The organism is Caulobacter vibrioides (assembly GCF_002858865.1).
In the GTDB taxonomy this organism is placed as follows: domain Bacteria; phylum Pseudomonadota; class Alphaproteobacteria; order Caulobacterales; family Caulobacteraceae; genus Caulobacter; species Caulobacter vibrioides.
The window spans coordinates 395,179-450,808 of sequence record NZ_PJRR01000019.1 but is presented as its reverse complement, the minus strand read 5'-3'; the positions used below and the strand labels follow the sequence as shown (position 1 = coordinate 450,808).

General features: G+C 66.9%; 54 protein-coding genes, 1 pseudogene and 1 riboswitch (2 of these 56 running past the window's edge). Of the genes and pseudogenes, 36 read left to right on the top strand and 19 right to left on the bottom strand.

Features of this window, described 5'->3' with window-relative positions; all coding sequences use genetic code 11:
- On the top strand, positions 1-2,101 hold the 3' portion of the coding sequence (locus CVUC_RS16395) for an SEL1-like repeat protein (RefSeq protein WP_096033466.1). The gene continues 824 nt to the left of window position 1, outside the view; the window shows 2,101 of its 2,925 coding nt (coding positions 825-2,925); the start codon falls outside the window, past its left edge; its stop codon occupies positions 2,099-2,101.
- A 243-nt stretch (positions 2,102-2,344) separates the two neighbouring features.
- Entirely contained in the window at positions 2,345-2,806 is a 462-nt protein-coding gene (locus CVUC_RS16390) for a DUF3429 domain-containing protein (RefSeq protein WP_010919908.1), read from the top strand.
- Between the two features lie 122 nt (positions 2,807-2,928).
- Here CVUC_RS16390 and pdeM read toward each other — a convergent pair whose 3' ends face one another.
- Positions 2,929-3,636 (bottom strand): ligase-associated DNA damage response endonuclease PdeM, encoded by a 708-nt coding sequence (gene pdeM / locus CVUC_RS16385; RefSeq protein ID WP_096033465.1) that lies wholly within the window; start codon positions 3,634-3,636, stop codon positions 2,929-2,931.
- Complete coding sequence (locus CVUC_RS16380) at positions 3,633-6,212, bottom strand: ligase-associated DNA damage response DEXH box helicase (RefSeq protein WP_096033464.1); 2,580 nt, start codon at positions 6,210-6,212, stop codon at positions 3,633-3,635. The genes pdeM and CVUC_RS16380 overlap by 4 nt, the downstream gene beginning before the upstream one ends.
- 142 nt (positions 6,213-6,354) lie before the next feature.
- Here CVUC_RS16380 and CVUC_RS16375 point away from each other — a divergent pair, with 142 nt between their 5' ends.
- The 5 genes from CVUC_RS16375 to CVUC_RS16360 all read left to right on the top strand — a co-directional run bounded on the left by CVUC_RS16375 (position 6,355) and on the right by CVUC_RS16360 (position 11,793).
- Positions 6,355-7,323, top strand: coding sequence for a tetratricopeptide repeat protein (locus CVUC_RS16375; protein WP_164468136.1), 969 nt, complete (start codon positions 6,355-6,357; stop codon positions 7,321-7,323).
- A complete protein-coding gene (locus tag CVUC_RS20545; protein WP_233279817.1) occupies positions 7,301-7,966 on the top strand; it encodes a hypothetical protein in 666 nt (221 codons plus the stop codon). Before CVUC_RS16375 ends, CVUC_RS20545 begins: the two co-directional genes overlap by 23 nt.
- A 130-nt stretch (positions 7,967-8,096) precedes the next feature.
- Positions 8,097-10,202, top strand: a complete 2,106-nt coding sequence (locus tag CVUC_RS20710) for an ATP-dependent DNA helicase (protein ID WP_336385819.1) — start codon at positions 8,097-8,099, stop codon at positions 10,200-10,202.
- 82 nt (positions 10,203-10,284) lie between these two features.
- Positions 10,285-10,881, top strand: a complete 597-nt coding sequence (locus CVUC_RS16365; protein ID WP_010919903.1) for an SRPBCC family protein — start codon at positions 10,285-10,287, stop codon at positions 10,879-10,881.
- A 114-nt stretch (positions 10,882-10,995) separates the two neighbouring features.
- On the top strand, positions 10,996-11,793 hold the full coding sequence (locus CVUC_RS16360; protein ID WP_096033461.1) for a hypothetical protein: 798 nt from the start codon (positions 10,996-10,998) through the stop codon (positions 11,791-11,793).
- Positions 11,794-11,919: 126 nt separating this feature from the next.
- Here the strand turns inward: CVUC_RS16360 and CVUC_RS16355 are convergent, their stop codons facing one another.
- Positions 11,920-13,551, bottom strand: a complete 1,632-nt coding sequence (locus CVUC_RS16355) for a pectate lyase (protein WP_096033460.1) — start codon at positions 13,549-13,551, stop codon at positions 11,920-11,922.
- A gap of 453 nt (positions 13,552-14,004) precedes the next feature.
- Here CVUC_RS16355 and CVUC_RS16350 point away from each other — a divergent pair, with 453 nt between their 5' ends.
- A complete protein-coding gene (locus CVUC_RS16350) occupies positions 14,005-14,187 on the top strand; it encodes a hypothetical protein (RefSeq protein ID WP_012640390.1) in 183 nt (60 codons plus the stop codon).
- Positions 14,188-14,300: 113 nt separating this feature from the next.
- Here the strand turns inward: CVUC_RS16350 and CVUC_RS16345 are convergent, their stop codons facing one another.
- A complete protein-coding gene (locus CVUC_RS16345) occupies positions 14,301-14,969 on the bottom strand; it encodes an aspartate/glutamate racemase family protein (RefSeq protein ID WP_101685850.1) in 669 nt (222 codons plus the stop codon).
- Between the two features lie 11 nt (positions 14,970-14,980).
- Positions 14,981-15,982, bottom strand: coding sequence for a D-cysteine desulfhydrase (locus CVUC_RS16340; protein ID WP_096033458.1), 1,002 nt, complete (start codon positions 15,980-15,982; stop codon positions 14,981-14,983).
- A gap of 223 nt (positions 15,983-16,205) precedes the next feature.
- Between CVUC_RS16340 and CVUC_RS16335 the strand changes: the two genes are divergently transcribed.
- The 8 genes from CVUC_RS16335 to CVUC_RS16300 all read left to right on the top strand — a co-directional run bounded on the left by CVUC_RS16335 (position 16,206) and on the right by CVUC_RS16300 (position 25,476).
- Positions 16,206-16,760, top strand: a complete 555-nt coding sequence (locus CVUC_RS16335; RefSeq protein ID WP_010919897.1) for a tetratricopeptide repeat protein — start codon at positions 16,206-16,208, stop codon at positions 16,758-16,760.
- 11 nt (positions 16,761-16,771) lie between these two features.
- Complete coding sequence (locus CVUC_RS16330; RefSeq protein WP_096033457.1) at positions 16,772-17,200, top strand: hypothetical protein; 429 nt, start codon at positions 16,772-16,774, stop codon at positions 17,198-17,200.
- Positions 17,201-17,253: 53 nt separating this feature from the next.
- Positions 17,254-17,359, top strand: a riboswitch (TPP riboswitch).
- Between the two features lie 73 nt (positions 17,360-17,432).
- Positions 17,433-19,271, top strand: a complete 1,839-nt coding sequence (gene thiC, locus CVUC_RS16325; RefSeq protein WP_096033456.1) for a phosphomethylpyrimidine synthase ThiC — start codon at positions 17,433-17,435, stop codon at positions 19,269-19,271.
- Positions 19,272-19,319: 48 nt separating this feature from the next.
- Entirely contained in the window at positions 19,320-20,708 is a 1,389-nt protein-coding gene (locus CVUC_RS16320) for a S41 family peptidase (RefSeq protein WP_096033455.1), read from the top strand.
- 390 nt (positions 20,709-21,098) lie between these two features.
- On the top strand, positions 21,099-23,858 hold the full coding sequence (locus tag CVUC_RS16315) for a TonB-dependent receptor plug domain-containing protein (RefSeq protein ID WP_096033454.1): 2,760 nt from the start codon (positions 21,099-21,101) through the stop codon (positions 23,856-23,858).
- A gap of 274 nt (positions 23,859-24,132) precedes the next feature.
- Complete coding sequence (locus tag CVUC_RS16310; protein ID WP_010919892.1) at positions 24,133-24,519, top strand: hypothetical protein; 387 nt, start codon at positions 24,133-24,135, stop codon at positions 24,517-24,519.
- A gap of 61 nt (positions 24,520-24,580) precedes the next feature.
- Positions 24,581-24,916 (top strand): GIY-YIG nuclease family protein, encoded by a 336-nt coding sequence (locus CVUC_RS16305; RefSeq protein ID WP_096033453.1) that lies wholly within the window; start codon positions 24,581-24,583, stop codon positions 24,914-24,916.
- Positions 24,916-25,476 (top strand): DUF2239 family protein, encoded by a 561-nt coding sequence (locus CVUC_RS16300; RefSeq protein WP_096033452.1) that lies wholly within the window; start codon positions 24,916-24,918, stop codon positions 25,474-25,476. Before CVUC_RS16305 ends, CVUC_RS16300 begins: the two co-directional genes overlap by 1 nt.
- On the opposite strand, the gene CVUC_RS16295 is transcribed toward CVUC_RS16300, so the two are convergent.
- Positions 25,473-26,516 carry a ThuA domain-containing protein gene (locus CVUC_RS16295; RefSeq protein ID WP_096033451.1) on the bottom strand — a complete coding sequence of 348 codons (1,044 nt, stop codon included), beginning with the start codon at positions 26,514-26,516 and terminating at the stop codon, positions 25,473-25,475. The two genes, CVUC_RS16300 and CVUC_RS16295, sit on opposite strands and share 4 nt — an antisense overlap.
- A 7-nt stretch (positions 26,517-26,523) precedes the next feature.
- Positions 26,524-26,910, bottom strand: a complete 387-nt coding sequence (locus CVUC_RS16290) for a VOC family protein (protein ID WP_010919888.1) — start codon at positions 26,908-26,910, stop codon at positions 26,524-26,526.
- Between the two features lie 115 nt (positions 26,911-27,025).
- On the opposite strand from CVUC_RS16290, the gene CVUC_RS16285 reads away from it, so the two are divergent.
- Both CVUC_RS16285 and CVUC_RS16280 read left to right on the top strand, forming a co-directional pair.
- Positions 27,026-27,505: a hypothetical protein gene (locus CVUC_RS16285; RefSeq protein WP_010919887.1), complete on the top strand. Its 480-nt coding sequence runs from the start codon at positions 27,026-27,028 to the stop codon at positions 27,503-27,505.
- 118 nt (positions 27,506-27,623) lie between these two features.
- Positions 27,624-29,039 (top strand): MATE family efflux transporter, encoded by a 1,416-nt coding sequence (locus tag CVUC_RS16280; RefSeq protein ID WP_096033450.1) that lies wholly within the window; start codon positions 27,624-27,626, stop codon positions 29,037-29,039.
- Here CVUC_RS16280 and CVUC_RS16275 read toward each other — a convergent pair.
- Positions 29,036-29,932: a cobalamin biosynthesis protein CbiG gene (locus CVUC_RS16275; protein ID WP_096033449.1), complete on the bottom strand. Its 897-nt coding sequence runs from the start codon at positions 29,930-29,932 to the stop codon at positions 29,036-29,038. The two genes, CVUC_RS16280 and CVUC_RS16275, sit on opposite strands and share 4 nt — an antisense overlap.
- 88 nt (positions 29,933-30,020) lie before the next feature.
- Positions 30,021-32,012, bottom strand: a complete 1,992-nt coding sequence (gene mdoH, locus CVUC_RS16270; RefSeq protein WP_096033448.1) for a glucans biosynthesis glucosyltransferase MdoH — start codon at positions 32,010-32,012, stop codon at positions 30,021-30,023.
- Positions 32,013-32,295: 283 nt separating this feature from the next.
- On the opposite strand from mdoH, the gene CVUC_RS16265 reads away from it, so the two are divergent.
- The gene (locus CVUC_RS16265) at positions 32,296-32,643 is read left to right on the top strand and encodes a copper-binding protein (RefSeq protein WP_096034779.1); all 348 of its coding nucleotides are present in this window, start codon (positions 32,296-32,298) and stop codon (positions 32,641-32,643) included.
- 91 nt (positions 32,644-32,734) lie between these two features.
- Here CVUC_RS16265 and CVUC_RS16260 read toward each other — a convergent pair whose 3' ends face one another.
- On the bottom strand, positions 32,735-33,760 hold the full coding sequence (locus CVUC_RS16260; protein WP_096033447.1) for an NADP-dependent oxidoreductase: 1,026 nt from the start codon (positions 33,758-33,760) through the stop codon (positions 32,735-32,737).
- 118 nt (positions 33,761-33,878) lie between these two features.
- Here CVUC_RS16260 and CVUC_RS16255 point away from each other — a divergent pair, with 118 nt between their 5' ends.
- Positions 33,879-34,796, top strand: coding sequence for a Gfo/Idh/MocA family protein (locus tag CVUC_RS16255; RefSeq protein WP_010919881.1), 918 nt, complete (start codon positions 33,879-33,881; stop codon positions 34,794-34,796).
- A 29-nt stretch (positions 34,797-34,825) separates the two neighbouring features.
- Here the strand turns inward: CVUC_RS16255 and CVUC_RS16250 are convergent, their stop codons facing one another.
- Complete coding sequence (locus tag CVUC_RS16250) at positions 34,826-36,673, bottom strand: DUF885 domain-containing protein (protein ID WP_164468275.1); 1,848 nt, start codon at positions 36,671-36,673, stop codon at positions 34,826-34,828.
- A 103-nt stretch (positions 36,674-36,776) separates the two neighbouring features.
- On the opposite strand from CVUC_RS16250, the gene CVUC_RS16245 reads away from it, so the two are divergent.
- Complete coding sequence (locus CVUC_RS16245) at positions 36,777-37,415, top strand: LysE family translocator (RefSeq protein ID WP_010919879.1); 639 nt, start codon at positions 36,777-36,779, stop codon at positions 37,413-37,415.
- A gap of 7 nt (positions 37,416-37,422) precedes the next feature.
- On the opposite strand, the gene CVUC_RS16240 is transcribed toward CVUC_RS16245, so the two are convergent.
- The gene (locus tag CVUC_RS16240; RefSeq protein ID WP_024265755.1) at positions 37,423-38,343 is read right to left on the bottom strand and encodes a hypothetical protein; all 921 of its coding nucleotides are present in this window, start codon (positions 38,341-38,343) and stop codon (positions 37,423-37,425) included.
- Positions 38,344-38,391: 48 nt separating this feature from the next.
- The gene (xth, locus tag CVUC_RS16235; protein WP_096033445.1) at positions 38,392-39,180 is read right to left on the bottom strand and encodes an exodeoxyribonuclease III; all 789 of its coding nucleotides are present in this window, start codon (positions 39,178-39,180) and stop codon (positions 38,392-38,394) included.
- On the opposite strand from xth, the gene CVUC_RS16230 reads away from it, so the two are divergent.
- A complete protein-coding gene (locus CVUC_RS16230; RefSeq protein ID WP_010919876.1) occupies positions 39,180-39,554 on the top strand; it encodes a hypothetical protein in 375 nt (124 codons plus the stop codon). The genes xth and CVUC_RS16230 overlap by 1 nt on opposite strands.
- A gap of 4 nt (positions 39,555-39,558) precedes the next feature.
- On the opposite strand, the gene erpA is transcribed toward CVUC_RS16230, so the two are convergent.
- Complete coding sequence (erpA, locus tag CVUC_RS16225; protein WP_096033444.1) at positions 39,559-39,891, bottom strand: iron-sulfur cluster insertion protein ErpA; 333 nt, start codon at positions 39,889-39,891, stop codon at positions 39,559-39,561.
- A gap of 88 nt (positions 39,892-39,979) precedes the next feature.
- Here erpA and CVUC_RS16220 point away from each other — a divergent pair, with 88 nt between their 5' ends.
- The 8 genes from CVUC_RS16220 to tatC all read left to right on the top strand — a co-directional run bounded on the left by CVUC_RS16220 (position 39,980) and on the right by tatC (position 46,595).
- A complete protein-coding gene (locus CVUC_RS16220) occupies positions 39,980-41,164 on the top strand; it encodes a deoxyguanosinetriphosphate triphosphohydrolase (RefSeq protein ID WP_096033443.1) in 1,185 nt (394 codons plus the stop codon).
- 169 nt (positions 41,165-41,333) lie between these two features.
- On the top strand, positions 41,334-42,134 hold the full coding sequence (gene ftsN, locus CVUC_RS16215) for a cell division protein FtsN (protein WP_010919873.1): 801 nt from the start codon (positions 41,334-41,336) through the stop codon (positions 42,132-42,134).
- Positions 42,131-43,168, top strand: a complete 1,038-nt coding sequence (nagZ, locus tag CVUC_RS16210; protein WP_164512732.1) for a beta-N-acetylhexosaminidase — start codon at positions 42,131-42,133, stop codon at positions 43,166-43,168. Before ftsN ends, nagZ begins: the two co-directional genes overlap by 4 nt.
- Positions 43,165-43,989, top strand: coding sequence for a segregation and condensation protein A (locus CVUC_RS16205; protein WP_096033441.1), 825 nt, complete (start codon positions 43,165-43,167; stop codon positions 43,987-43,989). The genes nagZ and CVUC_RS16205 overlap by 4 nt, the downstream gene beginning before the upstream one ends.
- A complete protein-coding gene (gene scpB / locus CVUC_RS16200; protein WP_096033440.1) occupies positions 43,986-44,651 on the top strand; it encodes an SMC-Scp complex subunit ScpB in 666 nt (221 codons plus the stop codon). Before CVUC_RS16205 ends, scpB begins: the two co-directional genes overlap by 4 nt.
- Before the next feature lie 133 nt (positions 44,652-44,784).
- The gene (locus CVUC_RS16195) at positions 44,785-45,009 is read left to right on the top strand and encodes a twin-arginine translocase TatA/TatE family subunit (protein WP_010919869.1); all 225 of its coding nucleotides are present in this window, start codon (positions 44,785-44,787) and stop codon (positions 45,007-45,009) included.
- Between the two features lie 84 nt (positions 45,010-45,093).
- Positions 45,094-45,696: a Sec-independent protein translocase protein TatB gene (gene tatB, locus CVUC_RS16190; RefSeq protein ID WP_096033439.1), complete on the top strand. Its 603-nt coding sequence runs from the start codon at positions 45,094-45,096 to the stop codon at positions 45,694-45,696.
- A complete protein-coding gene (gene tatC, locus CVUC_RS16185) occupies positions 45,693-46,595 on the top strand; it encodes a twin-arginine translocase subunit TatC (protein WP_096033438.1) in 903 nt (300 codons plus the stop codon). Before tatB ends, tatC begins: the two co-directional genes overlap by 4 nt.
- 42 nt (positions 46,596-46,637) lie before the next feature.
- Here the strand turns inward: tatC and CVUC_RS20535 are convergent.
- Both CVUC_RS20535 and CVUC_RS19940 read right to left on the bottom strand, forming a co-directional pair.
- Positions 46,638-46,724: pseudogene (locus CVUC_RS20535) on the bottom strand (hypothetical protein); the annotation flags it as partial.
- A gap of 86 nt (positions 46,725-46,810) precedes the next feature.
- Positions 46,811-47,278, bottom strand: coding sequence for a hypothetical protein (locus CVUC_RS19940; RefSeq protein WP_024265754.1), 468 nt, complete (start codon positions 47,276-47,278; stop codon positions 46,811-46,813).
- A gap of 366 nt (positions 47,279-47,644) precedes the next feature.
- On the opposite strand from CVUC_RS19940, the gene serS reads away from it, so the two are divergent.
- The 4 genes from serS (at position 47,645) to dipM (ending at position 52,447) form a co-directional block, all read left to right on the top strand.
- A complete protein-coding gene (gene serS / locus CVUC_RS16175; RefSeq protein ID WP_096033437.1) occupies positions 47,645-49,072 on the top strand; it encodes a serine--tRNA ligase in 1,428 nt (475 codons plus the stop codon).
- A complete protein-coding gene (gene surE, locus CVUC_RS16170) occupies positions 49,069-49,860 on the top strand; it encodes a 5'/3'-nucleotidase SurE (protein ID WP_010919864.1) in 792 nt (263 codons plus the stop codon). Before serS ends, surE begins: the two co-directional genes overlap by 4 nt.
- Positions 49,857-50,525 (top strand): protein-L-isoaspartate(D-aspartate) O-methyltransferase, encoded by a 669-nt coding sequence (locus CVUC_RS16165; RefSeq protein ID WP_010919863.1) that lies wholly within the window; start codon positions 49,857-49,859, stop codon positions 50,523-50,525. The genes surE and CVUC_RS16165 overlap by 4 nt, the downstream gene beginning before the upstream one ends.
- A 92-nt stretch (positions 50,526-50,617) precedes the next feature.
- Positions 50,618-52,447, top strand: coding sequence for a cell division endopeptidase DipM (gene dipM / locus CVUC_RS16160; RefSeq protein ID WP_096033436.1), 1,830 nt, complete (start codon positions 50,618-50,620; stop codon positions 52,445-52,447).
- 43 nt (positions 52,448-52,490) lie between these two features.
- Here dipM and CVUC_RS16155 read toward each other — a convergent pair whose 3' ends face one another.
- The 3 genes from CVUC_RS16155 to CVUC_RS16145 form a co-directional block, all read right to left on the bottom strand.
- A complete protein-coding gene (locus CVUC_RS16155) occupies positions 52,491-52,961 on the bottom strand; it encodes a GNAT family N-acetyltransferase (protein ID WP_096033435.1) in 471 nt (156 codons plus the stop codon).
- A gap of 5 nt (positions 52,962-52,966) precedes the next feature.
- The gene (locus CVUC_RS16150; RefSeq protein ID WP_096033434.1) at positions 52,967-53,566 is read right to left on the bottom strand and encodes a helix-turn-helix domain-containing protein; all 600 of its coding nucleotides are present in this window, start codon (positions 53,564-53,566) and stop codon (positions 52,967-52,969) included.
- A gap of 75 nt (positions 53,567-53,641) precedes the next feature.
- Positions 53,642-54,481, bottom strand: a complete 840-nt coding sequence (locus CVUC_RS16145; RefSeq protein WP_012640385.1) for an ATP-binding protein — start codon at positions 54,479-54,481, stop codon at positions 53,642-53,644.
- A 119-nt stretch (positions 54,482-54,600) separates the two neighbouring features.
- On the opposite strand from CVUC_RS16145, the gene yajC reads away from it, so the two are divergent.
- A complete protein-coding gene (yajC, locus tag CVUC_RS16140; RefSeq protein WP_010919858.1) occupies positions 54,601-54,912 on the top strand; it encodes a preprotein translocase subunit YajC in 312 nt (103 codons plus the stop codon).
- A gap of 157 nt (positions 54,913-55,069) precedes the next feature.
- Positions 55,070-55,630, top strand: partial view of a protein translocase subunit SecD gene (gene secD / locus CVUC_RS20530; RefSeq protein WP_096033433.1) — the 5' end (the start) only. It continues 1,035 nt past the right edge of the window; 561 of the gene's 1,596 nt are visible here — the first part of the coding sequence; the start codon lies at positions 55,070-55,072; the stop codon falls past the right edge of the window.

Sequence of the window (55,630 nt, the reverse complement as noted above, 5' to 3'; positions counted from 1 at the left end):
GAAGATGGAAGCCGCTCGCCTGGAAATGGCGGCCAAGCTTCGCGAAAGCGCCGACGGACGTTTCGATCGCATGGAGCGCAAGCTCGGCGAGATGGCGGCCCACGTGCAGGCGGCCGAACAGCGCTCGGCCCAGGCCATTGAGCGTATGGGCCGCGAGATTGTCGGTGTCGCTGACGCGTTCAATCGCCGCGTCCACGCCGCCGAGAGCCGCAACGCCAGCGCTATCGAGCAGGTCGGTGGCGAGGTTGCGCGGATCGCCGCCAGCGTCGAGCACAAGCTCAATCGCGCCGATAGCGTTCAAGCCCAGGCCCTTGAAAAGCTGGGCGGCGAGATCGCCCGGATCACCGAGAAGCTGGCCGAGCGGATCGGCAGCGCCGAGCGACGCAACGCCCTGGCCATCGACGATGTCGGCGAACAGGTCGCCCGCGTCACAGAGCGCCTGAACCAACGCCACGAACGTTCCAGCCAGGAACTGGTCGACCGCATCCGCCAGAGCGAAGAGCGCACGCTCCGCATGCTGGAAGAAGCGCGCGAAAAGATCGACAGCCGTCTGTCCGAGGCGCAGCGGAAGCTGGAAGCTGCGCCGCCGTCGCCGCCGCCCGCGCAGGCTCCGGCGCCGGTTGCGACTGCTCAGCGTCCGGTTCCGCCGGCGGCTTCGCCCTTCGAGGACAACTATTTCAGCCAGGCCGCCTCGTTCAGCACGTCTGAGGATGAGGCTGACGCGTTTGATGCGCCGCCTGCGCCGGCACGTAGCTTCGAGGTGGCGGAGTTCCCGGCTGCGGAGCCGGAAGAACCGGCCTTCGCACACGATGACTACGCGATCGCCGATGGCTTCGAGCCGGAAAGCCCGCGCTATGAAGTCGAGCCTGAGGTCTCCGACTTCGCGCCCGCCGAGCCGTCGCGTCCGATGTCGACCCGCGATATCATCGAGCAGGCCCGCGCCGCCGCGCGCGCCGCCGCCGCCTCGGAAGGCAAGGGCGGCAAGGCCAAGTCGGCGAAGAAGGAAAAGGCTTCCAAGGCCAGCGGCGCGCTGTTCGGCGGCTTTGGCGGTTTCTCGACCAAGAAGTCGAAGGCGCGCTTGGGCGCGACCGTGACGACGGCCCTCGTTGTCTTCGCCGCCGCCGGCGCGCTCGGGGCCGGCGTGGGCGGCCTGCTGCTGCTGAACACCGACGACGGCAACAACTCGCCCAGCCGCGTCGCCCAGGCGATCGCTGGTCGCAAGGCCGATGTCGAGGTGAATGGTCCCGAGGCTGACACGACCCCCGGCGCGCCGCGCGCCGCCGTCGCGCTGACGACGGGCAAGGTCGTCCCAGCCGAGGTCGAGGCCCCTGCAGCCCCGCCGACCAACGAAGCCAAGGCCCTGTTCGAGGACGCGGTCCGTAAGATCGAGTCGGGGGATCGCTCGGGCGTCGAGCTACTGAAGCGCGCCGCCAATGGCGGCTACCCGGCCGCGCAGTTCTACCTCTCGAAGATGTACGAGGGCGGCAAGAACGGCGTGAAGGTCGATATGGCCGAAGCGCGCCGCTGGAGTGAGCGCGCCGCCAACGGTGGCGATCCGCGGGCCATGCACAACCTGGCCCTCTACTACTTCAAGGGCGAGGGCGGTCCGCGCAATTCGACGACGGCCGCCAGCTGGTTCCGCAAGGCCGCCGACATGGGCCTGGTCGACAGTCAGTTCAACCTGGCTCAGCTCTACGAAAGCGGACTGGGCGTCAGCCAGAATCCGGCCGAAGCCTACAAATGGTATGTGATCGCCGGCCGCGCTGGGGATTCGACCGCGCGGGGCCGCGCCACGGCGCTGCGCTCGCAGCTGACCGCAGAGGCCCAGCAGACCGCTGACCGCTCGGCCTTAGCCTTCCGTCCGCAGACTCAGGTCCAGACCGCCAGTCTGTCGACCGCTGCGCCGGCCGCCGCAAACGCCAACCTTGGCGTTGCGCAGCGTGTCCTGTCGCAGCTGGGCTATTACCAGGGGCCGCGCGACGGTGTCTCGTCGCCCGCCCTGCGCATGGCGATCGCGGCCTATCAGCGTGATCAGGGTCTGCCCTCCACCGGATCGGTGGACGGCGAGACCCTCAATCGCCTGTCGGTCTACGCGCGCTAAACGCCTCGCGACCTCGCGCTTTGCCGGGAAGAGGGCCGCGTTTGTCGTGGCCCGTTCTCGCTCGCCTTGGCGCCTGTTCGGGATAAACTCCATTGCATTCAAACACCTTCCCGGGCCAATTCAGGTCATAAGGCAGGGCTTCGCGCGCTGAAGATCGTCCGTGGACCTATCGCGTCCGGTCGGTAATAGTCGCGTTAGGGGCAGGGGCGGGCGACCAAGGTCGCCTTCCGAAGGAGTTGTGGCATGAACGAGTCCGCGGGCGGGCGGACGCCGGTTCCACCGGCGGCGTGGGTCTTTGGTCTATCGACCCTGATCCCATTCTTTATCGCGTCGGGCTTGTTCTGTTATGGCCCCGTGGCCATCCGGAAGTCCGCCTTGCTGGGACTTCTGGCTTACTCGGCTGCGATGGTTTCCTATTTCGGCGGGGTCCGTACAGGTCTTGAGATTGAGAACCCTAGTCCGCGATGGTCGGTCCTGGGTATCTCTCTTCTCTTCCCGCTGGCTGGATTTGGCCTGTTGCTGGGCGGCCTGAAGTTTGAAGCGGCCTGGCAGCTATCGGGTTTCCTGCTGGTGTTCCTGCTGCAGTGGGTCTGGGATGTCACCGACCACGAGGGGCCGAGTTGGCGGCCCCGGATGCGCACCCTGATGACCGCCGGCGCGGCCATCTCTCTGGCGTTCGCGCTGGAGCAGGCCTTGCATATGTAGGCGCCGGCGCTAGAGCCTGTCTGGTTTAGATGGAATCCTCTAAACCGGATAAACAGGCTCTAATTCATAGACTTAGAGCGCGTTCGAGCGGTTTAACCGCTCATACTTAAACCTAACGCGGTCTAGTCCGGTCGCAGGGATTTGAGGCCCACCGCGTGGACCCGCTGGGGGCCCAGCGCTCCCGCCAGGACCGGGCCGTCGAACAGACCGGAAAAGGCTTCGTCGAGAATATTCAGGCCGCCCGCATAGGCGCCAAAGGCGGGCAGAACCAGACGCGCCCCGTCGGTGACGAAGCAGCGGCGGCGGACCGTGGCGCGTCCGCTGGACACCTTGGCTGCGGGGTGAAGGTGCCCCGCCACCTCGCCGGGTTGCGCGCCGGGCAAGGGCTCATGCCGAAGCGTGAGACCCGCGAGGCTGGCCTCGTCGATCACGTCACCCGGCAAGGCTCTTGGGCCATCGGCGTCATGGTTGCCCACCGCCCAGACCAGTTCTCGTCCCGAAGCCAGACCTTCCAACCGACGGTAGTCGTCGTTGGCCAGCCGGGCCTCGCCGGCGGCGTCGTGAAAGCTGTCGCCCAGAAAGATCAGTCGCTGAGGGGCCAACTGGGTGATCTCGCGATCGAGCCGATCCAGGGTTTCACGCGTGTCATAGGGCGGCAGCATCTGACCAAAGCGCGCGGCGTAGCTGCTGCCCTTCTCGAAGTGCAGGTCGGCCACGATCAGCGTGCGCTCGCGCTCCAGCCACAGTGCGCCGGACCACCTCAGCATCACCTCGACATTGGCGAGCGCAACGCGAAGGCCGCCGCAGGGTGAGGATTGGAAACGCGTCACGGCCGCGCCTCGGCGATCAGGTCGGCTTCAGCCTCGGCCAGGATCATCTCACCGGCGGCGTCGCCGGGCGCGCGCTCGCGGCCGATTTCCAGCATCATCGGGACGGCGAAGGGCGAGACCCGATCCAGCGCCACGTGCCGGATGCGCCCCCTGACGCGGGTCAGCATGTCGCCCAGGCGCGCGATGTCCAGCAGGCCGGTGGCCGCGTCGAGCCGCGCGCAGCGGAGCATCAGGTGGTCGGGTTGGTGTTTGCGCAGCACGTCGTAGATCAGGTCCGTCGAGAAGGTCACCTGCCGGCCGGACTTCTCGGCGCCAGGGTGGCGGCGCTCGATCAGACCCGCGATCAGGGCGCAGTGCTTGAACGAGCGCTTCATCATGAAGCTCTCGTCCAGCCAAGCCTCAAGGTCGTCGCCCAGCATGTCCTGGGCGAACAGCTCGTCGATATCGAGGTTGTCCATAGGGCGCAGCGACCACAGGTTCAGCGCGTAGTCGTTGCAGACAAAGCCCAGCGGGCCGACGCCCAGACGGTCCAGGCGGCGGGTCAGCAGCATGGCCAGGGTGGTGTGGGCAAGGCGCCCGTCGAACGGATAGCAGACCATGTGGAACCGCTTCCCGCGCGGGAAGGTCTCCAGCAGCATCTCGCCCTCCGCTGGCAGGGCCGAACGGATCTTCTGCCAGGACAGCCACTCCTGCACGTCGCCGGGCAGGGCGCTCCACTCGCGCTCGTCATGCATCATCTGGCGCACGCGACCGGCCAGATAGGTCGATAGCGGGAACTTCGAGCCGCCCCAGCTGGGCATCTTAGGATCATCGTTGGGCGCGGGCGAGACATAGGCGTCGGCCCCGACCAGGCTGTTGTAGCGCCAGACCTGGCCGGCGAAGACGAAGGTGTCTCCGGGCGTCAGCTGTTCGAAATAGCCTTCCTCGGCCTCGCCGATCTTGCGGCCACCGACGGGTTTGCGGCCGCCGCCGATGCGGATGTTGATCATGGCGGGGGAGATGATCGCGCCCACGTTCATCCGTTGCTGTTGGCGGGCCTGGGCGTTGCGCGCCGTCCAGAGCCCTTCGGCGGTCGGCACGATCCGCCGGAACTTGTCGTAGGCGCGAAGCGCGTAGCCGCCGGTCGAGACGAAGTCGACCACGGCCTCGAAATCCTCCCAGGTCAGGCCGGCGTAAGGCCCCGCCGAGCGGACCTCGTCATAGAGATCGGTCAGCTTGAACGGCTCGGAGCAGGCGCAGCCCATGATGTGCTGGGCCAGGACGTCCAGCGCGCCGATACGCGGCGGCTCGCCGTCGAGGTGGTTTTCCAGGATGGCGTCGGCGGCGGCGCGGCACTCCAGCATCTCGAAGCGGCTTGCGGGCACGAACAGGGCGCGGCTCGGTTCGTCCAGGCGGTGATTGGCGCGGCCGATGCGCTGGACCATCCGCGAGGCGCCCTTGGGCGCGGCCAGTTGGATGACGAGATCAACGTCGCCCCAGTCGATGCCCATGTCGAGCGTCGAGGTGCAGACCACCGCGCGCAGGTCGCCACGCGCCATCGCCGCCTCGACCTTGCGCCGCTGCTCGGCCGACAGGCTGCCATGGTGCAGAGCGATCGGCAGGCCCTCGTCGTTCAGCTCCCACAGTCGCTGGAAGGCGAACTCGGCCTGGAAGCGGGTGTTGACGAACACCAGCGCCGTCTTGGCCGCTTTGATGATGTCGTAGACCTCGGCCATCGCGTGTTCGGCCGTGTGACCGGCCCACGGCACGCGGCCGCCGGACACGAGGACCTCGACGACCGGCTGCGCGCCGCCGGCGCCCAGGACGAGGTCGATGTCGGGTTCGCATATCCTCCCCCGCGCGCGGGGGAGGTGGCCCGGAGGGCCGGAGGGGGCGAGCTGGAGGTCGGCCGTGCTGGCCCCCTCCGTCGGCTCCGCCGACACCTCCCCCGCGCGCGGGGGAGGATTTTCCACCCGGTTCACGCCCAGCCACTTTCGCACCAGATCCGGGTCATCGACCGTCGCCGACAGCCCGACCCGACGCATGTTGGGCGCGAACTGCTGCAGGCGTGACAGACCCAGCGCCAGGAGGTCGCCGCGCTTGCTGGGCCAGATCGCATGGGCCTCATCGATGATGACGCAGCGCAGGTCGGAAAAGTACTCGCGCGCGCCCTCCCAGGCGCAGAAAAGCGCCAGTTGCTCGGGCGTGGTCAGCAGAATGTCGGGCGGGCGGACCTTCTGGCGGGCCTTGCGGCTCTCGCCGGTGTCACCGGTGCGGCTTTCGGCGACGATCGGCAGGCCCATCTCGCGAATGGGGGTGAGCAGGTTGCGCTCGACGTCCACTGCCAGCGCCTTCAGCGGCGAGATATAGAGGGTGTGGACGCCGGCCGGAGTGTTGCGCGGGGGACGCTCGGCCAGTTCGATCAGGCTGGGCAGGAAGCCCGCCAGGGTCTTGCCGCCGCCGGTCGGGGCGATCAGCAAGGCCCCGCGACCGGCCCGCGCCTTTTCCAGCATCGCCAGTTGATGGTCGCGCGGGGTCCACCCGCGTTTGGCGAACCAGGCCTGGAACTGAGGAGGAAGGGCGTTCGCCGCGAGCATTGCTGGCGATATAGCATGTTCCCTTTCTGTTTCACCCTGCTTTTGCGCGCGCCCCGCGCGAGTTCGGTTGCATCGGCCATAGCTTGCGGTTGTCTGGCTTGACGCTGGGGGCGCTGTCGTGACGCTTCAGCGGTATGAGGCATTGATGCGTTTGGGTTGGTTGATCGCGCTGATCGTCGCGGGCCTTTGGCCCGATGACTCGGCGCGCGCCCAGGACTGGCGCTCCCAGACCGACTGCGCTGCCGTCGAGCGGGCGGCGGAGGGCGGCGACGCGTCCTTCTATGTCGATCTGGCGATCTGTCACATTCGGGGCGAGGGGCGCGAGCCGGATGTCGCTAAGGGGCTGGTCTGGCTTCGAAAGGCTGTGGCGCTCGGCGATACCGACGCGATGGTCGAGCTCGGGAATCTCTACCTCTTCGGCGCGGAAGGGCTGGCGGTTGACGCCCCTGGCGCCGTGAAGCTCTACGCGCGGGCGGCGCGTCTGGGCGATCCGAACGCCATGTTCAACATGGCTGTGATGCACCGGGGCGGATACGGATTGCCCGAGAACCCGCGTCTGGCCCGCGCCTGGTATCTGCGGTCGGGTGAGGCCGGATCGGCCGCTGGCGCGTTCGGCGCAGGCGTCGCCCTGATGGAAGGGTATGGCGGGCGCTCGGACGCCAGACGGGGCGTTCTTTGGCTGCGCCGCGCCATCGAGATGGGCTCGGCCGAGGCCATGAACGAACTAGGTCGACTTCACGCCGAGGGGATGGGTGTGTCCTCGGACTCCGACAAGGCGCTCTACTTCTACCGCGCCGCGGCGCGGAACGAGCTGCCGGACGCGATGTATCGATTGGGCGCGGCCCACTACAATGGGCAGCTGACGGACAGAAACTATGTGGTGGCGATGCGCTGGTTCCAGTTGGCGGCGGATCGGGGCGACTACGACGCCTGGTTTGCCCTGGGCGTGATGTGCGAGACGGGTCGCGGCGTGAAGTCTGATCGGGAGCTGGCGCTTCAAATGTATCGACGAGCGGCCGACAGCGACGAGCCCGCCGTCCGCGAGAAGGCGCAAAGAGCGATCGACCGGCTGCTCGGCTTGGCCGAGGATGACGAGGACCCGGTGGGTTAGGCCGTGCTGCGCCCGTTCCCATTCTGTTTCGAGCCGGCTTCTGATAACCAACGCGGGTGACTGCTTCGCCGCCGACTCTGGACCTGGCTCCGGCCCTGGTCGTCCTGCCCGGACCGCGCGCCGGCCTGGCCGATGGCGGCGCGGCCCGCATGCTCCGCGCGCCGGACGCCCGCGATCTCTTCGAGCATGGGCCGGTGCTGGTGGCCCATGCGGCCATGACCGCCCGTCGCCTGAACCTGTCGCCGCCACCGCGCTCGCCGCGCCTGTTCGACGTGCTGGAGTTGCACGCCTTTGTGCGTCCGGCGGCGTTCTGCGCCCCCTCGGCGGTGGGCCTGGCGACGGCGCTGAGCCTGCGCGAACCGCACGGCGCGGCCGAGCAGGCCCAGACCCTGCGCGAGGCCGCCGACGCCCTGCTTCGAGAGCTGGCGCTGACGCCGGTCCCGTCCCGCGAAGAGGCTCTGGCGATCGCCGAGACCCTGGCCAAGGCCGGCTGGTCGTGGGGACCGGCGGTGATCGGCGCGCTGCGCTCGGTTCCCGTCGGCAACCAGTTCCGAGGTTCGGGCCTCGATGTCTGGGCGCGGCTTGTGGAGTGGGAAGACCAGGCGCCGCCCGGCGAAGCGGGGTCGCGCCCGATCGACCCTGAGCGCGCCGGCGAGCGTCTGACCGAACTGCTTCAGCGATCGGGCCTTGAAGAGGTGCGCGAAGCCCAGGCGACCTTCGCCAAGGAAGCCACCTTCGCCTTCCAGCCGCGTGAGCGGGAGGGCGAGCCGCGCATGATGCTGGCCGAGGCGGGCACGGGCGTCGGCAAGACGCTCGGCTATCTGGCGCCGGCGTCGCTGTGGGCCGAAGCCAACGGCCCGTCGGTCTGGGTCAGCACCTATACCCGCGCCCTGCAGCGGCAGATCGAGCGCGAGAGCCGGTCGATCTATCCCGATCCCAAGGAGCGGGCCCGCAAGGCGGTCGTGCGAAAAGGCCGCGAGAACTATCTGTGCCTGTTGAACTTTCAGGAGCAGATCAATGGCGCGCAGCTGGGTAACGGGGACCTGATCGGTCTGGCCCTGACCGTGCGCTGGGCCCGCGCCACGCGCGATGGCGACATGACCGGCGGCGACTTTCCCGCCTGGCTGCCGACCCTGGCGGCCGTGCCGCCCTCGGTTCAGGCCAGTCCCGCCAATCTCGTCGACCGGCGGGGCGAGTGTATCCACGCGGGTTGTCAGCACTATCGCATCTGCTTCATCGAGAAGGCGGTGCGGGCGTCCAAGCGCGCCGACCTCGTCATCGCCAACCACGCGCTGGTCCTGACCCAGGCGGCCTTCGACGGCGCGCGCACGGCGCGGGGGCTGAAGGGCGACAACGAGACCACCAGCCTTAAGCGCATTGTCTTCGACGAGGGCCACCACCTGTTCGAGGCCGCCGACAGCGCCTTCTCGGCCGCCCTGTCGGGCGCGGAGGCGGCGGAGCTGCGGCGCTGGATCCGGGGACCCGAAGGGCGTGGTCGCCGTGGGCGCGGCCTTGAAGCACGGCTGCTGGACATTCTGGGTGACCGCGAAGGCGCGCGCGGCGCGATGAGCCAAGCTATTCAGGCCGCCGCCGCGCTGCCCGGTGAGGGCTGGTCAGGCCGGGTCGCGCCGCCCGATGGGCAGATCAATCCGATCGGTCCGATCGAGAACTTCCTGGTGGCGGTGATCGAGCAGCTGCGGGCTCGCAGCGGTGACCGGGGTGGCGCCGATCTTGGCCTGCAATGCGACGCGCGGCCGGCGACCGATCTGGTCCGCGAGCGCGCGCCAGAGGCCGCCAAGGCGCTGGCCGCCATCGAAGCCCCGCTGCTGGCCCTGGCCCGGGCGCTGGAAGACGTTCTCGACGAGGACGCCGAGCACCTGGGCGCCTCAGAGCGGGCGCGGATCGAGGGCGCGTTGCGCGGCCTGGACCGCCGCGCGCGCATGACCCTCCCGGCCTGGCGCTCGATCCTCAAAGCCATCGAGGACGACGACGTCGAGCCGAGCGACAGCGATCCGGACTTCGTCGACTGGTTCGAGGCGACCTTCCTCTATGGCCGTGTGGTGGACGCGGCCTGTCGCCGGCATTGGGTGGACCCGACCGAACCGCTGCGCGCGGCGGTGCTGTCGCCGGCGCATGGGGTGCTGGTGACCAGCGCCACTCTGGTCGATCCCGCGCTGGAGGACCCGTTCGCCTTGGCCGAGATGCGCACGGGCGCGGCGCGCCTGCCCACCGCGCCCAAGGTGCTGCGCCTCGTTTCGCCGTTCGACTACGAGAACAACGCCAAGGCCTTCGTCGTCACCGATGTGAACAAGGAAGATCCGCGCCAGGTCTCGGCGGCCATGCGCGAGCTGTTCCTGGCGGCCGGGGGCGGGGGGCTTGGTCTCTTCACCGCCATTCGTCGGCTCAAGGCCGTGCATGAGCGCATCGCCGCGCCGTTGGCCGATCAGGGGCTGGCGCTCTACGCCCAGCACGTCGACCCACTGGAGGTCGGGGCTTTGGTGGACATCTTCCGGGCCGAGGAGGACGCCTGCCTGCTGGGCACCGACGCGATCCGCGACGGCGTGGACGTGCCGGGCCGCTCGCTGCGGCTTCTGGTGTTTGATCGCGTGCCTTGGCCGCGTCCGGACGTCCTGCACAAGGCACGCCGGCTGCGCTTCGGGGGCAAGGGCTACGATGACGCTGTGGCCCGGGCGCGGATCAGTCAGGCCTTCGGGCGGCTGATCCGGCGCGCCGACGACCGGGGTGTTTTCGTGATGCTGGATGCGGCCGCGCCCACGCGGCTGTTCTCGAGCCTTCCCGAGGGCGTCACGTTGGAGCGGGTGAGCTTGGTCGAGGCCATCGAAGCGACCGGCGCCTTCCTGGCCAAGAATGAGGCCTGAGCCCGCGCCGCCCAAACGCCGAACAATGATCGCATGATGCGTCCGGTTCGCCTCTGGAGCCGTAACGACCCCGTCACGAGGAGTGCTGTGTATGCGCGTTCGAAATCCCGTCGCTCTGGCCATCGTGGCGTTTTCACTCTTGGTCGCGGGTCAGGCCTGGTCCTTTGAGCTCTCCGCCAAGGCCAAGGCGGCGCTCGCCAAGGGGGAGGCCTATGCTGAAGTGTTTCCCGACCCCGACGGCATCTCGGGGCATGTGAAGGGGGTGGTGGATATCAATGCGCCGCCTGAGAAGGTCTGGCGCATCATGACCGACTGCGCGGCCGCCAAGGTGATGATCACCACGCTCGCGGTCTGCCGCATCGTCGAAGGCGACATGGCCCGCGGGTGGGACATCCGTGAGCATGTGACCCGACGCAATCTCGTGTTTCCCGGTCTGCGGATCGTCTTCCGGTCCGACTACGAACCCTACAGCCGCATCAAGTTCAAACTGGTCGGCGGCGATCTGAAGGTCGAGCAGGGCGAATGGAAGCTGCAGGCCCTGGATGGCGGCCGACGGACCCGGGTGCTCTACGACAATCGCCTGGCCGTCGACTGGCCTGTCCCAAAGGCGCTGATCCGTGAGGCTCTCCGGAAAGACACGCCCAAGGTGCTGATGAATCTAAAGCGCCTCTGCGAGTAATAAGGCGATGATTCGTCGCGCGACCTAATGTCGCAGCTTGGGATACAGCAGAGATAATCTGTATTTTCGCAGTTTTTGGGATCGAGTTAGCGACGGAATGTTTCGCCACGTTCGTTGAATGCACGGAAGGGCGGCGTCGATCGCCCACGAGCGGAGGCGGGCATGGCCGATTCCCTGTTTTTCTTTCACAATCCCAAGGCTGGCGGAACCTCGGTCGAGGACGCTCTTCGGAGCTTGTTCCCTGACGAGCGGTGTTGTCCCAGGATCGAGAACGACGCGACCGAACACGCCCAGAGGGCGGGGCGCTACGCCGGTTTTCGTGGTTACGATTTCTACGCCGGCCACTATGGCTTCGACATCTATCAGGCCGTGGGTTCAGGCATGGCGGCGGCCACGAATTTTCGCTGGCCGATTGACCGGATCGTATCCGTCTATCGCTACTTCCATCACATGGTCGAATTGTCGGATTCTCGGGTCAGGGATCCGCGCTTCAGGGCGGTTCGCCTCGCCAAGACGCTTTGCATGGATGATTTCGTCACCTGCGACGATCCGGCGGTGCAGCTCCACACCCATGATCACCATTTCCGCCAATTGACGGGATCGGGCTGGTCTATGGCCAACGAGCAGGACCTCTCCGCCGCGAGACGGCTCATCAACCAGATGGTCTGGTTCTATGTCTGCGAACATCCTCACGAGTCCCTGGCTTGGGCGGAGGAGGCCTTTTGCCGCGCGCTTCCTGAGATCCCGAGGCTGAATATCACGCGGACGGGCGGTGCGTCCGAGACGGGGCTCAGCGCACGAGCGTGCCGTCAGCTCATCTTGCAAAACGAGAGGGACATCGTGCTCTACCAGTACGCTCTGGAACGACTGATCGCCCAGGTAACGCACGAGCCCTCACGTCTGGTCGCTTAAGGCAGGCGGCGGTCTGGAGTCCTTCAGATCGAGATGAAACCATCCAAAGTGTTCAAATGGGCTCGGGATAAATGATCCTGAAGCCTGCTCATCTGCTTGGATGGCTTCATCTCAACGCGACCGGCGCTAGCTGGCCGTCACATACTTGATCAGCGCCGCCATGTTCTCGATGTAGGTTCCGGTCGAAATGCCGATTTTCGGCGTATCGGTGATGTAGGGCGAGGTGTCCGTCGCATCCCCCACGCGGGTCTGGCTGAAGTCGCCGGGCGCGGGAGTGGACGACCCGTCGCCGATATAAGGGTTGCTGGTGGCCCGCAGCTCCGTGGGCCACCAGCCCTCGGCGTTCAGCGATGCGATCAGGCTGGCGACCTTGTCCGGCGAGGTCTGGCCGGCGTCGGCTTTCAAGGTGTCGACGTTCAGGTCAGAGACCGAGATGTCGCCGGTGGTGAAGTATTTCGGCAGCGCCTTGCGGCCGCCCTTGAGCGGCGAGTCCTTGCTGGCGACTTCGGGCGACATGGCCTTGAGCTTGGCCAGCCGCTTGCGCAGGCCGTCGACGTTCACCGCGCGGAACGAGGAGTAGTGGATCACCGTCCCGTGCGGGTTCTCGTCGGTGTAGTATTCGCCATTGACGACGTTGCTGCCGCGGCGGTGCACATAGAGCGGCTTGCCCGTGCCAACTTCGATAAAGGTCGGGTAGGGGCGTCCCTTCTGGATTTCCTGCGGCAGTCTGATGCTGTCCAGCCAGTCCAGCGCCTCGCCCAGGCGCGCCAGATACTTCGGATCGCCGGTCAGTTCGTAGAAATCCATGCAAGATGCGATGTTCGCGCCCGTTGTGTGGGACGCGAAGGCTTCGGGTTCGTAGCTCCGGGCTGCGGCGGGCTTCAGCGTGTCGACATGGTGCTGCAGGCCCCAGGCCGGCTGCGGCTGGGGCTGCTGGCAGATCACGAAGCAGTCCATCGCCTTCTTGATGGCGGGCAGGGCGCGCGGATCGCCCAGGGTCTGCCAGATCATGATCAGGAACTTGATGTTCTCCCCGGCCACATCGTCGTTGAAAGTGATGTAGCCCGTATAGTCGGGGCGGCCATGGTTCTGGAATTCGGTCTTCAGCGGGAAGCGCTGGGGCCAGCCGCCGTTCGGATACTGGCTGTCGAGCACGAACTGCAGAGCCTTGTCCAAGGCCGGTTTAAAGCGCTTGTCCTGCTTTTCGACGTAGAGGCGCAGCAGGAACTGCGAGCTCTCGGCCGTGCCCGCGTCATCGAAGGTGGCGTTGCCGTAGTAGTGCTGGAATTCCTCCAGCCGCCAGCCGTTCTTGCCGATCGTGTCGTACCACTTGCGGATTGACGCCTCGCCGGCCAGATCGCCGAGATAGTTCCAGCCGCCGGCGGGATGCTGGATCGCGATCAGGGCCTCAGCGGCCTTGCAGGCGGCGTCATAATAGGCCTCGTCGCCGGTGGCGTGATAGGCGTCCAGGAACACATGGCCCATCGTCGCGGTGCCCGGCGGCTGCACCCAGATCATGGTGGGGTAGGCTTCCATCTCGCCCCAGCGGCGCGAGAGGTCGGGCAGGTAGCTCCACACATAGCCGCCCTTGTAGGCGACCTTGTCGACCATGAAACGCGTCGCCTTCTTCATCGTCTCCAGCGCGGCGTCACGGGTGGGCGCGGCGAAGGCGCGCAGCGGCGTCAGAGCGCCCGCTACAGCGAAGGCGGCCGCCGAGGTGGCCATGAGACGACGGCGGGAGAGCGGGCTGAGGGGCATCCATAAACTCCGAACGGCGCGGAGCTTACATCGATGGATAGGCGAGCGAACCTCCCTGGCCAGCGACGGCTCCGTCATCTTGGAAGTGACGTTGGGTATACTATGCTACCGGTGTCAGGATTTTGACCACCCCCTTTTCGCGAATGCCTAGGCGTCCATCGCCACGCCCGGTTTCGCGCGTCGCTGAGCGCCTGCGACAGGCGGACGCGTTGCCTAGGGGGGCGTGTTCGGCGAGTTTCCCGGCGTTCATTTTTGAGGCGACGGCGCGCTCGGAGCAGCTTGGCCGACGCCGTCCTGTTGGGGAACAGGACGACGCCCCTGGATCGTAAGGGTCCGGGGGCGTTTTCACGCGACTGCGACCGGGTCATCGCCGTTGCGTTGCGGAACAATGATCACTCTGCGTCCAGCGGTCGCATGGCGGCCTGGTGTTCATATCTTGTAAACCTTTGGCCCATGGGGACACGTAACGAGCACCTTGGCGAAGCCGAGCGTCTGGAGCGACAGGCCGAAATCGCTGACAACGCGCATGCTCGCGCCGCCTTGCTGCGCATGGCGCAAGCCTCGCGAGGCGCTGCCGCTCTGCTGGGTCTTTTCGAGGCCGGTAACGATGAGGCGCCGCCAGTCGTTCGCGGCTAGAGCGCGCTAGGTTCGAGTGGACGCGGCCAACCCGCCCGATTGAAATCTAAATATCTGATCTCAAAGCCCTTTCATCTGGTCTGGGAGGCTCTAAACCAGACGGGCTCGATCCGCTAGCCGGCCAGGCAAACCTCGACACAGCGGGCCGCCAGGGCTTGAGTCGCGTCCAGGAACGGCGCTGAGAGATCGTCGCGCGAGAGTACGAGGGGGACCTCGGTGCATCCCGCCACGACGGCCTGCGCGCCCTTGTCGATCAGGCGGCGGGCGAGGGCGGCCATGGTGTCCTGCGACGCTCGTCCAACGTCGCCCCGCTTGATCCGGTAGAGCAGGGCCATGAACTCCACCTGCTCATGATCGTCCAGCGTCACGACCTCCAGCCCCAACGCCGTAAAGCGGTCGCGATAGAGCCCAAGCGCCAGACTGGTGCCCAGCACGCCGACGACACTGGCTCCTTGTGCGCGAGCGGCCAGACCGGCTGTCTCCAGCATATCGATCAGCGGCAGGCCAGAGGCGCGCACATCCTCGGCATAGGCGTGCGCGGTATTGCACGCGATCGCCAGCACCTGGGCGCCGGAGTCCCGAAGGCCCGCCGCCATCGCCGCCAGCACCGGACCGGGGTCTGAGTCTTCGACGTTGCGGTCGGGAACCTTGGGGTTGATGTCCACCAACACCCGCAAATGGTCCTGCTCGCGGGTCACCGGCGTCGCGGCTTGCAGTTTGGCCAGAAAGTCCAGCGTGGCGGCGGGGCCCATGCCCCCCAGGACGCCAAGAACCTTGCTCATCGACGAGACCCCTATCCCAGCGCCGGCTCGAGCACCGTCTGATAGCCGAACAGGCCCTGGGCGCCGCCGGTGTGCAGGAAGACGACCCGCTCGCCCTTGAACGCGCCTTTGCGGGCCTGGTCGATCAGCCCCTTCATCGCCTTGCCCGAATAGACGGGATCGAGCAGCAGACCTTCGGTGCGGGCGGCCAGGGCCAGCGCGTCGATCACGCCTTGGTCCACGAGGCCGTAGCCCTCGCCGACATAGTCGCAGTCGGCGACGACCGCTTCGCGCCTGACTCGGCCACCAGCGCCGATCGTCTCGGCCGTGGCGACGGCAAGGTTATAGACGTTCTCTTCCTGCTTGGGCTTGGGCGCGCGGACGCCGAAGCCCAGGATCGGGATATCGACGGACAGCGCGGCGAAGCCGGCGACCAGGCCGGCGTGCGTACCGGCGCTACCGGTCGCCGTGACCAGGCGATCGATCTTCAAGTCCATCTGGTCGGCCTGGACGACGAGCTCGCGCGCGCAATCGACATAGCCGAGCGCGCCCACCGTATTCGAGCCGCCGCCGGGGATCACGTAGGGCTTACCCCCGCGCTGACGAACGCTCTCCGCAGTGATGTCGAGCTCGGCGACCATGTCCGTGCCGCCCGGCACATAGCGCAGCGACGCGCCCATCAGCTTGTCGAGCAGCACGTTGCCGTTGCCCATATAGTCGCTGGCCTTGGAGCCGGTGCGCTCTTCGAGGATCACCTCGGTCTTGAGGCCAAAGCGCGCGCCGGCAGCGATGGTCTGGCGCACGTGATTGGACTGAACCGCGCCCTGGGTCACCAGGGTGTCGGCGCCCTGGGCCAGGGCCTCGCCGAGGAGGAACTCCAGCTTGCGGGTCTTGTTGCCGCCGCCGGCCAGGCCGGTGCAGTCGTCGCGCTTGACCCACAGGTCGATCCCCAGCTCCGCGCCGAGGCGCGGCATGGGTTCCAGGGGCGTGGGCAGGTGGGCGAAGCGGGCGCGAGGAAAGCGAGCGAGATGCATGGGCGCAGATCCTGAGAGACTCGCCATCTGTTAGCACGGCCTGCGCCGCCGTGTTGGACCGGACGCTCCTCGCCCAGTGCGGGTTTGTGGCGGACCTGCAGTCCGTAGGTCCCGGCCTCGGCTTTGCTTTACGGGGCGCCTGGCGCTTAGCCTCCTGCGCGAGCAGTGCTATGATGAATCCAGAAGATCGGCGCGAGACAGACCCGATCCCAGGGAGGAAGACATGACCCGCATAATTCCCTTTGCCTTGGCCGTTGCCGCATTGGCGACCGCTGGCGCTGCACAAGCTTCCACGATGGTCATCGGCGGCGGGGCCGCGAAGGAATGCTCCGACTCCGCTCTGAAAGGGCGCTCGGACAAGCGCTCGGTGTTGGCCTGCACCAGCGCCTTGGAGTTGGAGAACCTGAACTTTCGTGACCGCGCCCGCACCTATGTGAATCGCGGCGTGCTCCAGATGCGGCAGAAGGATTTCGGCGCGGCGCGCTCCGATTTCGACGCAGCGGGCGCGATCGATCCCAATCTGGGCGAGGTTTTTGTGAACCGAGGCGCGGCCTATGTCGGCGAGGAGCGCTATCGCGAAGGCGTGGAGCAGATCGACAAGGGATTGGCCTTGGGCGTGAAGGAGCCGGAAAAAGCCTGGTTCAATCGCGGTCTGGCCAATGAAGGCCTCGGCGATCTGAAGGCGGCGTTCCGCGACTATTCACGAGCCGCTGAACTCAATCCCGATTGGCCGGCGCCGAAGCTTGAACTCACGCGTTTCTCGGTGAAGCGCCCCTGAATGCGTCTGGCGTGCGCTCTGCGACCCAAGGAGCCAAGTCGGTGAGTCGAGCGGCGTATCTTCTTTCCGCAGGTCTTGCTGCGTTCCTCGGGGGCGGAGCCGCGCATGCGCAAGACCTGCGTGAAATCCAAGCGCGAAACGCCGCCGCCCACGCGCTCGAAGACGCGCGTCGTGATGTTCTGCAAAGTCAGATCGCGGCGTCCAATGCGCGCGAGCGCGCGCAAACCCAGGTCACTCTGCGCGATCTGAACGCCGCGCTGACAATGGGTCCCGTCGTCTTAAAGGATACCGCGCCGCCGCCCGTGACCGGGGACGCAACGCTGAGCGACGCCGAGTTCAACGCTTCCATGGCGCGCCTTGAACGGCTGACCCAGGCGGCCCTCGAGCAGGGCAACGCCCGGATGCGGGCGATCCGGCCGGCTAGCGAGCCCAAGGAGTAGGGCCTGGGGGGCATTGCGCCTTGACCTGTGCGTCAGTGTCCCTAGTGTCCGACGTCTGTTCACCGGGGGGCCGCTCGCGCGGCTGAGATTGGGCTCACGCCCTGACCCGTAGAACCTGATCCGGGTCATGCCGGCGAAGGGAGGGAACGCGGACGACAGCGTTTGTCTCGTCCGTAAGACCGACTCAAGCACGCACGTCCGGGTCTCCTTGGAAGCTTGAGGAGCGCCCGAAATGAATATCCAGAGCACCATCAAGGCCGTGGCCGAGACGATCTCGACCGGTCCGATCCCCGGCTCGCGCAAGGTCTATCAGGCCGGCGAGCTGTTCCCCGAACTGCGCGTGCCGTTCCGCGAGGTGGCCGTCCACCCGTCGGCCAATGAGCCGCCGGTGACGATCTATGATCCGTCGGGCCCGTATAGCGACCCCGCCGTCCAGATCGACATCGAGAAGGGCCTGCCGCGCACCCGCGAGGCGCTGGTCGTGGCGCGCGGCGACGTCGAAGAGGTCGCCGATCCTCGCCAGGTGAAGCCCGAGGACAACGGCTTCGCCCAGGGCAAGCACCTTGCCCCCGAATTCCCGGACACCGGCCGCAAGATCTACCGCGCCAAGCCGGGCAAGCTGGTCACCCAGCTGGAATATGCCCGCGCCGGGATCATCACGGCCGAGATGGAATATGTGGCCATCCGCGAGAACCTGCGCCGCGAGCAGGACCGTCCGTGCGTGCGTGACGGCGAGGACTTCGGCGCCTCGATCCCCGACTTTGTGACGCCCGAGTTCGTGCGCCAGGAAATCGCCCGCGGCCGCGCCATCATCCCGGCCAACATCAACCACGGCGAGCTTGAGCCGATGGCGATCGGCCGTAACTTCCTGGTCAAGATCAACGCCAATATCGGCAACTCTGCCGTGCTCTCCACCGTCGCCGACGAGGTCGACAAGCTGGTCTGGGCCACGCGCTGGGGCGCCGACACGGTCATGGACCTGTCCACGGGGCGCAACATCCACAACATCCGCGACTGGATCATCCGCAACAGCAGCGTGCCGATCGGCACCGTGCCGATCTATCAGGCGCTGGAGAAGGTCAACGGCGTGGCCGAGGACCTGAACTGGGAGGTCTTCCGCGACACCCTGATCGAGCAGTGCGAGCAGGGCGTCGACTACTTCACGATCCACGCCGGCGTGCGCCTGCCGTTCATTCCGATGACCGCCAAGCGCGTCACCGGCATCGTGTCGCGCGGCGGCTCGATCATGGCCAAGTGGTGTCTGGCGCACCACAAGGAGAACTTCCTCTACGAGCGCTTCGACGAGATCTGCGAGATCATGCGCGCCTATGACGTGTCGTTCTCGCTGGGCGATGGTCTGCGTCCCGGCTCGACCGCCGACGCCAATGATGAGGCCCAGTTCTCGGAGCTGCGCACCCTGGGCGAGCTGACCAAGGTGGCCTGGAAGCACGGCGTCCAGGTGATGATCGAAGGGCCGGGCCACGTGGCCATGCACAAGATCAAGGCCAATATGGATGAGCAGCTGAAGCACTGCCACGAGGCCCCGTTCTACACCCTCGGCCCGTTGACCACCGACATCGCGCCTGGCTACGACCACATCACCTCGGCCATCGGGGCGGCGATGATCGGCTGGTTCGGCACGGCGATGCTCTGCTACGTCACGCCCAAGGAGCACCTGGGCCTGCCGGACCGCGACGACGTGAAGACCGGCGTCATCACCTACAAGCTGGCCGCCCACGCCGCTGACCTCGCCAAGGGTCACCCGGGCGCGGCCATGTGGGACGACGCCATCAGCCGCGCGCGCTTCGAGTTCCGCTGGGAGGACCAGTTCAACCTGGGCCTCGACCCGGAAACCGCCCGCAAGTTCCACGACGAGACCCTGCCCAAGGAGGCGCACAAGACCGCGCACTTCTGCTCGATGTGCGGTCCCAAGTTCTGCTCGATGAAGATCAGCCAGGAGGTTCGAGACTTCGCGGCCGGCAAGGCGCCCAACAGCGCCGAACTGGGCATGGCCGAGATGAGCGAGAAGTTCCGCGAGCAGGGCTCGGAGATCTATCTGAAGACCGAGTGACGCTGTTTTCACTGGCGCGACGGGGGAGACGCCTCCACCGTCGCGCCTATGAAACGCTTGAGTCTTCTCGCGGCCACAGCCGCTTTCCTGCTGGCTTCTCCGGCCTTGGCGGAAAGCCCGTTCTGGCCGGTGCAGCCCAAGAATGGCCCGGTAGCCGCAGAGCTGCGCGGCGCCTGGAAATCCCGGGGCTATGGCTGGATCGTCCAGTTCGGACCCGATGGGCCTCAACTGTTTCACACCGCCGGCGGCGCCTGCTATCCCGATCCACGCCGCGAGCCGGATCCCGACGGGGTCCTGGCCCTCTGGCGGGCTGAAGGCCCCGGCGTGATCAGCCTGACGGGCGATCCGGTCGGGACTCGCTATCAGTTTGATCGCCTTCCGAACCTGCCGACGGACTGCATTTCAGCAGGAGGCTGGACACCCGACCGCATCGTCGCCTTCGCGGCGGACACCTTCGCCGAACTCTATCCGCGCTCGGCGGAGCGCAAGCTGGATTGGCCTGCGCGCAAGGCCAAGGCGCTGACTCAAGTGGGGCCGAACGCCACCGACGATCAGCTTTGGCTGGCGATGGCGGGGCTGCTCAGCGGCCTGGATGATCCGCATGTCGAACTGCATGGGATGGTTCAGGGCGCACGCCGCGATTTTGAGCCGGGCGAGTCGCCCACGCTGATGCGCGTCCGGGCTGCAGACCCGTCCGGCGACGAGCGGGCCTGGCTCCAGGCCTACCGTGAAGGCATCCTGACGGGCCTGCTGCAGGGCAAGGGGCGTCAGGCCGCCAACAATCGGATCTTCTGGGGGCGGGTCGACGACGTCGGCTACCTCAATGTCCTGACTATGGGCGCGTTCGCCCGCAACGCCGCGCCGGACGATCCGCGACCGCTGGACGCTGCCCTCGATGAAGCCCTCAGCGCCTTCGTCGGCGCCAGGGCGGTGGTGGTCGATGTCAGCAACAATCGGGGCGGATACGACGTCATCAGCCGAAGGATCGCGGCGCGGTTCACCGCTCAACCCCGTGTGGCCTATGCCAAGGTTCCGGTGGGCGCGAAGGCCCCGCCGCAGGTGATCAAGGTCGAGCCGTCCGGTGCGGTTGGCTTTACCGGTCCGGTCTATGTGGTCACCAGTGACATCACGGTCAGCGCGGGCGAGACTTTCGCCCTGATGATGAAGGCGTTGCCGAACGTCACCCTGGTGGGTGGGACGACGCGTGGGGCGTTCTCCGACCAGCTGCCCAAGCCCCTGCCCAATGGTTGGACTCTGGCCCTGCCGGCGGAGCTCTATCGCACGGCGGACGGCCGGGATCTGGAAGGGCGCGGACTGGCGCCGACCGTTCCAATGGCGGTGTTTCCAGATAGCGACCTGATGGGCGGTCACGCCAAGGCCTTGTCCAGCCTGTTCGCGACAATCCGCGAGGGCGCCGCAGCGGGCGCGACTCGCTGACCTTCTGTTTTGAATCACGACGTGTGGCGCGATCCGGAGAGGCTCCAGGAATTTGCGCGCAAAGATTGTGATCTGGCCTCTGAAAGGGGCGTCAGATGCGGTCTTGCAGCGTTTACGAGGGGTGCGCGCAGAGTCCGAGCGCCGGGTTTGTTTCTCGCCTGAAACATCGTGTCGTGTTGCACACTCGCACATGTCGAATATGTCTATTTTTCAAAGCCTAGGCCGCATTTGGCGCGGATTGGGACACACCCCTGTGTGCTTTCTGCTGCAATAGCTGTGCTGGCTCTCCAAGGCTGTTGCGGTGCTCTCCGCCGGGCCGTAAGGAGCGACAACCCAGCGTTGGCGCCGTTTGCGTCGGCGTCGTTTGAAACTCATGCTTCTGTGGGCTGAATGACCCTTTCGACCGTGCTGCTCTACGGGCTGGCCGCCGTCTCGCTCGATCCTGCCGCGACCTCGGCGGCGACGCCTGCTGAGCCGCCGGTGATGATTGCGGAAGGCGACCAGAAGACAGCAAAGGTCAAGGACGAAGGCCCCAATGAGGTCGAAGGTCTGACCATCCAGGCCGATCCCCGGGGCAAGGTCGAGGGGAATATCGAGCCCGAGATCGAGCTGAACGAGGAGGAGATCAAGAGCTTCGGCGCCAACAGCATCGGTGAGCTCCTGACGCTTCTGACCCCGCAGACCGCCAGCACCCGAGGGCGCGATGGCGGCGGTGGCGGGCCGGTTCTGTTGATCAACGGCCGCCGCATTTCGGGCTTCCAGGAGATTCAGGGCGTCCCGCCCGAAGCGATCGAGCGCTTCCAGGTGCTGCCCGAAGAGGTCGCGCTGAGCTACGGCTACAAGGCCGATCAGCGGGTCGTGAACATCATCCTGAAGAAGAACTACAACGCCACCACGGCCCAGGCGGCGGCCACGGTCGCCACGGACGGCGGCCGCACGACGCTGAGCGGCGGCGGCAATCGGGTGCGTATCGACGGCGACAAGCGCTGGAACCTGGATCTGCAGGTTCAGCGGGACCCCTACCTGCTGGAAAACGACCGCAACATCGTGCGCGCCCCAGACGGCCAGCCCTATGATCTGGTCGGCAACATCAGTGGCCTGAACGGAGGGGAGATTGATCCCGCGCTCTCCGCCGCCAGCGGCGGATTGGTCAAGATCGCGGGCGTTCCAGACGCCGCCCAGGCCGGAAGGGTCGGGCTTTCGGCCTTCTCGCCCCTGGCGGGCCGCTACAACACCGACGACCTGACCGCGAGCCGTTCCCTGATCTCCAAGTCAGAGCGCGCCACCCTGCGCGGCTCGATCAGCCGTGATCTGAACAAGACCACCCAGCTGACGATCAGCGGAAATCTCGAAGACACCAAAAGCCAGGCGCTGTTGGGCCTTCCGGGCGTGCGGTTCACCTTGCCGGCGGGTAGCCCCTTCTCGCCGTTTTCGCAGGCGGTGACCGGCTATCGCTATATCAACGCGCCCGGGGCGCTGGCGCGGGAGACCGATGTCCTGCGCACGCAGGTCAGCATGGCGGCCAACGGGCGGGTGAAAGACTGGCGCTGGACCCTGACGAGCGATATCGACCGCACAACGACCGACACCACCACGGGGCGCGGCCTCGACGCTTCGGCGTTCCAAGCCGCAGTGACGGCCGGCGATCCCAGCGTCAATCCGTTCGGACCGATCGCCTCCAATCTCTACAAGAGCGTCGCGCCGGACACGGCTCACTCGGTCTCGACCTCTGCGAGCGCCGAGTTTGTGCTGAACGGCAATCTGTTCCAGCTGCCGGCCGGTGGGGTCCAGACCAGCTTCAAGATCGGCGCGGACACCCGTGCGCTGGACTCCAAGACCGTCCGCTCGGGCGTCAGCACCGAGCGCGACGTCACGCGCAACCGGCAGAACGTTCAGAGCAGCTTCACGCTGCCGCTGACCAGCACCCGCAATGGCGTGCTGGCCAAGGTCGGCGATCTCTCGGCCAACTTTAACGCAGGCTATGAGGACCTCTCCGACCTCGGCGGCCTGACCACCCTTGGCGCAGGGCTGAACTGGACGCCGATCAAGCCGCTCAGCCTGATCGCCAGCTTCACGGACGAGGAGGGCGCGCCCTCTACCAATCAGATCAACGATCCGCTGGTGGTGACGCCGAACGTCGTGGTGTTCGATTTCAACACGGGGCAGACCGTGCAGATCACCCGCACCGACGGCGGCAACCCGAACCTGCGCAACGACAATCGCAAGGTCTCGAAGTTCCAGGTCAACTACAAGCCGCTGGAAAAGGTCGAGCTGACCTTCAACGCGACCTACACCCGCGCCGAGACCAGCAACGTGATCTCCAGCTTCCCGGCCATTACGCCGGATCTGGAGCGCGCCTTCCCGGAACGCTTCACGCGGGACGCCACCGGTCGCTTGGTGGCGATCGACGCCCGCCCGGTGAACTTCGCGAGCGCCGAACGCGAGGATATTCGCTGGGGCTTCAACCTGTTCAGGCCCGTCGGCAAGCCGACGCCGGGCGCGGCGGCGGGGCCCGGCGGGCCGGGCGGTATGGGCGTCGGGCGCATGGGCGGCGGTCCAGGCGGCGGCATGGGCGGCATGATGCGCTTCGGCGGCCCGGGCGGTCCTGGGGGCGGGGGCATGATGGGCCCCGGCGGGCCGGGCGGCATGATGCGGCCGGGGCAGGGCATGTTGCAGCTGTCGGTCTATCACACCTGGCGCCTGACGGACGAGCTGACCACCCGCGAGGGCCTGCCCGTTCTGGACCAGCTGGACGGCGCGGCGATCAGTTCGCGCACCGGCCAGGCCCGTCACGAGGTGCAGGTGCAGGGCGGCTACTTCAAGGACGGCCTTGGCATGCGCTTCAACGGAACCTGGAAGGACTCAACCTGGGTGAACGGTGGGGCCACCGGCGGCCAGACGCTGTACTTCTCGGATCTCGCCACCCTGGGCGTGAGCTTCTTCGCCAGCTTCAACGCCCCTGCGCGCAAGGCGATGGTCGACAAGTATCCGATCCTCAAGGGCGCGCAGGTCTCGCTGAACTTCGAGAACGTATTCGACGCCAAGCAGACGGTGCGTGACCAGAATGGCGTAACGCCGCAGGCCTACCAGCGCGACTATCTCGACCCGCTGGGCCGCACGGTGCGACTGGGCTTCCGCAAGCAACTCTAGAAGTAGGCCCTAGAGCGCGTTCGTGCGCTTTGGTCGCACCCTCCTAAGCCTTGCGCGCCGAGAGCGTTCTTCGATCAGCGTCAAGCGGTGATCGGATCAAAGACCGCTATAAGACACTGTAATAGATGACTTTTCATCGGATTTGATCGGGCCAATCAGATCTGAAAGGGCTCTAGCCGGGCGGGAGCGCCTTCGCGCTCTCAACCCGTCCTTAAGCACTGCGGCGCAGACTGAAGGTCTGAGCGGCCGATTTTCGGCCGGATCGGAGGCCGTCATGGCGACCATGACTTCCAGTACGCGCCGTACAGGCGACCACTTCGAACCCACTGACGTGGACCCTCAAGTCCAGCGCCGGTTGCGTGGCTACCTCGAACAGATCGACTACACCGCATACGCTTCCAACAAGGCGGTGCTGGGCGCGACCTTCCCCAAGGTGGAAGGCGGTCAGTTCCAGCGCTTGGCCGTGGCGGCCGCAACCGCGCGCGCCAAATGGGTGAGCGAGGCGGCTCAGATGGCCGAGGGCGGCGCAACACTTTCCGAAGGTCAGTTGGCGCGTCTGGCTCATCTAAGGCTGACCTACGAAGAGCTGACCGCCGTCTATGAGGCCACCCGCCGCATGGTCGAGCGGGGCTACATCTCCTACCGGCCCATTCCGGCATAATCACCCGGGTAATATTGACTTTATATTTTATCCGGGTAAATAGCGCGCCAGGAGGTTCGCTATGTCCGGACGCGACGCGCTGCGGCGCGCTTACAAAGAACGCAAGGTCGAAAGCGGCGTGTACGCGATCCGCTGCGAGACGACCGGCGAGGTGTGGGTCGGCGCGACGCCAGACCTTTCCACGCGGCAGAACGGGATCTGGTTCTCCCTGCGTCTAGGATCGCACCGCGAACCTAGCCTCCAGGCGGCATGGAACGCCCATGGCGCCGACGCCTTCGCCTTCGAAGCGATCGAAGGTATCGACGTCGAGGGACTCGATGCATTCGGCCGCGCCTCGCGCCTCAAGGATCGGCGCGGCTATTGGATAGGGGCCCTCGGCGCCCGGGGGCTGAACTGATGGACGAGCGGTTTGTAGTCTTCCACGCAGCACGTCGCGTCGCGGCGGGCTCGCGGCTTGAGGCGGCTCTGGCGGCCCAGGCGCTGTCGACCGAGGCGGACGTCCTGATCTTTGATCCCCAGGGGCGATCGGTCGATTTCGATCTCAGTGGCGGTCCGGCAGCCCTGAAGGCGCGGTTCGCGCCGGAAGGCGAAGCGCCGCGCGGACGCGGTCGACCCAAGCTGGGCGTCGTCGCCCGTGAAGTGACCTTGCTGCCCCGACATTGGGACTGGCTCGCCGCCCAGCCCGGCGGCGCGTCCGTGGCGCTGAGAAAGCTGGTCGAGGCCGCACGTCGCGCCGCCGAGGGGCCGGACCGCATCCGCGCCTCGCGGGACGCGGCCTATCGCTTCGCCTCCGCCATGGCGGGCGATCTGCCCGGCTTCGAAGAGGCCATGCGCAGCCTTTATGCGGGCGACGACGCGGGGTTCGAAACGCAGATCGATAGCTGGCCCGACGACATCGCCGCTCAGCTCCGGACCTACGCGGCCGAAGCGTTCGGGACGGACGAGGCGACGCCTTAAGGCTCTGAGCGGGCGAGCACGTCGGCGAGAAGAGCGCGATAGGCCGTCTCGAAAGCGCTCTTGTCGCTTTCGGGCTTCTCCGGCCAGAGCGGGCGGAGCGCAGCCGTGCGGGTGGCGGCGTCCAGCAGCCAGATCCTGTCGGCCCTGGCCAGCCTGGCCATTCGTGTCTCGACGTCGGCCCGCGGCCGATTTTCGAAGGCCAGCAGAGACCGCAAGGCCCACAGCGCCTGTTCCTCGGGGTTCGGCGTCGCCGAGCCGGGGAGACGATGGGCGGTCCAGCGGATCGCGTCCAGGATCTGGTCGCGGTAGCGCGCGTCGTTCCAGGTGCTGGGGGTATGGCCAAGATTGGAGTAGAACAGCCGGCCCTTGCCGATCTGTCGGGTCCAGGTGACCGGCACGAACCAGGGTCGCTTCAACGGCGTCTCGGTGAAGTCCAGCGCCTGCAGCACCCGGACCTTCTTCGGGTCATAGTCCGAGTACTGATAGATCTCTTCCGCGTAGGCGAAGCGGCTTGGCCAGGCCCTGTTGACCGGACTTTGGCCGCCGAGCGACTGGATGGTGAGCGGCGCGCCCTGCGTCCAGGGGTGACCGGCGAACCTGCCGTTGATGAAGGCGGTATAGGTCTGGCCCGGCCCCGAATAGTCCCAGTGGGTGTCGGTGGCGCTGTGCAGGCCCACGAAGCCGCCCTTGCCGCTTTCGATCCAGCCTTGGATCGCCTGCCAGGTCTCGGCCGAGATCGGAAGCTCACCCGTGGTGTAGAAAACCAGCACGTCGATCGTCTTGAGCTTTTCCGGCGTGATGTCGCGGGCGTCCTGCGTCGACTCCACGCTGAAGGCCCCGCTCTGGCCGCCGATCTCGGCGAGGGCCACCTCTGAGGGCGTCGGTCCGTTGCTGTTGTGGGGGCGCGTCACCGGGGCATGTCGCCATCCGACCGATTGGCCCAGATAGAGCACGCGGATCTTGGGCTCGGCCTGCACAGCCTGCACGGTTGAGCAGGCGAGGGCGGTCACCAGCGCGACCAGGGTCAGGAGTCGGAACATGGTGATCTCAGGCCTTGGGTTGCATCAGGTCCCAACGATTGCCCGACAGGTCCTCGAATACAACGACCGTGCCATAGGCTTCGTGACGGGGTTCCTCCAGGAACCGAACGCCGGCCTGACTCATGCGCGCATGGTCGCCGGCGAAATCGTCCGTGTGCAGGAACAGCCACACTCGTCCGCCGCCCTGGCGGCCGATCGCCTCTGCCTGTTCGCCGACGGCGCGGGCGAGCAGAAACTGGGTCCCGTCGCCGCCGGGCGACACGACCACCCATCGCTTGCCGTGGCCCATGTCGGTGTCCTCGACCAGAGAGAAGCCCAGCTTGCCGACATAGAAGGCGATCGCCTCGTCATAGTCGGCGACGAGCAGGGACACGAGTGCGACGCGGCGGGGCATGATGGCGACTCCATGGGCGGTGGATCGAATAGCATGCGTCTGCGATACCGCCTTTGCATCGTTTTCGGCCGAGATGACGGCTATGGTCGCCGGCCCGTTCCACGAGGAGATCCCCATGGTCCCGCTTCTCATCTCGGTTCTCGCGCTCGCCCAGACCTCCGTTGAGACCAAGATCACCCCGGTCGCCGCCAAGGATCTGCCGGCGGCCGTCGTCGCCGTCGTCAAGGGCGCCGCCCCGGCCATGACCATCAAGGAAGCCGAGCTGAAGGAACGCGAGAACCGCCGCTATTTCGACGTGGAGGGCGTGATGCCGGATGGTTCGGAGATCGAGTTCGACCTGCTGGAGAAGGACGGCGCCTGGACGATCGTCGAGACCCAGCGTGACATCGCCTGGAGCGATGCGCCCAAGGCCGTTCGAGACGCCGCCGCAGCGTCGGGCAAGGCCATCACGCCGGTGCGGGTGATCGAAAGCAAGCAGAACGACGGCATGGTCATCTACGAGCTTTTCGCCGCGGGCAAACCGAAGGATCCGTCGATGGAGGTCAGCTTCAAGGACGGTCAAGCCAAGGTTCTCAGCGAGGTGTGGCCGCACTAGCCGCTGAAACCGCCACCCGACCTTACGGGTTCGCGGGGCCGAGGCTGGCGCGTCGCGCCAAGCACAGCTAAATGCGGGTTGCCCGGAAAACGGGCATGGGCCACCTTGCGCCCCTTCTTTGACAGTGGTGACGACCATGCCGCGTGACGCGGCCGGAACGGCGCTCCTTCCGGAGCGGCCGCGCGGCCCCATTATGACCGATCTGATTGAACTGCTCCGCCTGGCGGGGCCGGTCGTGCTGTCGCGCCTGGGCATCATGGTGATGGGCCTGACCGACGCGATCGTGGTCGGCCATTTCTCGGCGCAGCAGCTTGGCTATCACGCCATGGCCTGGGCGCCGTCTTCGGTGTTCGTGACCGCGACGGTCGGCCTTCTGGTGGGCGTGCAGGTGATGACCGCGCGCGCGATGGGGGCGGGCAATCCGCATGAGACCGGCGCGGTGCTGCGGCGAGGGCTCGTTTACGCGGGCTGGCTGGGCTTTGGGTCGATGGCTCTGCTGGCGCTGCTGGGACCCATGTTCCTGCAGGCCATGGGCTTGAAGGATGGCCTCGCCGAGGGCGCGACCCTGCCGCTGATCGTCTTTTCGCTGTCCCTGCCGGTCTATGCGATCTCGGTGGTTCTGACGTTCTGGCTGGAGGGGCTCTCAAGGCCAGGACCAGGCGCGGCGATGATGTGGTTGGCCAATGTCGTGAACCTGGGCGCCAACCTGCTGCTGGTGCCGGGCGTTCTGGGACTGCCGGCGCTGGGCGCGGTGGGCGGCGCCTGGGCGACCTTCATCGCGCGAACGGCCCTGGCGCTGGCGCTGGCGATCTTCGTCCTCCGCATGAAGGAGGCGCGCGAGCTCGGCGTGTTCGACAAGCCCGCTCGCGACCGACCTGCCGAGATCGAGCAGCGCCGCATCGGCTATGGCGCCGGGGCGTCCAACTTCTTCGAGGTCTCGGCCTTTGCGGGCATGAACCTGATCTGCGGCTGGATCAGCGCCCTCGCGGTGGCCGCCTATACGGTAGTGCTGAACGTCTCGGCGATCATCTTCATGGTGCCGCTGGGCGTGGCCTCGGCTACGGCGGTGATGGTGGGGCGAGCCTATGGCGCGCGCGACCCGGCGGGCATGACCCGCGCCGGCTGGATCGCCTTTGCGGTGATCGGCGTGATCGGCGTGCTGTTCGGCCTGCTGCTATACCCGACCAAGCACTGGGTCGCCCTGGCCTATACGACCGACCCTGCCGCTCTGGCGCTGATCCTGCCGGCCCTGGTGTTGGCTTGCCTGTTCTTCGCGCCCGACGCGGTGCAGGTGGTCGCGGCCCAGGCGCTGCGCGCGCGCGGCGAGGTCTGGGTTCCGACCATCACCCACCTGATCAGCTACGCCCTGGTCATGGGGCCGCTGGCTTGGTGGCTGGCGATCCCCAAGGGCATGGGCCTGAACGGCGTGCTGGTCTCGATCATTGTGACCAGCTTCCTGGCGGCCGGGTTCCTGCTGATGCGGTTCCGGATGCTGGACTGGCGGGACCGGAAGGCGGCGCAGGGGGCGGCCTAGGCCCCCAGGATCCAGCCTTCCTCGGTCGCCGCCGCCGCCAGGGCGTCTTCGGCGAGGCTCTTTGGCGCGTCGAACGAAGTCCCCAGCTTGCCGGCTTCGTCCAGCTTGGCGAAGTGCTCGGCTAGGCTGCGGACCTGGGCCAGGTCCTTGACCTCGCCCGGCGCCGGCGTGGGCTTGAGCAGCGAGGGATAAACCTCAGCCACCACCACCTCGACGCCCTCCAGATCGGCGTCCGTCAGGGCCTTGAAGCCCGTCTCGAACGGCCAGACCCGAACGGCGTCGCCCCGGGCGTCCTTCAGACGGCGCACGGCCGGGATGCCCATGATCGCCTGACCGCCGACCGAGCCGTTGTAGTAGAGCTTCCAGATCGAATGCGCGCCCTTGGCGGCCTGATCGGCGTAGCGGAACTCGGGCAGGTCGTCGGGACCGTGCTCGCGGGGGCGCTTGGGCTGCAGCGTGGTCAGGGCGTCCTTGGGCGGGCAGCCCCAGAAGGGGAACGGGCCGCCCGTCAGGCGACGGTTGATTTCCGAGCCCACGCCAAAGCGGTTGTTGGTGTTGTCGGCCTTGTCCTTGACCATCTTGGCCAGTTGGTCCCAGACCGCGCGCCAGGGCGTTTCGCCCGGCAGCGCCAGGGCTTGCGCCAGGCCGCGCGGGAAGCCGAGCGGGAAGTCGAAACCCACTAGGGCGCGCTCGCCACGCTTTTTCAGGTCGTCCAGGATGGCGGCCAGCTTCGTCTCGGCCTCGCCGCGCGTCGCCGGGTTGTAGCTCTCGAAGCTCAGGCGGAAGCGGACGTCACGCTTGAGCACGCCGATCCAGATGGAGTCCGCGCCCGTGGTCGGCTTGGCCGCCGCGCTCCAATCGACGATCACATAGGCGCTGAACAGACGCGACACGGCACCCGGCTCCGAAAAAACAAACGAAGCCGCGCTTCTACCGCTCCGGGCCTTTGAGGACCAGTCGGATCGACGCTTTACCCGTGGATTAGGCCGCGTCGCGGATCTTGGTCGTCGGGCCGATCGGGCGACCGTTCCGGGCGAACCAGCGGATCGGCGGCTCGCAGGCCGCGCCCACGGCGGCGCGGACGATGGCCGGCGGGCGGCGCTCTTCCGGCGTCATGAACAGGCCGTTGGCCTTCAGCTTCAGGCCGGCCACCTTGTGCGCGCCCAGCATGGTCAGAGGCACGGCCAGGACCAGGCCGGCCAGGATCGGCGCGGTGGCGGTCAGCAGGTCCGGCGTGAACCAGAACGAGGCGGCCAGGATCAGGCCCGACAGGCTGATCCAGCCCATGGCGGCCCAGGCTTCCTTGAAGTCGACCTTGTCGGCGTCGCGGCGTTGCGCCGCCCAGCCGCCGACCTTGCCGGCCAGGATTTCCACGATGGCGCGGGTCTGGGTGAACATCAGCATCGGCGCGACCAGAGCCGACAGCAGCATTTCGACGCCCAGGCCGGCGGCCATGCGGCGCTTGCCGCCAAAGCCCTTCACCTCGCCCTTGCGGGCCAGCACCAGGATGGCGCCGAGGATCTTGGGCCCGAACAGCAGCACGAAGGTGATGATCATCGCCCAGGCCGTCGCCTGGATTTCGCTCCAGTCGATCAGGGCGTGCGCGGCGGCCTTCAGGTCGGCCATGGTGAAGGCGGCCTTCTTGAGCTCGGGCATCAGGGCGCGAGAGATCAGGCCGGCCGACAGACAGAAGAACCACAGCGGAGACAGGGCGTAGCTCAGCACGCCGATCACCAGGTGCATGCGGCTCATCCAGTGCAGGCCTGGGAGGGCGATCAGCGGCACGTGCTGGATGTTACCCCGGCACCAGCGACGGTCACGGGTGGCGAAGTCGAGCAGGTTGGAGGGGCTCTCTTCGTAGGAACCGTCGAGATAGGGCGCCAGGTGCACGCTCCAGCCGCCGCGGCGGAGCAGGGCGCTTTCCAGGGCGTCGTGGCTCATCACCTCGCCGCCGAAGGGCTTGGGGCCCGGCAGATGCGGCAGGCCGCAAGTCTCGGCGAAGGCGCGGGTGCGCACGATCGCGTTGTGGCCCCAGAACGAGCTTTCCGAACCCGACCACCAGGCCAGACCCGTCCAGGCGACGCGGCCATAGAGGCGCGTGGCGAACTGCAGCGTGCGGGCGAAGATCGTCTGGCCGTTGATGATCATCGGCATGGTCTGGATCAGACCCGCCCCGGGGTGACGCTCCATGGCGTCGGCCAGGCGCACCATGGCGTCGCCGGTCATCAGGCTGTCGGCGTCCAGCACCAGCATGTGCTCGTAGGCGCTGCCCCAGCGGCTGACCCAGTCGGCGACATTGCCGGCCTTGCGGCCCGTGTTTTCCTTGCGGATGCGGTAGTAGACGTTGCAGTTGGCTTCGCGACGGAAGCGCGCGAAGCAGGCCTGCTCGGCCAGGGCCACCTGCGCGTCGCGGGTGTCGCTGATCACGAAAATGTCGAAGTTGCGCGCCGCGCCGGTCTCGGCGATCGAGGCGTCCATGGCGCGCAGGCGGGCGAACACCGCCGCCGCGTCCTCGTTGTAGACCGGCATCAGGATGGCGGTGCGCGTGTGCAGCTTGGGCATCGGCGCTTCGCTGTCGATGCCGAGCGGGTCCTTCGGCCGGCCCATAAGGACCACGAAACCGATGAGCGCCGTGCAGAACCACAGCGACAGGGCCAGGAACAGCGGCGCCAGAAGCGTCAGAACCACGGCTTCAAGGCGGGTCACGCCGCCGAGCGCGATGGTGTCGAACGAGGCCTTCCAGCCCGCGACGCCCATGGCGATGGTCATCAGACCCAGCATCCAGCGGCGCAGGTTCATGTCCTGGGTCAGCGCGGTGGCGCGTCGGGCGCCGCCCTGCCAGAAGCTGAGCGGCTGCACCGGCATGGCCAGAGCCGCCTCATCCGGAATCTCGACCGTGTCACGGCGAACGACCTGATCGAGGCTCACGCTCGTGGAGGAGCGCACATCGAAGAGGCTGGAGCGATCGCTCATATCGTCAGATCTCGGACTTTTCCGGCGGGCCGGGCTCTCTCCGCGCGCGTCTTCCGTCGGGGGGCCTTTTCGCTTGCCGATGGGTTCGCTAGGGAACCGGCAGGCGTCTTTTGGCGCTTCGCGACGGATGATACCGGCGTGGAGAGCCGCCGGTGTCTCTACAGTAAAACTTCGATCACAAATTCGCTACCGGAAATCACGCGGATTTCGCAGTTGCGAGAAGATTTCGTGACGCTGCAGGCCAAAGTGATCGCGCGTCGTGTTCAGGGGAATGGGTAAGTATATGAAATTTCATGTTATTATGTTCGCCCTTGCGCTTCTGGGTCTCGCCGCCTGCGGGAACGATTCCCCCAACACGCGTTCGGAAAACAGCGTTGCAGAGGCTGTTTCATCCACCGTGGACCTCCCGAGCTACGACTCGCAGGGCGTCGTAGCCAGTCTTGAGGGCCAGATTCTCACGCTCGATCACGACGGCGCGAGCGCTGCCGGTCTCAAGCCCGGCCGGGATCGTTTCAGGGTCTATGCAGATGTCCTGGCCGAAGCGCCTATCGCGCCTGGATCGCGCGTCGCCTTCGCGTTCAAGAAGACCCCGCAGGGACTGGAAATCGCCGAGCTTCGCGCGCAGCCCTGAACAAGAACGGGCGGCTGGTGATCCAGCCGCCCGTCCGGTTTGTAAAGTATGGTTGGCCTCGCCGCGGGGGGGAGACCTGCCGAAATGAGCGTTAGCCCAGCTTGACCAGCATCTTGCCGAGGTTCTCACCGGTGAAGAGCTTCAAGAACGCGTTCGGCGCCCGATCGACGCCGTCCTCGACCGTTTCTTTCCAGGTGATCTTCCCCGCCTTGATCCACTCGGACATGTCCTTGGCGAACTGCGGATAGAGGTCGAAGTGGTTGGAGACGATGAAGCCCTCCAGGCGCAGGCTCTTGCCGACGGCCAGGATGATGTTCGACGGGCCTTCCGGCTTACTGGTCTCGTTGTATTGCGAGATCATGCCGCACAGCGCGAAACGGGCGAACGGGCGGGCCGAGTTGATGGCCGCTTCCAGGTGCACGCCGCCGACGTTCTCGAAATAGACGTCGATACCCTTGGGCGCGACCTTGGCCAGTTCGGCGACCACGTCGGGGGTGGCCTTGTAGTCGATCACGTGGTCGACGCCGATCGACTTCAGGAACGCCACCTTTTCGGGGCCGCCGGCCGAACCGATCACCGTGTGGCCCTTCAGCTTGGCGATCTGGCAGACGATCGAGCCGACGGCGCCGGCGGCGGCCGACACGAACACTACATCGCCGTCCTTCAGCGCCGCGACGCGCAGGAGGCCTGCATAGGCGGTCATGCCCGGCATGCCGGCCACGCCCAGAAACGCCTGGGGCGGGATGCCGTGGGTCTCGATCTTGGTGATGGCGCCCATGCCGGCGGCGGCCAGCGACTTGGGATGAGCGTTGTAGGCCTCGCGCCAGCCGAACATCGAGCTGACGATGTCCCCCGGCTTGAAGTCCGGGTCGTTGGAGGCGATCACCTCGCCGATCGCGCCGCCCTGCAGAGCTTCACCCAGTTGGAAGGGCGGGACGTAGCTGGGACGGTCATACATGCGGCCGCGCATGTAGGGATCGACCGACATCCACAGGTTCTTGACCTGGATTTCGCCGTCGCCGGGGGCGGGCAGCTCGACGGTGGCCAGCTCGAAGTCGGAATCCTTCGGCATGCCGACGGGACGGGCTTTCAGGCGGATCTCGCGCGAGGTGGTCATGGGGGTCCTCCCTGCCTTGGCTTGGCCAAGTGTTGCAAATTTAAACGACTGTTTAGCGCGCCCTTACGCAAGTCACCAGTGCTTCTAAGCGGCCTCGAAGCGCGCTAGACAGCGGCCCATGACCCAGACTCTGAAAGCGGGCGTTGTCGGCGCCGGTGTGTTCGGCGGCTACCACGCCAAGAAGTACGTCGAATTGGACGGCGTGACCCTGGTCGGCGTGTTCGATATCGATCTGGCGCGCGCCAAGGCGCTGGCTGAACCACTGGGCGCGCAGGGCTATGACGACATGGACGCGTTCCTCGCGGCGGTCGATGTGGTCACGGTCGCCGCGCCGGCCGTCCACCATGCCGCCCCGGCTCTGGCCGCGCTGAAGGCGGGTAAGCCGGTCTATTCGGAAAAGCCTTTGGCGGTATCGCCCGACGACGCCGACAAGATGGTCGCTGCGGCCGCCAAGGCCGGCGTGCCGCTGGCGTGTGGCCACCAGGAGCGGGTTGTGTTCCAGGCTATGGGCCTGCTGGACATCCCCGAGCAGCCTCTGCGGCTGGAAGCCGTGCGGCGTGGCACGCCATCAGACCGCAATCTCGACGTCTCGGTGGTGCTGGACCTGATGATCCACGACATCGACCTGGCCCTGGCGCTTTGCGACGGCCAGCCGATCGCGGTGGAAGGCGAGGGGGCGATCACCCGCTCGACCTCGCTGGACTGGGTTAAGGCCGAGGCGACCTTCGACAACGGCTTCACCGCCGTCTTCGACAGCTCGCGCGTCGCCGAGGCCCGCGAGCGGACCATGAAGGTCGTCTACCCCTCGGGCGAGGTCGAGATCGACTTCCTCCAGCGCACCTTCCGCAACACCACGCCCTATCCGCTGATCGAAAACTTCACCGAGACCCCGGCGGGCAAGGATCCGCTGGGCCTGTCGGTGGCGGGTTTCCTGGCGGCGGTGCGCGGCCAAGCGTCCCGTCCGGTCGTGACCGGCGAGGAGGCCGCGCGGGCGCTGGATCTGGCGCTGGCGGTCGAGCAGTCGGTCGAGGGCTAGAGACCGCTCGACCGACGAAAGCGCCGCCGTCAGGCGGGGAACATCCTCGCCAGGGTCTGCTCCAGCACGACCAGTGGCATGGGCCCCTGCAGCAGGACGTCGTGGAAGGTCTTCAGGTCGAAGCGCGCGCCGGCCCGCTTTTGGGCCTGTTCGCGCAGCCTCACCCACTCGACGTGGCCGATTTTGTAGCTGCAGGCTTGGCCCGGCCAGATGCAATAGCGGTCGATCTCGCGCTGGACGCGGGCGCGCGGCATGCCCGTTTGGCTGACCATATAGTCAGTGGCCTGGGCGCGGCTCCAGCGTTTGAAGTGCAGGCCTGTATCCACGACCAGTCGCACCGCGCGGAACTGCAGCGACTGCAAGTAGCCGATCTCGCCGAGCGGATCGCCCTCATAGACGCCCATCTCGGCCGCTAACTGCTCAGCATAAAGCGCCCAGCCCTCACCATAGGCCGCAAAGCCCATGCCGGCGCGACGCAACATGGGGATCTGCTGCGAGCCCAGGGAGATAGACCCCTGCCAGACGTGACCGGGAAGGGCCTCATGATAGGTCAGGGTCGGCAGGTTGAACTTGGGCCACTCGGCCGTGTCCTTGAGGTTGATATAGAAGCGGCCGGGTCGCGAACCGTCGAGCGCCGGCGCCTGGGCGTAGCCGTTCGGCGCGCCGTCCTCGATCTCCGGCGGCACGCGGACGATCTCCACCGGCGCGGCGGGGAGGGTCTTGAAAACCGTTCCCATACGGGCCCGGATCGCGGCGGTCTGGGCGTTGAGATCCGCCAGCAGCTGGGCGCGGCCCGCGTCGGTGTTGGCGTACTGCTGGTCCGCACGGGCTGACAGCGCCGTGAGTCGCTGAGCCACGGTTCCGTCGGTCAGGCCCAGCCGCCGCAGGCGCGCGTCGATCTGGGCTTCCAGTTCGGCGACCTGCTCGAGGCCCAGACGATGCACCTCGTCAGGTGTGCGGCGCGTGGTCGTCTGGAAGGCCAGGGCGTCGGCGTAGAAGGCGTCACCGTCGGGCAGTTTCCAGACGCCGGCGTCACCCTTGGCCTTGGCGCGGGCGGCTTCCAGCGCCGCGATCTGGCGGTCCAGGGCGGGATGCACGGCGGCGCTGACGATCGCGGCGGCGCGCCCGGCCCAGTCGCCCGCAAGCCCGGCCTTGGCGGCGCGGCTCGCGATCGAGCGGGTCACGCTGGCCTCCGCCGCGCTGGCCGCGCGCTGCCGGCGGAGTTGGGCGAGACCCGCGTCGAGGGCGAAGTCGGGGGCCAGGACGCCCTTGGCGACGTCCAGCGCCAGGGCCTCGGTGTTCGCGTCGAGCGCGACGGCGTAGGCCTGGAGGCGCGAGAGGTAGGCCTCGGCGTCGTCCGAGGTACGCACCGGATGGCGGGAGTCGAGGAAGTCCGGGATCGTCTGATAGGACCCGGTCAACTGGCTCAGTACGTAGGGCGAATAGGGCGCATAGCCGAAGCCGGCCTGACCTTCGCCGAAGTCATACTTCACGCCGCCGTCGACGGCGCGGCGATAGGCGTAGGTGGCGACCTCCAGATCGATACGGGCCTCGGGCGACAGCCGTTCCGGCGCCACCCGCGCCAGGGCGGCCAGGCGTTCCTTGCGCGCGGTGATCCAGGCGTTGCGACCGGCGCGCGAGGCGTCGTTCAGCTTGCTGCGCTGGCCCGCTCGGGAGCCGACGTCCAGGCCGCGGGTGGTGGCCATTTCTGGCGCAGCGTCGAGATCTGCGTTCCAGAAGGTGTCGAGCAGCGCACGAAGTTCCGCATCGCCAACGCCTGGCGTCGCGGAGAAGGCCGCCGTCGCGCCCCACAGCGGGGCCGAGGCCGCAGCGCCGAACAGAAACTGCCGTCTATCCATCTTGTCGTGTTCCCCCACTTGTCCGTTCACGGTAAGCCCGTTCGCCGCCCTCTCGCCAGAGCCTGGGCGCCCGAACGGCGATCATCGTTGATGTTGAGCGCCGCGTTTCAGGAGAGTCTGTTTGCCGCACGCCGCCTGGCCCGTCGATCCCGCCGCGATCGCGCCGTTCCTGTTGGCGATTGTCCTGATCGAGCTCACGCCGGGGCCGAACATGGGCTACCTGGCGGGCCTTTCGGCGGTTGAGGGGCGCCGCGCCGGAGTTGTGACGATCGCCGGGATCACGGCGGGCCTTCTGGTCTACATGCTGGCCTCGGTGGCGGGGCTGACAGAGATTCTCCGCTTTAACCGCCCGCTCTATGAAGTCCTTCGCTGGGCGGGGGTCGCCTATATCTTCTGGCTGGCGTTCGACGCCTGGCGCGGTGAGAAGCCGACCGATTTTCAAGGCGAGGACGGGCGGGCGTGGATCCACTTCCGACGCGGGCTGGTGGCGAACCTGCTCAACCCCAAAGCCGCCTTGTTCTACGTGACGCTCTTGCCAGGCTTCATCCAGACCGGCCATGCCTCGCCGACTGTCCAGGCCCTGATCTTGGGCGGGGCCCACATCGCCGTAAGCATCGCGGTTCACGGCGCGATCGTTCTGTCTTCAGACGGCTTGGCGCGGCGTTTGATCCTCGAGGGCTCCAGCCCCAGAACCCGCAGGCTCTTCGCCGTGGCCTTGGTGGCCACCGCGATCTGGATCGCCGTCGAGACCGGACGCTGAGGCGCTGTCAGTCCTCGTCGAGATCGAACGGCAACTCGTCCTGATCGCTGTGGGTTTCCCGCCGCGCTTTCGAGACTGGCTGATAGGTCGGCTGCGGGTGGCTGACGGGGGGACTGACAGGCGACGCAGACTCATCATCGTCCCAGGGCGGGTCCTCGAACATGTCGGGTTCCCGCTCGATGGGCGGCGGCGCAGGGCGGGATCCAGGCCGCGAGGTCAGTGGTCGCCGCGCGTCGTCGAACGATGAGCGCCGCGCCAATGGCGGCGGCGTATCCGGCAGGGGCGGCGGCGGCGGATGGAGATCGTCGTCCTCCGCTTCCGGCTCGATCGGCGCGATGGGGGCAGCGGGACGCGGCGGCGGCGCGACCACTGTCTCGGCCACCTCTCGGACGGGGCGCGGTGGAAGCGGACGGCGTACGATCGCCTCGCAGCGGGCCAGCCAGCGATTGGCCTCCTGCATCAGCTCGGCGGGCGATTTGCTTTCACGGCGCGTCTCGTCGCCCGGCGCCCAGAGGTCCAGGGTGAAGTCAGGATTGCGCGGATCATCGAAGATCAGGCGCAGGGCGACGGTCTGGGCCTGGGGCGCGACATGGTCGATCGCTCGCCGACCTTCGCCTCGGAACACGCGTCCCATCACCTGACCGTCGACGAGCAGCTCAGCGCCGACCAGTTCGTCGAGGCGATAGATCAGGCACCAGGCGCCGCGATCCCAGGCCACCGCCAGCAGGTTGGTGGAAAAGGAAAAGCCGGCGCCCCGGCCACGGCCCCGCGCGACCACGACGCCTTCCGGCTCGCTCTTGAGAACGTTGCGGAGGGCGCGGCGAATGCGCCGGTCCTCATCGCCGTACCAGATGGCCAGGCTGCCCAGGAACGTCACCGCCGAGCCGGCGATGGCCACGAACAGCAAAAGACGCGCGAGTTCGCTCATAGTGGGCACAGGCTAGAGGGAGTCCCGATTCCGGGACAGGGGCAGCCCCTAGATACGGAAACGACCGACCACCGGCACGTGGTCCGAGGGCTTTTCCTTGTCGCGTTCGTCGCGGTGGATGACGAGGCCCGTCAAACGGTCGGCCGCCTGCGGCGACAGCAGCAGGTGGTCGATGCGGATGCCGAGGTTCCGCTGCCAGGCGCCGGCCTGATAGTCCCAGAAGGTGTAGCCGCCCGGCGCGCCGTCGGCCTGCATATAGGCGTCGGCGAAGCCCAGGTTCTTCAAGGCGCGGAAGGCTGCGCGGCTCTCCGGCTGAAACAGGGCGTCGCCCAGCCAGGCCTGCGGGTTGGCGACGTCCTCGACCTCCGGAATGACGTTGTAGTCGCCGGCGATCACCAGCGGTTCCTCGAACGCCAAGAGGCCTTGGGCGTGGGCGTGCAAGCGGCGCATCCAGGAAAGCTTGTAGGCGAACTTCTCAGTCCCGATCGGATTGCCGTTCGGCAAATAGATGCCCACGACGCGGAACGGCGTCGGCGCGGCGATCACCGCCTCGACATAGCGCGCCTGCTCGTCGACCTCGTCCTCGGACAGGAAGGGCAGCCCCTTGCGGACATCCTCGATCGGATGCTTCGAGAGCAGCGCCACGCCATTGTAGGTCTTCTGGCCGTGAACCGCGACGTTATAGCCAAGCCGTTCAAAGGCTTCGGTCGGGAACTTTTCGTCGACGCACTTGATCTCCTGCAGCACGGCCACGTCGGGAGCTTCCGATTCGAACCACGCCAATACCCCTTCCAGGCGAGCATTGATCGAATTGACGTTCCAGGTGGCGATACGCATTGACGGCTCCAAGGTGCGGCGGGAGGCTAGGGCGCATGAAGGCCGCGCTCAAGTCGGGGAAAAAGTCTGTCGACCGCACGCAGCTGGCGTTGATGACGCTGGCGACGTGCGTATGCGGCGTGCTGGCCGTGCTGGGCGCTGTCCTGGCGATTTTCACGCCTCTGGTCTTTGACCGCGCCGGCAACGCCCTCAATCCGATCGCCTGGCTCGGCTTCGCTTTCGCCGCCCTGTTCTGGGTGGTCTGCTTGCTGGGCCCGCTGGCGGGCTGGATCCTTTGGCGCAAGGGCGCGTCGCCGCTGGCGTGGGCCGCCATGATCACGCCGCTGGCCTGGGGCGCGGCGACGGTCACGCTTCTGCAGTTCGTGCCGGTCTGACGGTTCAGATCGAGAAGCTGACGCCGCAGCCGCAGCTGGACTTGGCGTTTGGGTTGCGAATCCGGAACTCCGCCCCGGCCAGCTCGTCGACGAAGTCGATCTCCGAGCCCTTCAGAAGCGCCAGGGACACCACGTCCACCAGGGCCGCGGCGCCGTCACGCTCGACCTTGAGGTCATCGTCCTCAACGCTTTCGACCAGGTCGAAGCGGTACTGAAAGCCCGAGCAGCCCCCACCATCCACCGCGACGCGGAGCATAAGGGCGCGCCCTTCGGCCTCGCCGATGGCCTTGATCCGGCGTGCTGCGTTTTCGGAAAGCGTTAAGTCGATCTGGGTCATGGCTGTGGAAAAGTTACCTTCGGCCTATATGAGGGTGTCGCGGCCTCTTCGGAAGGGGCCAAATCGTCCAATGCGATAAAGGCGGTCTATGTCTCAGGCTCCGTACTTCGTTCCCCGCGCGCCCTACGCCGAAGATCCCTCCAAATCGAAGGGACGTCGGTTCAAGGAGGACGAGAGCCGCACGCGTACGCCGTTCGCGCGCGATCGCGACCGCATCATCCATACCTCGGCCTTCCGCCGCCTGAAGGAGAAGACCCAGGTCTTCGTCGCTCATGAAGGCGACAACTTCCGCACCCGCCTGACCCATACGCTGGAGGTGGCGCAGGTGGCCCGCTCACTGGCGACGGCCCTGGGCCTGGACGCCGACCTCGCCGAGACCATCGCTCTGGCCCATGATCTGGGCCATCCGCCGTTCGGTCACGCCGGCGAGGACGAGCTTGAGATCCAGATGCGCGAGTACGGCGGCTTTGATCACAACGTCCAGACCTTCCGGGTCGTGACCGAGCTGGAGCACCGCTATCCCGACTTCGTCGGCCTGAACCTGACCTGGGAAACGCTCGAGGGCGTGATCAAGCACAACGGGCCGGTGACCAACAAGCTGGGCAAGCCCTCCTGGAAGGCGATCTCCAAGTACGACAACGAGTACGAGCTTGGCCTGGGGACCTGGGCGTCGGCCGAGGCCCAGGTTGCGGCCCTGGCCGATGACATCGCCTACAACAACCATGACGTCGACGACGGCGTGACGGCGGGTCTCTTCACGCTGGATGACCTGATGGACGTGCCGCTGATCGGCCCCATCCTCGCGGCCGTGAAGAGCGAACGACCGGATCTCGACGCGCGTCTCACGCACCTGGAGGCCGTGCGCCGCATGATCGGGGCCATGGTCGACGACGTGATGGGGGAAACGCTGCACCGCGCCGCCGCCAGCGGCGTCCAGTCGGCCGATGACGTCCGTGCGCTGGACCATGCCCTGGTGGCCTTCTCGTCGGACATGGCCGAGGATCTGGCGAGGCTTCGGGGCTTCCTCTACGAGCGGATGTACCGCCACTGGCGCGTCAATCGCACCCGCAGCCAGGCTCGCCGTATTCTGGGCGAAATGTTCTCGCTTTTCTTGCGCGAGCCGGAGGTGCTGCCCACCGTCTGGTTCGCCAAGTCGCAGAACCGCGACGAAGCCGGCCGAGCCCGTGTGGTCTGCGACTATATCGCGGGCATGACCGATCGCTTCGCGATAGAAGAGCATCGCAAACTGTTCCATCTCGACGTCTGGAACTGATCCCTTCGGGATTGAGACCCGGACCGGGGAGGCGAGCAGTGTATCGTCCGCCACCGGAGCGGGGCGGACGCTTCTGAGACGGCCCGGCCTTGGGTAACCTAGGGTCGCGCGCGTCTGATTCGATGCGTCGTTCCGTGCGCCGCGCGCCGAGTTTTGGAGCCTAGCTGAGATGTCCGATCCGCACCGCGGGGCCTATACGCCGCCTACCGACGCGCCGTTGTCGTTCGATGCGCGTCAGCCCGTGCGGGGCGCGCGCCCGCTGCCCATGACCCTGATCATCAGCGCGGTGGTGCTGGTGACCCTCGTGGTGGCCGTTGTCATGATCTATCGCGATGGCGTGCGCGGTCCCAACGACGCGCCCCAGGCGGTGGGAACCGAAGTCGCTCAGATGAAGACGCCGCCGGCTGAGAGCAGCCAGCCGAAGGATCCGGCCTCGGGTCTCCAGATTTATCATAACGAGGAGCCGCAGCCGTCGGCGACCTTCGCCGCGCCGCCGGAGACGCCGCTGGCGCGTCCGGTCGCGCCGACCGCCACGACGCCCGTCGAAACGGCCAGCCTGCCGGCGGCCAAGCCCGCCGCGCCGGCGCCGACGATCGAGTCGCTGGCCACCGCCGCGGCGGCCCAGAAGCCCGCGCCTAAGCCGGTGCAGGTGGCGCAGGCCGCGCCCAAGCCCGTAGCGGCGGCGCCCGCGACGACCGCTACCGCGCCCAAGCCGGCGGCGGTGTCCACCGGCCCGGCTTCCGTGCAGATCGGCGCCTTGTCGTCGCCGGCCCTGGCCGACAAGGCCTGGGCCGAGGCTGTTCGCCTGGCGCCGGGCCTCGCGGCCGGCAAGGGCAAGAAGGTCGAGACGGTCGACAAGAACGGCACGACGCTCTACCGCACCTCGGTCACCGGCTTTGCGACCCGTGAGGCCGCCAAGGCCTTCTGCGAGGCGATCGCCGCCTCCGGCAAATCCTGCTTCGTAAAGTGAGCCTTCTGATGGGCGCGCCCTCCGCCGCTATTCTCGGCTGCGCCGGGACGACCCTGACGGCCGAAGAGGCCGCCTTCTTCAAGGACGTGAAGCCCTGGGGCTTCATCCTGTTCAAGCGCAACATCGCCGACCCCAACCAGGTGCGCGCCCTGACCGCCGCCCTGCGCGAGACGGTGGGCCGAGCGGATGCGCCGATCCTGATCGACCAGGAGGGGGGGCGTGTCGCGCGCCTTCAGCCGCCGCATTGGCGCACCTATCCGCCTGGCCGCGCCTATGGCGAGCTGGTCGCCAACGATCCGCTGGTCGCGCGCGAGATCACGCGCTTGGGCGCTCGTCTGATCGCCCATGACCTGCACGCGCTGGGGATCAATGTCGACTGCGTGCCGGTGCTGGATGTTCCCGATCCGAAGGGCCACGAGATCATCGGCGACCGCGCCTATGGCGACACGCCCGAGCAGGTCGCGACCCTGGGCCGTGCGGCGGCGGAGGGTCTGCTGGCCGGCGGCGTGCTGCCGATCATCAAGCATATCCCGGGCCACGGTCGCGCCATGGCCGACAGCCATCTGGAACTGCCGGTGGTGAACGCCAAGCTGGCCGAGCTGGACGCCCGCGACTTCGCGCCGTTCCGGGTGCTGTCTGACATGCCGATGGCGATGACCGCCCACGTCGTCTACACGGCGATCGACCGCAAGAACCCGGCCACGACCTCGAAGAAGGCGATCAAGAGGATCATCCGCGAGTCAATCGGCTTCGACGGACTTCTGATGAGCGATGACCTGTCGATGAAGGCGCTGTCGGGCGACTTCAAGCAGCGGGCCAAGGACAGCTTGAGCGCCGGTTGCGACGTTGTCCTGCACTGCAACGGCGACATGGCCGAGATGAAGGCCGTGATGTCCGGCGTCGGGCGGATGGGCAAGGAAGCCCGTCGCCGCGCGCAGGCGGTCATGGGGCGCCTAGTCAAGGTTCCCGAACCGTTCGACGTTGCCGAGGCCCGGGCCCGGTTCGACGCGGCCTTCGATGGAAAGTACGCTTGAGCACGGGCTTTCAGCCCACCTTTGACTTCGAGGCCGCCAACGAGGCGGCCGAGGACGGCGCAGCGCTCGTCATCGAGATCGACGGCTATGAAGGGCCGCTTCATGTGCTGCTGGCCCTGGCGCGCAGCCAGAAGGTCGACCTGCTGCAGCTGTCGATCACGCGCCTGGCCGAGCAGTACCTGGCCTTCGTGCAGCAGGCCCGCCGCGTGCGGTTCGCCCTGGCCGCGGACTATCTGGTCATGGCCGCCTGGCTGGCCTACCTGAAATCGCGCCTGCTGCTGCCCAAGCCCGAGCGCGCCAAGGCCGAGGAGCCGCCGGCCGAGGAAATGGCGGCGCAGCTCGCATTCCGGCTGGCCAAGCTGGACGTGATGCGCAAGGCGGTCGAGGCCCTGAAGGAGCGTCCGATCCTCAAGCGCGACGTCTTTACGCGCGGCGACCCTGACGCGGTCAAGATCGTCTCGTCGACGAGGCTTGAGGGCGACCTCTATGGCCTGATGAGCGCCTACATCACCCAGCGCAAACGCGAGCACAGTCGCCACTACGCCCCGCGTCCGCCCACCGCCTATCCGCTGGAAGACGCCCGCGACCGCCTGCGGGGACTGCTGCCCAAGATGGAGGACTGGACGGTCCTCACTTCGGTGGCGCCGATCGATCGGGTGCTGGAGGAGGACGATGGTCCGTCACCGGCGTCGTACCTGGCCTCGACCCTGTCGGCTTCGCTGGAGCTGGTGAAGGAAGGCGTGCTGGAGGCGCGCCAACTGGAGGCCTTCCAGGACATCTACTTGCGGACCCGCGCGGAGCCGCTGGAAATCGTCGAATGACCGAGCTGGATCCTCTCTTCGTCGAGCGCTGCATCGAGGCCCTGCTGTTCGCCGCAGCTGAGCCGCTGAGCGATGTCGACCTGGCCAAGCGTCTTCCTGAAGGGGCGGATATCGCCGCCGGGATCGACGCCCTGCGCGCGCGCTATGAGGGCCGTGGCGTCGAACTGGCCTGTGTCGCGGGGCGCTGGCGCTTCCAGACGGCCGCCGACCTGTCGTTCCTGATGACCGAGGAGCGGGAGGAGCCGCGCCGTCTGTCCAAGGCCGCTCAGGAGACGTTGGCCATCGTCGCCTATCACCAGCCCGTCACGCGGGCCGAGATCGAGGCCGTGCGCGGCGTGCAGGCCAGCCGGGGCACCATCGACGTCCTCTTGGAACTGGGCCTGATCCGCATGCGGGGGCGTCGGCGCACGCCCGGGCGGCCGGTGACCTTCGGCACGACCGACGCCTTCCTGGAGCACTACGGTCTGGCGACCTTGGCCGATCTGCCGGGAATCGCCGAGATGAAGGCGGCCGGCCTTCTGGAAATGAACCTGCCGCCGGGCTTCACCGTGCCGGACCCGCTGGGTCTGAGGGCCGGGGAGGAGGAAGATCCCCTCGATTTCGACGACGGCGAAACGCCCGAATTCGCGCAGGATTTCCTGGGCGAGCCCGAAAAAGCCTAACGCGCAGGGCGCCGACGCCGCCAAGATCCGGTCACGCTTGGCTCTCCGCCATGCGAGCGCCTATATTGAGACAGAGATTGTAACGACGCGGCTCACGGTCTAAAGCGCCGCTGTCGCAAGGAGCACCGACGCTATGGGTAGCATGAGTTGGATTCACTGGGTGATCGTCCTCGGGATCGTCGCCCTGCTGTTTGGTGGTCGCGGCAAGCTCTCGAGCATCATGGGCGACGCCGCCAAGGGCATTAAGGCGTTCAAGGACGGGCTGAAGGACGAGTCCAGCAGCGAAGTCGCCGACAACAAGGCCAAGAGCGCTCTCCCGCGCACTGAGGCCGAGGCCGAAGAGCTTCGCAAGTCGTAAGATTAAGCGCGCGGGGCGCCTGACCTCGCGCGATGGTCCAACCTCGCGGGGAGCCCCTGGGCTCCTCCGCTCTAAGGCGCGTCCATGCTTCCTGATATCGGCGGCACAGAACTTCTCATCATCGCCGCCGTCGCCCTGATCGTGGTGGGTCCCAAGGACCTCCCCGCTCTGTTGCGTAAGGTCGGCCAGTTTGTCGGTCGTATGCGGGGCATGGCGTCGGAGTTCCGCGCCAGCTTCGACGAGATGGCGCGCCAGTCCGAGCTGGACGAACTGCGCCGGGAGGTCCAGGCCATGCGCTCGGGCCAGTTCACCAATCCGGTGCAGGACGCCGCGGACGCCGCGCGCGACGTGCAGGTCGACCAGGTGTTCGCCGACATCGACGCCTCGCTGTCCAGCGGCGCCATGCAGGCCCATCCCTATGCGGCCGGCGAGACGCACAATTCGATCCTGCCCACGGCCGAGCCGTCGGCCGAGATCGTCGAGGCCAAGCCCAAGCGCGCGCCGCGCAAGAAGGCCCTCGCCGAGCCCGTCGCGGCGGAACCCGTCTTGGTCGAGCCGGTCAAGGCTCCGCGCAAGCGAGCCAGCCAGAAACAAGAGATCACCGTGGAAGCGCCCAAGGCTGTCCGCGCGCCGCGCAAGCGCGCCAGCAAAGCCGGTGACTCCACCGCTTCGGACATCGTCTCGTGAGTAACGCCATCGGACACGATCCCGACGAGGAGATCGAGGCTTCGCGCGCGCCGCTGCTGGATCACCTGATCGAGCTGCGTATGCGGCTGATCATCTGCGTCGTGGCCATCGCCTTGGCTTTCGGCGTCTGCTTCGCCTTCGTGAAGCCGATCTTCCTGTTCCTGGTTCGCCCGTTCACCGTGGCGGAGGGGCTGAAGGCCATGCAGGACGCCGGCGGAGAGCACGGGGCGTTCGACCTTCTGCTGGCGCTGGTCGGCGTCAAGAAGGTCGCCACCGGCGCCTTGGCCAACATCACCCTGCAGGCCACCGCGCCGCTGGAACAGTTCTTCACCAACATCAAGCTGGCGGCGTTCGGGGGCATCATCCTGGCCTTCCCGGTCATCGCCTGGCAGCTGTACCGGTTCGTGGCGCCGGGTCTCTACAAGAAGGAGCGCAACGCGTTCCTGCCGTTCCTGATCGCCTCGCCGGTGCTGTTCCTGATGGGCGCTTCGCTGGTCTACTATGTGATGCTGCCCTTCGTTCTGTGGTTCTCGCTGAGCCAGCAGATGGTGGGCGACGGCGTGCAGGTGGTGTTGCAGACCCGCGTGTCGGAATACCTGACCCTGGTCACGACACTGCTGTTGGCGTTCGGTCTCAGCTTCCAGTTGCCCGTGGTGCTGTCGCTGGGGGGCTTGGCGGGCTTGGTCACCTCGCAGATGCTGCGCACGGGTCGTCGCTATGCGATCGTCGCCGTGTTCGTGGTCGCGGCCATCGTCACGCCGCCCGATCCGATCAGCCAGATCACCTTGGCGGTGCCGCTTTGCCTGCTCTACGAAATCTCGATCTGGTGCGTCTGGCTGATTGAGCGCCGTCGCAAGGAAGAAGACGAGAAGGCCGGTACGGACCTGGTCGTTTCGTAAGGCAGGGGCGGTCTTCGCCTTAAGCCTGGGTGCTGATGAGGATTTGTGCGAACCGAGGCCAGCAGTCGTCCTCACCCTGATCTTGTCGAAGGGCGAGGACGGCCGCCAAGACGCGTCCACCCTCAATGTGAATTCAGCCAAAGAAAAGGGCTCCGCGATCCTGTCGCGGAGCCCTTCTTTTCGCCCGGTGAGGAGCGAGGTGTTTTCAGGTGGTGTTAGGCCGCAGCGCCCACGCGGGCCTGCAGTTGGGCCTTGGCGGCGCGAACGGTGTCGGCGACGCACGACTGGTAGGTCGAGACGCTGAAGCGCGGCTGAGCCTTGCAGACCATCTGGGCGGCGTCGCGGATTTCAGCGTGGATCTGGTCGCGGCTCTTGCCCTTCAGCGAGATGCGGACGACCGAGACGGTCTCAGCCTGCAGAGCCTTGCCGGTGTCGCGAGCGCGGACGATCATGGACAGCTGGCGGTTGGCGCTGGCGATCGCGCCATCGACGCAGTCCTGGGTGGTGAACTTGCCGTTGACGGTGCAGACGGTGGTGGCGGCGTCCTTGATGGCGTTCTGGATCTCGACCGAAGTCTTGCCGGCGATCGAAACGCGGACTTCGTTAGTCTTGGCGCTGGCCGGGGCGGCGACGGCGGCGGCGATGGCGAGGGCGGCGAGAGCGGCGAACGTCTTCATGGTCATCCTTTGAATGATCGAGGGGGGCCGGGGAGGGCCGTTTTCGGGGAGGAGAAGCGCACTGAATTGAGCGAGGCTTTTCGGCGCTTAGAATTAAAGTCCCCTGAGGAAGCACGGCTAATTTGCGGTAACGCTTGGGGTGAATCTTCCAAGATCCCCGTTTTCCGAGGTTGCATAGGCTTTTTCGGGGTGCGTCATCCGGTCGCATGTGTCCAAAATATGGGTTTTTGCGCAATGAGGGTCCGCCGCCGAGGCCGGTCTTAGGGATCACGAAGCCGTTGGCGCGGTGCGCCATCGCCCGGAAAGCTTGGCGCCCCCGGCGACGCGCCTTAGAGAGGGCGTCTCTTACTGCCTCTTCCGAGCTAGCGTTCGATGCACGACATCAAGGCCATCCGCGAAAATCCTAAAGCCTATGACCGCCACTGGTCGGGCAAGGGCCGCTCGGGCGCGGCTGATGAGGCCGTGCGTCTCGACGCCGAACTGCGCGCGGCTCAGACCACGCTGCAGGAGGCCCAGGCCAAGCGGAACGAAAGCTCCAAGCTGATCGGCATGGCCAAGGCCAAGAAGGACGAGGCCGAAGCCGCGCGCCTGATGGCCGAGGTCGAGTCGCTCAAGGGCGTCATGGCCACCGCCGCCGAGGCCGAGAACCTCGCCGGCGGCCAGTTGAAGGACCTGCTGGCCAGCCTGCCCAATATTCCCGCCCCGGAGGTTCCGGCCGGGGAGGACGAGCATGGCAATCTCGAGCAGCGCCGCTGGGGCGATGCGACCAAGCTGCCGGCCGGTAAGCTGAACAAGCCCAAGGACCACGTTGACCTGGGCGCTGCCCTGGGCGGCATGGACTTCGAGGCGGCCGCCCGCATGAGCGGCGCACGCTTTGTGGTGCTGAAGAAAGACATCGCCCGCCTGGAGCGCGCCATCGGCCAGTTCATGCTGGACCTGCAGACGGTCGAGCACGGCTACACGGAGATCAGCCCGCCGCTGCTGGTGCGCGATGAGGCTATGTTTGGCACTGGGCAACTCCCCAAGTTTGAAAACGACCTCTTCTTTGCTTCGAGCATTATAGATCTAGGAGCGGACGAAGAGCTCCCGGACTCTGAAGGCCTTCTGGTGCGCTCGAAGCGCCTGCAGGCGGATGAGGAGAACAACCTCACTTTTGTTCATCGAGAAGATATCGCTGCGATCGAGCGTCGACGTTGGCTGATCCCCACCGCCGAAGTTTCGCTCACCAACATCGTTCGCGAGCAACTTATCGCCGAGGAAGAGCTGCCGATGCGCCTGACGGCGCTGACGCCCAGCTTCCGGGCCGAGGCCGGCTCGGCCGGGCGCGATACGCGCGGCATGATCCGCCAGCACCAGTTCTACAAGGTCGAGCTTGTCTCGATCACCTCGCCCGACCAGTCGGAAGCCGAGCACCAGCGCATGGTCGAGTGCGCCGAGACGGTGCTGAAGAAGCTGGAGCTGCCGTTCCGCACCATGCTGCTGTGCACCGGCGACATGGGCTTTGGCGCCAAGAAGACCTACGACCTCGAGGTCTGGCTGCCGTCGCAGGACATGTACCGCGAGATCAGCTCGTGCTCGAACTGCGGCGACTTCCAGGCGCGGCGCATGGACGCCCGCTATCGCAAGACCGGCGAAAAGGGCGGCCACTTCGTGCACACCCTGAACGGCTCGGGCCTGGCCGTCGGCCGCACGCTGGTGGCGGTGCTGGAGAACTATCAGGACGAGGGCGGTCGCATCCACATCCCGGCGGCGCTGCAGCCCTATATGGGCGGCGTGACGCACATCGGGGGGCAGGCGTGAGGATTCTCCTCACCAACGACGACGGCATCCATGCGCCGGGCCTGCAGGCCCTGGAGAAGATCGCCCGCGCCCTGAGCGACGATGTCTGGATCTGCGCGCCCGAGTACGAACAGTCGGGCGCCAGCCGCGCCCTGACCCTGGCCGACCCGATCCGCGTGCGAAAGCTCGACTCGCGCCGCTTCGCCGTCGAGGGTACGCCCACCGACTGCGTGATGATGGCGGTGCAGCACCTGATCGAGGGCGGCAGGCCGGACCTGGTGTTGTCGGGCGTCAATCGCGGCCAGAACATCGCCGAGGATGTGACCCTGTCGGGCACGGTGGCCGGCGCGATCGAGGGCATGGCGATGGGCATCCCGTCGATCGCCCTGTCGCAGTCGATGAACTATTTCCACGACGAGATCGTCGCCCACTGGGAGACGGCCGAGGCGTTCGCGCCGGGCATCATCCAGCGCCTGCTGGAAGTGGGCTGGCCCGCCGACGTGGTCATGAACGTCAACTTCCCGGCCCTGCCGCCGGAGAGCGTCAAGGCGGTCGAGGTGACCCGGCAGGGCTTCCGCGACGGCCATATGCGCCACATGGACAAGCGTACCGACCTGCGCGGCCGCGACTATTACTGGATGGGCTTCACCGCCAAGGCGTCCCAGCCTGCGGAAGGCACCGACTTGCGGGCCGTCTACGAGGGGCGGATTTCTGTCACGCCGCTGCACATCGACCTCACGCACAACGAAACCGTCCATACGCTGAAGGGCGTCTTGGGCGGCGCGCCGCCCCGGAAGGTGGGCGCATGAGCGGAGGGACGACGAAGGCCGCCGAGAACGCCAAGGCCGATCTGCCGCGCCTGATGAAGGCGTTGCGCGACCAGGGCGTCACCGATCCTCAGGTGCTCAAGGCCATCGAGACCACGCCGCGCGACCTGTTCACGCCCGACCTCTTCAAGGACCGCTCGTGGGAAGATTCGGCCCTGCCGATCGCCTGCGGCCAGACCATCAGCCAACCCTATATCGTCGGCCTGATGACTCAGGCCCTGACGGTCGAGCCGCGCTCGCGGGTGCTGGAGATCGGCACCGGCTCGGGCTACCAGACGACGATCCTCAGCAAGGTGTCGCGGCTGGTCTATACGATCGAGCGCTACCGCACCCTGATGAAGGAAGCCGAAGCGCGCTTCAACACGCTGGGTTTGACCAATGTCATCACCAAGTTCGGCGATGGCGGCGAAGGCTGGGCCGAACAGGCGCCGTTTGACCGCATTATGGTCACGGCTGCGGCGGAAGATGATCCAAAGCGGCTGCTCTCGCAGCTGAAGCCGAACGGCGTGCTGGTCGCGCCGGTCGGCAAGGGGCCCGTCCAGAGCCTTCGGCGCTACGCCGGAGACGGCAAGGGCGGCTTCCGGGTCGAGATTCTCTGCGACGTACGCTTCGTGCCCCTGCTGGCCGGCGTCGCCAAGGATCAGTGAGTTTCTGGGGACGCGTTGATCGCGTCTCAGGATGTTAAAGGTTGGTTTACCCTGGCGGAGCCCTTTGGAGCTCCGACGGGAAAGGAGACGCTATGAGGCAGTTGTGGACGCAAGCGGCGGTGATCGCTCTGACGGCTGGAACGCTCGGCGCCCCTGCGCACGCCAGCGGACAGTCGGGTCAGCGCTTCACGCCGAACTTCCCGATCACTCAGCCGGCCGCGCCGCCGCCGGGTGAGACGATCCAGGCTCAGCCGGGCGAGGCCGAGAGCCTGCCGCGTCCGACGCCGATCCCGGTCCAGTCGGCGCCGCCGATCGCGCAGGCTGAACTGCCGCCCCCGGCTCCGGTCTCCACCCCTGCGCCCGCGCCTCAGCCCGTTCTTCGCGCAACGCCGCCTCGGACCGTGGTGACCACGACCGTGACCGGTCCCGTGGTCGAAGTCGCGGGCAAGCCCCAGGTGCGGGTCGTGGAGTCGGGCGACGCGCTGGACGCCATCGCGCGCGGCATGGGCTCGACCCGGGCCGAGCTGGTCAAGCTGAACGATCTTGAACCGCCTTATCGCCTGAAGCTGGGTCAGAAGATCAAGGGCCCTGCGACGACCGCCAAAGCCTATGTCGTGCAGACCGGCGACACGATGTTCGCGATCGCCAAGCGCTTCAATGTGACGGCTGCGGCCCTCGCCGAAGAGAACGACCTGAAGTCGGGCGCGGCCATCAAGAAGGGCCAGAAGCTGCTTCTGCCCGACGGCTACAAGGACAAGGGCCCGATCAAGACCACCCAGGTGATTCCGGGAACGCCGGCCACGATGGTCGCCGAGGCCGAGCCGGCGCCGGCCACCACCCGTCCTGCGGCGCCCGCCGCGACGCCGTCGCGTCCCGTGCGCCAGCCGGTCTCCGAAGAGACGAGCGAGCCGGCCACCACCAGCACCACGACCTTGAGCGTGACCGGTTCGGTCGTGACCGTGGCGGGGCCGCGTCAGGTCCACACGGTCAAGTCTGGCGACACCCTGACGGCGATCGCCCGCAAGTTCGACATGAGCGTCAGCGAGCTGGCCGAGGCCAACAAGCTCGACACCGAAAAGCCGCTGAAGCTGGGCGCCAAGATCAAGGGCCCGGCGACGACGCAGAAGGCCTATTCCGTGCAGACGGGCGACACGCTGGGCGAGATCGCCAAGCGCTTCAATGTCAGCGTCAAGGCGCTGGCCGCCGAGAACAATCTGCGGGCCACGGCCTCGCTGAAGAAGGGCCAGAAGATCGCGCTGCCCGACGGTTTCCGCGACAAGGGGCCGATCAGGACCACGACGACCACCCGTCCGGTCACGCCGCCCGCCAACACCTATGCCCGCGTGGACAGCAGCGCCGCCGCAGCGTCTACGCCGTCCAGCCCGATCCCCTACACGCCCAGCGGCGCCGCCACGCGTCCGAGCGCGCCGGTCGCCGCTCAGCCGATCACGCCGCCGCCCAGCAGCGGCCGGACGATCATCGAGACCGCCGCCGCGCCGACCGAGGCCGAGATCATCGCCTCGGGCAAGGGCAAGTTCGCCTGGCCGCTGCGCGGCGACATCATCTCCAGCTTTGGCGTGAAGGGTACGGGCCAGCGCAACGACGGCCTCAATATCCGCGCGCCGCAAGGCACGCCGGTGTTGTCGTCGGCCGATGGCGAGATCGCCTATGCCGGCAACCAGGTCCCGACGTTCGGCAACCTCGTGCTGGTCAAGCACGCCGACGGCTGGGTGACGGCCTATGCGCACCTGTCCAGCACCAATGTGAAGATGCGCCAGCAGGTCAAGCAAGGCGAGCAGCTCGGCACGGTCGGGGCCACCGGTGGGGTCAACGAACCGCAGCTGCACTTCGAGATGCGCTACGCGCCGACGGTGAAGGACAAGGCCAAGCCGGTCGATCCGGCGCTGGTGCTGCCGCGCTGATCAGGATGGGCCCGCTTCGTTGGAGCGGGCCTTTTCTTTGCGCCTAGAGCGTGCGCGTCATGAACACGCTGTTGGGATCGGGCTTGTAGCCACCGAAGGGGTCGCAAGTCTGGAACCCGTTGCGGGCGTACATCGCGCGAGCGGGAACGAAGAAGTCGCCAGCCCCGGTCTCAAGGCTGAGACGCTGCAAGCCCAGGGCGCGCGCGTGCGTCGACAGATGATCCAGGACGGCTTGGCCGACGCCCCGGCCTCGATACGCTGCGGCGGTGTGCATGGACTTGATCTCGCCGTGGCCGTCGCCCAGCTGCTTGACCGCGCCGAACCCCGCCAGGGCGTCGCCGTCCCAGGCGGCGAAAAAGTCGAGATCAGCCTGACGCATGGCGTCCAGCGGCATCACGTGACAGCTCTCTTCCGGGCCGGTGGAGCGCATGGTTGCGAAGTGGTGGGCCAGCAGGGCGATGATGCGAGGATCCTCGAAATCGCCGGCGATGATGCGAAGCTGCGGCTTGGTCATGTCGTCTAGACCGTCGTGGTGTTGATGATGAGATAGCGGGCGAGCTCGGCGCCCGGATTGGCGATCCGCTTGGCGTCGACGCCGTGATGGCGCAGGCAGTCGCCGGGGCTCAGCCGATAGGTCTCGGCCTCGATGTCGAGATGGAGCTCGCCCGCGATCAGATAGAAGAACTGCTCGCGCCCGGCGGGGGCGTACCCTTCATGCTGGGGCCGGTCTAGTTCGTAGCGGACCTCCGCGCCGGGCGGCAGCTCCCCCAGCGCCAGCTCGGTGGCGTAGCCTTCGGTCGGCGGGGCGATCAGGGTGCGCAGGAAGCCGCTCTCCGGATCGCGCCAACGCGCGGCGTCCACGCCGCGCAGAAGCCGAGGCGCGCTGGTCTCCACCGCCGCCAGCAAGCGCGACATCGTCAGGCCGTAGGCGTTGCAGAGCCGTCCCAGGGCGTTGGCGGTGGGACTGGTCTCTCCGCGCTCGATCCGCGAGATCGTCGCCCGGCTGAGCCCCGTCAGAGCGGCCGCGGCGTCCAGCGACAGGTCGCGCTCCCGCCGCAGGGTCTCAAGCCGGGCGGCCAGGGCCAGGTCGGCGGCGGTGTCGGCGTCCGTGGGCGGCACATAGCTCTCCTCTGCAAATCTCACAGAAGAGAAATTTTCTCGAAATTGATCGGATTGCAAGGGGGCGGCCCGACCCTAGCTCGGCAGCCCGACACCAAGCTCTCCGGCGAGGTCCCGGACGAACTGCCAGGCCACGCGGCCTGACCGCCCGCCGCGCATCTGCGACCACTGTAGGGCGCGGCGATCGAGATCGGCGGCGTCCAGGCCAAACCGCGCGGCGTAGCTGCGGATCGCCTGCAGATAGGTCGCCTGGTCCATCGGCGGAAAGCCGATCCACAGGCCAAAGCGATCGGAGACGCTCATCTCCTCCTCGGCGTTTTCGGCGGCGGCGATGGCGCCTTGGCTTTCGACGTGATCGCGCGGCATCAGGTGACGACGGTTGGAGGTGGCGACGAACAGCACGTTTTCGGGCGGTCCTGAGACTCCGCCCTCCAGCGCCGACTTGAGCGCCTTGGCCGCCGCCGCGCCGTCCTCGAACGAGAGGTCGTCGCAAAGCACGACAAACCGCTCCGCGCGGGCGCGCAGCAGGTCGAACAGCGGGGGAAGGGCGGCCACCTCGTCGCGATCGACCTCGATCAGCGTGAGGTCGGGATAGGTGTCGGCCATGGCCATGAATGCGGCCTTGGTCACCGAACTCTTGCCCGTGCCGCGCACGCCCCACAGCAGGACGTGATTGCTGGGCAGGCCTTCGGCGAAGCGACGGAGATTCTCGACGAACCGCGCCTTCTGCCGGTCGATGCCGACCAGCAGATCCAGCGACAGCGGGTAGTCCGGCGCGGGAACGAAGGCGGCGGTCGCCGGTTCGTGCCGGAACAGGCGCGCAGTGCTGAAATCCGGGGCCGGCGGAGCGGCCGGAGCCAAGCGCTCCAGGGCGTCGGCGATGCGGGCGAGCAGGGGGGCGAGCGCTTCGGTCATGTGTGGCTCCATACCCTCACGCGCTCGCATTGCAAAAGATAAGGCGAACGCATAGCTTCCGCCGACTTGGCGCGACCCTATCTCTAGGCGGCGCGTATTCGGATTTTTTTGGAGAGACCATGCCCACCGGTTCCACCGCAGCGACCCTGATGAACATCCTGCCCATCATCCTGATGGTCGTGCTGTTCTACTTCATGCTGATCCGCCCGCAGCAGAAGCGTCAGAAAGAGCATCTGAACATGCTCAACAACCTGAAGCGCAACGACACCGTCGTGCTGTCCAGCGGCATGATCGGCAAGATCGTCCGCGTCGAAGACCGCGAAGTGGGCGTTGAGATCGCCACGGGCGTGACCGTCAAGGTCGTTAAGGGCATGATCGCCGAAGTCCGCACCAAGGGCGAACCGGCCGCCGCCAACGACGCCAAGAACTGATCTGACGTTCCAAGCGTAGTAGCCATCGGTTCGGATGCCTCTTTGAAGGGACTCCGGACGTGTTGATCTGGGTCCCCGGCGTCAGGCGGTCATCGTCTGGCGGCCCGGTCTCAGCGCAAATCCAGGCGTCACCCGGCGTCGCTCCGAGCTTTTATCCATGCTGACACTGTCTCGCTGGAAGATTGTCTTGGTCACCTTCTCGGTGATCTTCGGCATTCTCTTCACCTTGCCCAATCTCCTGCCGCAGAAGACGCTGGATAGCTTTCCGGACTGGTTGCCCAAGCAGAAGCTGAACCTCGGCCTCGACCTGCAGGGCGGCTCGTACCTGATGTACGAGGTCGACACTGACGCCCTGCGCAAGGAGCGCCTGAAGAACCTCGTCGAGGATGTCCGCACCGTTCTGCGGGGCGAGCAGATCACCTTCGGCGAACTGGCTGAAGTCAACGGCACGGTCCGGCTCCGCATCGCCGACGCAGCCAAGGTCGACGAGGCCGCCAACCTGCTGCGCCGCTCGGTCGGCTCGCCGTTCGCCGGCTCGATCAGCGGTCGCGACGTCAATGTGAACAAGCGTGACGATCAGCGCCTGGAGCTTTCCTTCATCCCGGAAGCTGCGGCTCAGGATGCGTCGATGGCTGTCGATCAGAGCATCGAAACCATTCGCCGCCGTATCGACAGCCTTGGCACCAAGGAGCCGAACATCACGCGCCAAGGCGCCGAC

Bases quoted from the DNA above. Each gene is read 5' to 3' on its own strand.
- CVUC_RS16255 (WP_010919881.1), top strand. From the start codon at position 33,879: ATGACCCAGACTCTGAAAGCGGGCGTTGTCGGCGCCGGTGTGTTCGGC.
- thiC (WP_096033456.1), top strand. From the start codon at position 17,433: ATGAATATCCAGAGCACCATCAAGGCCGTGGCCGAGACGATCTCGACC.
- CVUC_RS16345 (WP_101685850.1), bottom strand. From the start codon at position 14,969: ATGAGCAAGGTTCTTGGCGTCCTGGGGGGCATGGGCCCCGCCGCCACG.
- ftsN (WP_010919873.1), top strand. From the start codon at position 41,334: ATGTCCGATCCGCACCGCGGGGCCTATACGCCGCCTACCGACGCGCCG.
- CVUC_RS16355 (WP_096033460.1), bottom strand. From the start codon at position 13,551: ATGCCCCTCAGCCCGCTCTCCCGCCGTCGTCTCATGGCCACCTCGGCG.
- CVUC_RS16260 (WP_096033447.1), bottom strand. From the start codon at position 33,760: ATGACCACCTCGCGCGAGATCCGCCTGAAAGCCCGTCCCGTCGGCATG.
- CVUC_RS16285 (WP_010919887.1), top strand. From the start codon at position 27,026: ATGGTCCCGCTTCTCATCTCGGTTCTCGCGCTCGCCCAGACCTCCGTT.
- CVUC_RS16195 (WP_010919869.1), top strand. From the start codon at position 44,785: ATGGGTAGCATGAGTTGGATTCACTGGGTGATCGTCCTCGGGATCGTC.
- CVUC_RS16315 (WP_096033454.1), top strand. From the start codon at position 21,099: ATGACCCTTTCGACCGTGCTGCTCTACGGGCTGGCCGCCGTCTCGCTC.
- CVUC_RS16265 (WP_096034779.1), top strand. From the start codon at position 32,296: ATGAAATTTCATGTTATTATGTTCGCCCTTGCGCTTCTGGGTCTCGCC.
- CVUC_RS16340 (WP_096033458.1), bottom strand. From the start codon at position 15,982: ATGCATCTCGCTCGCTTTCCTCGCGCCCGCTTCGCCCACCTGCCCACG.
- tatB (WP_096033439.1), top strand. From the start codon at position 45,094: ATGCTTCCTGATATCGGCGGCACAGAACTTCTCATCATCGCCGCCGTC.
- mdoH (WP_096033448.1), bottom strand. From the start codon at position 32,012: ATGAGCGATCGCTCCAGCCTCTTCGATGTGCGCTCCTCCACGAGCGTG.
- CVUC_RS19940 (WP_024265754.1), bottom strand. From the start codon at position 47,278: ATGACCATGAAGACGTTCGCCGCTCTCGCCGCCCTCGCCATCGCCGCC.
- CVUC_RS16145 (WP_012640385.1), bottom strand. From the start codon at position 54,481: ATGACCGAAGCGCTCGCCCCCCTGCTCGCCCGCATCGCCGACGCCCTG.
- CVUC_RS20545 (WP_233279817.1), top strand. From the start codon at position 7,301: ATGACGAGGACCCGGTGGGTTAGGCCGTGCTGCGCCCGTTCCCATTCT.
- yajC (WP_010919858.1), top strand. From the start codon at position 54,601: ATGCCCACCGGTTCCACCGCAGCGACCCTGATGAACATCCTGCCCATC.
- CVUC_RS16165 (WP_010919863.1), top strand. From the start codon at position 49,857: ATGAGCGGAGGGACGACGAAGGCCGCCGAGAACGCCAAGGCCGATCTG.
- CVUC_RS16300 (WP_096033452.1), top strand. From the start codon at position 24,916: ATGGACGAGCGGTTTGTAGTCTTCCACGCAGCACGTCGCGTCGCGGCG.
- CVUC_RS20710 (WP_336385819.1), top strand. From the start codon at position 8,097: ATGATGCTGGCCGAGGCGGGCACGGGCGTCGGCAAGACGCTCGGCTAT.
- CVUC_RS16220 (WP_096033443.1), top strand. From the start codon at position 39,980: ATGTCTCAGGCTCCGTACTTCGTTCCCCGCGCGCCCTACGCCGAAGAT.
- serS (WP_096033437.1), top strand. From the start codon at position 47,645: ATGCACGACATCAAGGCCATCCGCGAAAATCCTAAAGCCTATGACCGC.
- scpB (WP_096033440.1), top strand. From the start codon at position 43,986: ATGACCGAGCTGGATCCTCTCTTCGTCGAGCGCTGCATCGAGGCCCTG.
- CVUC_RS16390 (WP_010919908.1), top strand. From the start codon at position 2,345: ATGAACGAGTCCGCGGGCGGGCGGACGCCGGTTCCACCGGCGGCGTGG.
- CVUC_RS16155 (WP_096033435.1), bottom strand. From the start codon at position 52,961: ATGACCAAGCCGCAGCTTCGCATCATCGCCGGCGATTTCGAGGATCCT.
- CVUC_RS16295 (WP_096033451.1), bottom strand. From the start codon at position 26,516: ATGTTCCGACTCCTGACCCTGGTCGCGCTGGTGACCGCCCTCGCCTGC.
- dipM (WP_096033436.1), top strand. From the start codon at position 50,618: ATGAGGCAGTTGTGGACGCAAGCGGCGGTGATCGCTCTGACGGCTGGA.
- xth (WP_096033445.1), bottom strand. From the start codon at position 39,180: ATGCGTATCGCCACCTGGAACGTCAATTCGATCAATGCTCGCCTGGAA.
- CVUC_RS16350 (WP_012640390.1), top strand. From the start codon at position 14,005: ATGGGGACACGTAACGAGCACCTTGGCGAAGCCGAGCGTCTGGAGCGA.
- CVUC_RS16320 (WP_096033455.1), top strand. From the start codon at position 19,320: ATGAAACGCTTGAGTCTTCTCGCGGCCACAGCCGCTTTCCTGCTGGCT.
- CVUC_RS16305 (WP_096033453.1), top strand. From the start codon at position 24,581: ATGTCCGGACGCGACGCGCTGCGGCGCGCTTACAAAGAACGCAAGGTC.
- erpA (WP_096033444.1), bottom strand. From the start codon at position 39,891: ATGACCCAGATCGACTTAACGCTTTCCGAAAACGCAGCACGCCGGATC.
- CVUC_RS16290 (WP_010919888.1), bottom strand. From the start codon at position 26,910: ATGCCCCGCCGCGTCGCACTCGTGTCCCTGCTCGTCGCCGACTATGAC.
- CVUC_RS16335 (WP_010919897.1), top strand. From the start codon at position 16,206: ATGACCCGCATAATTCCCTTTGCCTTGGCCGTTGCCGCATTGGCGACC.
- CVUC_RS16310 (WP_010919892.1), top strand. From the start codon at position 24,133: ATGGCGACCATGACTTCCAGTACGCGCCGTACAGGCGACCACTTCGAA.
- CVUC_RS16380 (WP_096033464.1), bottom strand. From the start codon at position 6,212: ATGCTCGCGGCGAACGCCCTTCCTCCTCAGTTCCAGGCCTGGTTCGCC.
- CVUC_RS16240 (WP_024265755.1), bottom strand. From the start codon at position 38,343: ATGAGCGAACTCGCGCGTCTTTTGCTGTTCGTGGCCATCGCCGGCTCG.